Origin of the sequence: Nocardia spongicola (assembly GCF_047200775.1) — a bacterium.
Taxonomy (GTDB): domain Bacteria; phylum Actinomycetota; class Actinomycetes; order Mycobacteriales; family Mycobacteriaceae; genus Nocardia.
In genome coordinates this window covers 1-57,413 of sequence record NZ_JBJZOO010000007.1, presented here as the reverse complement: position 1 = coordinate 57,413, position 57,413 = coordinate 1, and the positions used below count along the sequence as shown (strand labels likewise).

Genomic DNA, 57,413 nt, shown 5'->3' with positions numbered 1-57,413 from the left:
CAGCTTTGCTTCCTGGCAGGCTTGCGGTAGGTATCGAAGTCGGCCAGGCGTTGTTCGGTGGCAGTAGTGCTGCTTTCGCCTCTGAGGAAGGGAACATAGATTGTCCATCGAGCTGCGTGATGACACCGGTATGCGTATCGGCTACCTCGATATGGCACTGGGCTGGGACCCCGCGCGCCAATGGTTCCAGGAAGGCGAGATCGACTTGAATGCCGCCGCGCTGCTGTTTCGGGGCGATCAGCTGACCGATGTCGTCTATCACGAGCAGCTGATGTCGCAGGACGGTTCGGTACGCCATCACGGCGATAGCGTCACCGGAGAAGGCAAGGGTGACAACGAGGTCATCACCGTCGACCTGACCAGGGTCTCCCCGGAGGTATCGACTGTTTTGTTCCTGGTGACCTGTTATAGCGGTCATACCTTCGCCGATATCGGGAACGCCTTCTGCCGCTTGGTCGATGGTGCTTCGGGCACCGAGATCACCCGATACGATCTCAGCGGCGTACCCGCCAGCGGAGTGGTGATGGGCGCGGTGGTTCGTACGAGTGGCGGGTGGGATTTCCGCACCATCAACGAGGGCATCGAGGCACAGCATCCGGTCGAGGCGGCGCCTTATCTCGGTCGATATCTGGGCTGACGATGGTGCTGCCCGGCTTTGCCGGCCCCAGCGGCAAAGCGGATTCAGACGAGGTCGGCGAAGGATTCGACACAGGCGATACTTCCGGCGACGATGAGCTGGTCACCGTCGATGACCATGGTATCCGGTGTGGCGTAGGTGAATTCGCCGCCACGACGTTTGATGGCGACAACAGTGACGTTGAAGTGCTGGCGTAGCCCGCTTTCGGTGAGCGTCATGCCGATGGCGGCGCGCGGTGCTGTGGTGCGCACCATCGCGTAGTCCTCGTCGAACTCGATGTAGTCGAGCATGCGGCCGGTGACCAGGTGGGCTATGCGTTCGCCCATATCGTGTTCCGGCAGTACCACGTGGTGGGCGCCGATGCGTTCCAGAATGCGCGCGTGCTGGCGACTGGTGGCCTTCGCCCAGATATGGGGGATCCCGAAGTCGACAAGCAGCGAAGTGGTGAGGATACTGGCCTCGAGCTCACCACCGATCCCGACGACCACATGGGGGAAATCGGGGACCCCGAGCTGTTCGAGCGCATCCTGATCGGTGGTATCGGCGACGGCGACGTGGGTGAACTCGTGCGAATAGTGCTGTACCAGCCGCGGCACGGAGTCGATCGCGAGTACTTCGGAGCCGTGGGTGACGAGTTCACGGGCCAGCGAGCTGCCGAAGCGCCCGAGTCCGATGACCACCACGCGGGTTGTCGGGTGTTTCGGAAGTTTGCCGGGAGGTTTGCCGAATAATTCTCGGGGTTGTGTCCTAGCCGTCTCAGCCGTTTTAGCCAACGATGGGTCGCTCCTCCGGTAGTTCGTAGCATCGCTCGTACTCACGCAGCGCGAGTGCCGAGGCCAGGGTGGTCGGTCCGACGCGGCCGATGAACATCATCGCGGTCAGCAGCAGATGCCCGGTAACCGGAAGGTCCGCGGTGATACCGGTGGACAGACCCACAGTTCCGAAAGCGGAGACCACCTCGAAGAGCACTGCGTCGAGCGGAAGCCGGGTCAGCCAGAGCAGCAGCATGGTCGCGGCTACCACCGCCGCGACCGACAGCAGCGCCACCGTGACGGCCTGGCGTTGGGTCGCGGCAGCCAGCCGCCGCCCCATCACGTGGACTGTCGGTTGCCCGCGGATCTCGGTATGGATCACGAATGCCAGCAGCGCGAAGGTTGTCACCTTGATTCCACCCGCGGTGCTCGCGCTGCCGCCACCGATGAACATCAGTATGTCGGTGCCGAGCAGTGTCGTCGGATGTGCCGCGCCCATATCGATCGAGCTGAAGCCCGCGGTACGTGGGGTGACGCCGTGGAAGGCGCCGGTGAGCAGTTTGCCGGCCAGGGAGAGCGGGCCGAGCGTATGCGGATTACTCCATTCCACTGCGGTCACCAGGGCGACCCCGGTCACGGTCAGGCCGAGGTAGGCGAACACGGTGACCTTGGTGTGCAGTGACCAGCCCGGCCTCCGAGCACCGCGCCACCGGATACGGACCGCGCGTATCACCTCGTACACAACTGGGAAGCCGAGGCCACCCAGGATGAATGCCGCCGCGATCGGCACGATGATCCACGCATCGGTGGCATAGCGGATGAGACTGTCGTCGTGGAGCGCGAACCCTGCGTTGTTGTATGCCGAAATCGCGTAGAAGACGCCGAAGTATACGGCTGAACCGAATGATTCCCGCGTTGTGGCGAGGCGATTGGCGGTGAGTACCGCCGCGGTCGCCAGCTCGATGACCAGGCTCATCGTCACAACGCCGAGCACCACCCTGCGGGTCTCACCGAGCTGGAGTGTTTTCGTTTCGGCTTGGGCGATGAGCTGCATGCGCAGGCCCATCCTTCGTGCGACCAGCAGGCCGAGCAGGGAGGCCGCGGTCATGATGCCGAGTCCGCCGATCTGGATCAAGCCGAGCACTACCGCTTCTCCGAAGGGGGACCAATAGTCCGATGTGTCGACCAGGACGAGCCCGGTCACACAGAGGGCCGAGGTGGCGGTGAACAGCGCGGTGACCACGTCGGTCCAGGTGCCGGACTCCGAGGCGAAGGGCAGGGTGAGCAAGAGTGTGCCGAGTAGGTCCGCTGCGGCGAATCCGGCAACCGTGAGCCGTGCCGGACTACCGAGCGGGCCGAGACGGTGGATGACCGGTACCTTGGCGCGGCTCATAGCGCACCGACGCCGCCTGCCCCGGCCTGCCGTTGTGCCCAGGTACTCGGATAACTCGGCGCGCTGATCATCGTGGCTTGCTCAACGGTGCTCTCCCTCGTGCCGCGTGGACCGGGCCTGGCCGGTTCACGCTGTGGCGATAGAGCCGGCGGGCCACGGTAGAGCTCGGTGTACGCCGCAGCCAGTCTATATGGTATTCCGGTAGTAGCGAAGGCTCGACCTGCGGGTTTGTTCGGCCCAGCACAGGTAGCGAGTGCCTGCCCTCAGAATCGGGTTCGTTCCAGCCAGGTGGTGAGAATCGCGCGATCGCCGGAGACGATCACGCGGGGATCGTCGATCGGAATCCGCCGCAATACCAGCAAGTACAGAGCAGTAGCCGAGCCCTGGATCAGGACATCGGCCGCACCGGGATCCTCGTGGTCCCAGCAGATCTCGCCATCGGATCGTCGAATCGACCAGCTGCCAGGGTGCGCAGGCTCGGTATCGGTGGCGCGCAGCAGCAGGGAAGAGCCGGGATCCAACGGCAAGGTTGGGATTCGTGCCGACCGGACTGTCAGGATGTCCAGTAATTCCGACAGTCCGTCAGCGGCCAGCGCGGGAGCGAGACGGAGCCTGCGATGGAGTGCGAGATCGGCTTCGGCATGATGCGCTGTGGTCTCGTGCAATCGCCTGCGGATCCACCACTCGGCCGGTTGCGCCGAGGCGAACGGAGTCCAGATCGGCATGGTGGCACCAGTGGAATCGACTGCCTCCACAAGGATATGGGCGCCTCGGCGCAACCACCGCCGTGCTTGCTCCGGGTCTGCCGGGGGTGTGAAGTCCGGTACCGCCGTGAAGTCGATTCGTTCGGTGCAGCGCCGCGTCACCATGGTTGCCGCCCAACGATGTTCACCACCCACGTGCTCGAGCAGGTCGCTGAGTTGCCAGCCGGGGCACGTCGGGATAGGAGTCCGGAGTTCTGCGGTTCGGTACAGCTCGGCCAGTGCCGCTGTCTCGGAGATCAACCCCGCGCGTATCGCGACGCCAGGTAGGAAGCTCATCATCCGGACCTTATCAAGGAATTCTCCACGCAATGCGTCCGAGAGTGCCCTTCGAATGCTCACCGCGCGGAGTTGCTGCCTCGAGAGAAGCGGTCATGACACCATCCGGCGGGAAGTCGGTATCACCGCTGCCGAGGTCTGTTCGTTCGGCCACTTACCGATCCCTTCGCTCACTCTCGATACGGTCCCGTAGTGAGCAATTCGGCAAATCCATCGTTAATTTCTATTCATACTGTACGGGCCGGTGAACGTGATGTTCAGGGGGATCACATATAGCGATGGCGAACTTTCCGTTCATGCCCGGGTGGCTCATCGCTCATCCGGAGCGCTGGCTGATCGGCATCGGATCCAGTGGTCGCGCAACGGCTGTGCGCTCTACCGAAAGTGTCGGCGACCATTGCTTCCGAATCGGGCAATAGCACTGCGGAGTCACAGTCTATTTTGCGCTTGCGGTTGCGGACTGTTCCTGTGACTGCAATACTCGAGTCGCTTCGCGAGGGAGCGAAGAACTCCATAGGAGGACGTTGGAATTTGGAGGCGTTCTACGGGTTGTCCGCGCATTGAGCTCGGTTCTATTTATCTTGCCGTATACGGCTTTCGCCGGCATTGTCGGCGGTTGTTTTCGTTCGCGGTGAGTCCATTATGACTAACTGCTTGTGAACTACACACTTCGGCCTTTGCCTGCCGGCGAGTGTCACCGTCGTCCGCTGTCGGGCAGAGTGTTTCATTGTGTCTTACCCGCACGTATTCTTTTCGGAAGGAATTGCTATTGGTCATTGGAAATGGAAATCCGTGGCCAACTCTCTCGATAGGCTCGGCCATCCTCACGCTCGTATTCCTGCCCGCATACCTTCTGCCGAGTCCAGTGCTGCCGATCGTCCTCTGTGTGGTGTCGGGGGCTGTCGTGACTCGCGTACCCGGTGTCCTTGCGTCGGTGACGTTCCTCCGGATCCACAGTGTGTATCGGCTACGAGGGCCGACCTCGACGGCTGTGGGGTCGGGCACATTCGTCTTCATCGGACCGGTAGCGGTCGAGGGTCCTAGGAAAGGGTATCGAGAAGTATGCGTGTGAAATTGGTGGAGCTGGTACGTCTGGCTTTCGAGGACATGAATTCGACACGGGCCGAGAAAATTCCGACGGACAACATACTGGATATATCGCTATACGGCGAAACCGGACTGTTCGACTCGATGCATCTGGTCAGCTTCCTCACCCTGTTGGAGGAACACCTGGAAGATGAATTCGACCTGGAGATATCGCTGACGTCGGAGAAGGCGGTATCGCGGAGTGTGAGCCCGTTCTCCAGTGTGACGAACCTGCTGTCGTTCATCGAGGAGGAAATCGCCGAGCTGGGTGCGCAGGCTCCCACTGAAATAAGCAGGTGAATTAGATGCCGACCATCGTCAGAAAAGCTACCTCGGCTGATGCGGCCGGAGTCTATGAATTGCTGCGCGGCTCCACATTGAATAATGCGGCGCTACCGTTCTCTGCTCGCCGTCGATTGTTTCAGCCTATCTGGGGCGGTAACGAGGGGTATTACGGCTATCTCTTGGAGTCGGAAGAAGAGGTGGTCGGTTTCCTTGGCATGCTGTTCACCGAGCGTGATACCGAAGCCGGGCGGCACAAGTTCTGTGAGCTGCACAGCTGGTATGTCAAGGATGCTTATCGGAACGAGAGCATGAAGCTCTTCCTTCCTGTTATAGGGCTCAAACGCGTCACATTGCTGAACTACACGCCTACCCAGCCGGTCTACGAGATAAGTAAGAAGTTCGGTTTCGAAGACCTGGAGACCACATTACTGCAGATCTGCCCGGTCCCGACTGTGCGCGCGGTGCGCCGTCGCTATCGGATATCGACGGACAAGCCGGTTGTGGAGCGGGAACTCGATTCCGGTGATCAGGCGATCCTGCGGGATCACTACGACGTGGACTGCACACACATGCTGGTTCGGCACCCCGCTCGGTCGGGGTACCTCTATCTCATCGTCAAGACGATGCGTTCGGGCAGGTTCCTCCGGTTCGGCCGGATCATCTACTTCAGTGATCCGGCCTATCTCGCCGAGGCGCTGGAGTACCTGGCCTTGTACCTATGCGGCCGCTACGGTTGGCTTTCGTTGATCATCGATCGCGATCAACTCCCTGATCACACCCCGGGGATCTGCACCAGGTCGTTCGCCCGCGAAGTGCCCTCGCTGTACAAGTCGAAGGTGCTCACCGCAGACCAGTTACGGACCCAGCTCTACAGCGAGCCGTTGCTGGTCGGATATCGATTGCATTGAGCCATGGTCATTGTGGTAACAGGAACCCGATCCGGTATCGGTCGAGGTATTGCCGAGCACCTGCTCCGTCGTGGTCATCAGGTGCTGGGCTGCAGCAGAAAGCCCGCACCGATCGACGACCCCAATTATCGCCATTATCAGTTGGATCTGACCGAGTCGGCATCGGTGCGGACCCTGTTCCGCTCGATCCGCCGGGATTTCGGTCATCTCGATGGTCTGGTCAACAATGCCGGGACCGCGACGATGAATCACTTCATGATGACACCGGAGGATGTTGCACGCCGGGTGTTCGATCTGAATTTCTTTTCAGTACTGAACTGCAGCCGGGAAGCTACAAAATTATTGCAGAAGAGCACTGATTCCCCAGCGATCTTGAATGTCTCGACAATCGCCGTGCCGTGGGCCCTCGAAGGACAGCTGGTTTATTCGGCGAGTAAGAGCGCGGTTGAACAGATGACCCGTGTGATGAGCAAAGAACTGGGCCCATTCGGCATCAGGGTGAATACGATCGGTCTGCCCCCGGTGCGGACGGTGCTGACCCGGACGGTACCCAAGGACAAGATCGACCGGCTCGTCGAGCGCCAAGCGTTCAAGCGTCTCTGTGAGATCGAGGACATCACCGGACCGGTGGAATTTCTGTTGTCTCCGCAGTCCGGTTTCGTCACCGGGGAAACTCTATTTCTAGGCGGTGTGCACTGAATGAGAAGTGAACTGATATCCCGGCTGACCGATCTGGGATCCAAAACGTCCGTCATCGACGCGGACCGGCACTACAGTGCTCAGGAACTGTTGACGGCGATTCTGGAGTACGAGTCCCGGCTCCGTGCGCAGCAAGTGCGGCCGAGGGATGTCGTGGTCCTCAACGGTGATTTCTCATTCGATGCGATTACGATGTTGCTGGCACTCACACTCAACGGCAACATCGTCCTTCCTACAGTAAATTTCTCCGATACCGTGCGTGATACGGTGACCGCTCATTGCCATCCCCAGTATCTGATACGTGCAGAGGATGGAATCGATATAGCGACGCTGCCCCCGGTGGACAGAGCCGCGGCTGATCTGACCTACGCGCAACTCGGCGGTGACGGTGCTGCCGGCCTGGTGCTGTTGAGCAGTGGCAGTACCGGGGCGCCGAAGGCGATCCTGCACAATCTCGACGCACTGGTACAGGAGAAGCTGAGCAAGCGTCCCAGGCTGGGCCACAAGGCGCCGAGCATCCTGCTGTTCCTGTTGTTCGACCATATCGGCGGAATCAATACCCTGTTCAACGCCGTCCTCGGTGGCAGTCCGGCGGTGATTCCCGGCGGGCGTTCTCCCGAAGAGATATGCGAACTCGTCGAAAAGCACGAGATACGTGTACTGCCGACTACGCCGACCTTCCTGAATCTATTGCTCATCGGGCAGTTCCACCGACGCTATGATTTGCGTAGCCTTCGATTGATCACATATGGAACCGAACCGATGCCTGCCGAATTATTGCAGCGTATCAACGAGGCCGTTCCACGAGCCAAGCTGCTGCAGACCTTCGGTACCAGCGAAACCGGGATCTCCACCACGGTCAGCGAATCGTCGCGCAGTACCTTTTTCAAAATCGAAGATTCGGATATGCAGTACCGTATTGTGGACGGAGAGCTGCAGTTGAAGAGCCGAACTCAATTCCTGGGATATCTGAATTACGCGAATGAATCGCTCACCGAAGATTCGTGGTTCAAGACCGGTGATCTGGTGGAGCTCAATCAGGACGGTTTCCTGAGAGTGACCGGCCGTGCCAAGGAAGTGGTCAATGTCGGTGGAGAAAAAGTTCTGCCATTGGAAGTAGAAGCCATTCTGATGTCTAGTCCGATGATCGAGGACTGCGTGGCCTACGGTCGACCCAACGCCATCACCGGACAGTCGGTGTGGGTCGATGTCAAACCGGCCGATGGGTTCTCTCGCGGCGAAATAAGAAAGCATGTGGTCGAATTCATGTCCAGCCGAGTCGAGCGATTCAAGATTCCGTCGAAGGTCAATGTCGTCGACAGTATCGAGGTATCGGAGCGATTCAAGAAGAAAAGGAACCTATAGATGGCTGATCTCGTGGTCATCGGCGCCGGGAAATTCGCCGTCGAAGTCAGCGCCTACCTCGACGACGCGCGTGCCGCGGGCGCGGGTGGTCCTCGGATCGCGACCTATCTGACCATCGCCGACGAAGAGGTCCACGTGCCCTCGCAGCGCTGTGTACCGCTGGACGGGTTCACCTTCTCCGAGGACACCGAGGTGATCGTCGCGGTATCCGATATCGCCTTGCGGCGCAAGCTGTTCAGAGATGTGGTCGAGAAGTACGGATTGCGCGCGGCGAACGTGATCCATCCCGGTAGCACCTACGCGTCCGCGCGTATCGAGGGGACCGGAAACATCATCGGCCCTTCCTGCTATCTCGGTGCGGATGTTGTCATCGGAGACTGCAACGTCCTCAATTATCACTGCACGATCGGTCATCATTCCCGAATCGGGTCGAACAACTTTTTCGCCCCGAACTTCCACTGCGGCAACAGCGTAGAAATCGGCCACGATAACTTCTTCGGCCTGTCTTGCACGATCGTGCCCGAGATCCGGGTCGGCGATCACGGCAGTTTTCAAGCCGGTCTGACGCTGTTCGACAACCCCGAGAGTCACCACTCCTACTTCGTGCCCACCCGCATGAAGTCACTGAAACTGCCATGAGGAGCACGTTGTGAGTAGATCCAAGGTCATCGTCATCGGAGCCGGTCCAGCAGGCTGTGTGGCCGCGCTGACCCTGCACAAGCTGGGGCACGAGGTAGAAGTCTTCGAGAAGGCGAGCTTTCCGCGCTATCGCATCGGTGAGTCGTTTCTGCCAGGGACGTTGTCGATTCTGAACCGGTTGGGGCTGCAAGAGGCCATCGATGCCGCCGGATTCGTGAAGAAACCCTCGGCAACCTTCCTGTGGGGGCGTGACCAGGCGCCATGGACATTCTCCTTCTCGACCCCGAAGACGGCGCCGTGGGTCTTCGACCACGCGATCCAGGTCCGGCGCGAAGAATTCGATCAGCTGCTCGTCGAGCAGGCCAGAGCCAGGGGGATTGTGATCCATCAGGCGACACTCGTCGAAGACGTGGACATAAGCTCTACGGACGGGGTACGTGTATCGGTACGTCACGACGACGAATCCCGTGATGTGCACGGAGATTTCCTGATCGAGGCAGGCGGTTCGGCGGGCCCGTTGGCGCGGCAGTTGAACATTCGGCGGTTCGACGAGTTCTACAAGAACTTCGCGGTCTGGTCGTACTTCAAGCGGGCAGACCCGTTCGCCGGGGATCTCGCGGGTACCACGTACTCGATCACCTTCGAAGACGGCTGGGTATGGATGATTCCGCTCAAGGGTGACATCTACAGTGTGGGTCTTGTGGTCGACCGGTCGAAGGCCGCGGAGATACGGCAGGTCGGTGTCGAGGAGTTCTACCGGACCACCCTCGCCCGGTGTACCAGGGCTATGGAGATCCTCGGCGGGGCAGAACCCAGCGAAGAGGTCCGTGTCGTACACGACTGGTCCTACGATTCGGAGCATTTCTCCAGCGGTCGTTACTTCCTGTGCGGCGATTCCGCCTGCTTCACCGATCCGCTGTTCTCGCAAGGAGTTCACCTGGCCACGCAGTCCGCGGTGTCGGCCGCGGCGGCGATCGACCGGATCACCGCCCATGGTGATGAACAGGATGCCGTACATCAGTGGTACAACCGGAGCTATCGCGAAACCTATGAGCAGTATCACGAGTTCCTCGCGTCGTTCTATACCTTCGCCTCCTTCACCGAGCCGGAGTCGGAATTCTGGCTGCGGCGGCGGATTTCCGAATCGGAAGACTCGCGCCTGGAACGTAAGCAGTGGTTCGAGAGACTGGTCGAAAAAGACCGGGTGAGCTCGGACTGGTCCATTTCGGATTTCCGGGACCGAGCATCAACGATGATCGCCATCGGACGCCATCAGCGTACGGAACTCAGCGACGAATTCTCCGAAGGCGAGCTGACCGCGGCACGGGTCCGCTGGATCGGTGAGCTGACCAAACAGCTCAACCGGATCACTCGTTTCGAGTGGACCGGCAGGCAGGTTCTGCTCACCGACTACTACAAGGTGGACCCCTCGGGTATGCACCTCGAACCGAAGCAGGTGATCGGGAACGAATCCGGTGCTTCCATGATCAAATATCCGCTCCAGGAGCGGCATCGGCAGATCTTTGCCGACCTGCAGGAGCAGCAGTTCGGCTACAAGACACTGGTCAAGCTGTTGAATGAGTCGGGCAGTACGGAAATCAGTTCACAGATAGTTATCCGCATGATGGAAGCCGGTCTGCTGGTCGGCTACGACAAGAACGACAAGCGGGTGGTCATCCAGGACCGGCTGCGCTTCGACGGTGTCGGCGTAGAGTACGAGGTGTAACGCGGTGACCCCGAGCGACACCGATACCGCGGTCGAATTCGCGGAGTGGATAGGTGATTTCTACCTGCCCGATGTGATCGTATTCTCGACGACGGGACGCCGATTCCTGGCACGGGTATGCGATATCGGCTCCGATGGTGTGATCGCGGTGCGCTTCGAGCAGCCGGAGACGCTCGATGCGATCAGCGCGGCGGACAAGCTGGGTATCGCGTTCCACGCAGACCTGATCCGGCTGGGGGATCGGCTTCGTCCTGTCTACGCCGACACTCACCGGATCGACGTCAGTGCCGCGACAGTGCATCTGCGGTTTCTTGCGGATCTCGGCGATGCCTGCGCGCTGCGTCCGGCGCTCAATGCGACGCTGCGCTGCGCGGGCCGCTACGGCCGTTCCAGTGTCGGGACCATCGCACGTCTCGGCCTCGCCGCCGGTGAGCTGAGCTGCGCGCGACCGGAACCGTCGTTATGTCCCGGTATGGTGGCCGAACTGTCGTTGTGGTCTCCATGGACCGGCGAGACCACCTTATCGATCCAGATCACCGGTCGCCGCGTCGCAGCGGGAGCGGACATACTGTCGTTTCGCATGACCGATACCGCGTCGGTAGAGCCGGTAGCGATCCTGCTGGCGAGCACGGTCGAATCGTTCGGATTCGGTGAGCTGCGGAAATTAGGTATCAACCCGCGGCGGCTGGACGCATTGCTCACCGTGGACGCGGTGTCGAATCGGCACGAGTTCGAGTCCGCGCTGGAATTGCGGCTGGTGGGTAACCGCCACTTCGGGAGGCTCACCGATGTCGAGGACAGCTGGGAGCTCGTCGATCGCTTCGACGCGGTGTCGATCAACTTCGTCTGCCGGCTCGGTGACAAACCTGTCGGCACCGCCCGGCTGGTGCTCAACAACGGGGATCGCGATCTCAGCGAACTCGAAGAAGTGACCAAGGGGCTGCCGACATGGCTGTGGGAAGCGGGTTTCGTAGAGATATCACGGCTGTCGATCCACCCGGATTACCGCTCCAGCGGCATATTTCCGATCCTCGTCGGTGCCATGGGTCGGGTCGCGCTGTCGACCGGCGCGCGCTACGCCGTGATGGACTGCACCGACAAATTGCTGCCACTCTATGAACGGCGCTTGCACGCGGTACCGCTCGGCATCACCAAGAAACATCAGTGGAGTGATGAGATAGAGCATGTCATCGCGATCGACTCCCAGATCTGGATCGCGCAGATGTTCAAGGCTTCTATCTACTGGCAGGATCTTGTGCGCCCGAGAATGGCCGTGGTCACCGAACAGCTCCGGTCTCGTGCGGCGAAATGGTCGGCGCCGCATATGGTCGATATCGCTACTACCCTGCATAAAACCACAATCGCAGAAAATTTCCGGTCGATCTTGTCGAGGGAGAAAAGTTGAACCCAGAAGACAAGAAAAAATACATAACTTGCCCCGATCAGCTGCTCGTCGACGATGTCTACATAGATCTCGCGCACTCGCTACAATTTCCTGTGTTCCTCAAATGTGAATCGTTCAACTTCGGCGGATCGATAAAACTGAAAGCCGCTGTGGAGATGGTCGACAGCGCGGAAAGAGATGGCCTCCTCGGCCCGGATTCGATCATCGTCGAGTCGTCGTCCGGTAATCTCGGAGTTGCGCTGAGTGTTGTTGCGGCCAGTCGCGGATATGATTTTCTGTGCGTTACGGACCCACGATCCAGTACGCACAGCCGGAGATTGATCAGCGCCACCGGTGGTCGGGTAATCGTTGTGACGGAACCGGATGCCAATCAGGGTTTCCTGGCGAGCAGGATACGTGTCGTCCAAGATCTGTGTGCTTCCGACGGGCGTATGGTATGGCTGAACCAATATGCCAACAAAAGCAATTGGCAGGCGCACTACCGCACTACCGGACCATCTATCGCGGAGAATTTCCCCGATCTCGATATGCTGTTCGTCGGAGCGGGTACCACCGGCACTCTGATGGGCTGTGCGCGCTATCTGCGCGATGTGGGCCACCCGGCTCGTATCGTCGCTGTGGACGCCGTTGGTTCTGTCGTGTTCGGGGGGAGTCCCACCTCGCGATACATCCCTGGTATCGGTGCGAGCAGGCGGCCGGAAATACTCGATCGCTCGGTAGTCGACGAGGTGGTGATGGTCGAGGAGGCCGCAGCCATCCGCATGTGCCGAAGACTGGCGACAACCGGATTCCTCTTCGGCGGATCGACAGGCACTGTGCTGGCCGGAGCGCAACTACGACTGGCGGAACTGCGCGATGAACAGGTGAAAGCTGTCGCCATATCGCCGGATATGGGGGAGCGGTATCTCGAGACGGTCTATGACGACGGCTGGGTCGCCGAACATTACGGGAACGAACTCCTGGACTCCATGGAGTCCCCGGCCACCCGGCGCCCAGCAGTGGAAACCGTTCCGATCACGGTGGCCAACTGATCGTATGCGCGCTGTCCTCGATACCGGGCGGAATTTCGCCCAGCTAGGAGTAATACATGGAGAAACCGGCATTTTCGGTAATCGGTGGCCGTACCGTATCCGATATCGTCGAGGGGAGGTATGCGGAAATAGTTTCGATCGTCGAAAGCGCTTATCTGCTCCATGCGGACGGGCGTAGTATCAACCCGCCCAGCTATTTTCTCCGGTTTCCGGATCGACCGGAGTCACGCATCATCGCGCTGCCCGCTTCGCTCGGCGGAGAGTTCTCGCTCGACGGGTTGAAATGGATTTCGAGTTTCCCCGGAAACATCGAAAACGGACTGCCTCGTGCCTCCGCGGTCCTGATTCTGAACGATCAATCGACCGGATTCCCGATAGCCTGCCTCGAAGGGTCGGTGATCAGCGCGACGCGGACCGCGGCGTCGGCGGCACTTGCCGCGGCCCGGCTCCACGACGGTGGCGACCGACCCCGGCGCATAACCTACTTCGGCACCGGTTTGATCGCCCGCTACATCCACTCGTTCCTGCACGGCACCGGATGGCGTTTCCAGTCGATCGGTACATTCGACCGATCACCGGAGTTCGCGGCGGAATTCGCCAGGACACTCGAGGAGCACGGTGAAGCGGACGAGGTGATTCTGCATCATTCCCCGGAAGCGGCGATTCGTGATTCGGATTTGATCGTATTCGCGACCACGGCATCGGTTCCGCATGTCACCGATATATCGTGGTTCCAGCATAATCCGACGGTGCTGCACATTTCGCTGCGCGATCTCGCTCCGGAGATAATACTCGGTTCGTGCAATATCCTCGATGATATCGAGCACTGTCTCAAAGCAGCGACCTCGCCGCATCTGGCCGAGCAAATGTCCGGCTCTCGCGGCTTCATCGATGCCACTCTGGCCGAGGTGCTGCGGGGTGATTTCCAACCGCCCCGCGATCGACCGGTCATTTTTTCGCCGTTCGGGCTCGGGGTATTGGACATAGCGGTAGGGAGCCACGTATACCAGGTCGCCGAACAGACCGGGCGGCTCGAGCGCATCAGGGACTTTTTCCCAGTGTGAGCAGGCCTTCACCGACCGATATCGCGGTCGCGGATCCGCCGCGCCCGTAGTACGTAGTGCCGGGGTCGAGTACTGCGGAACAGTTCCCCGTGGACGTACGGCATGCTTATCTCGGGGGTGCCGGGAAGACCGGTCTGCGGTACGGATTCGGCGGGTCGGGCTCGACTGCGAACGGTGGATGTGATGGTGCTTGTCCTTGTTTTCGGCGTGGTACTGCTCGTCAGCGTGTCGCTGTCCGGTGTGGCCGCGCGAACGGTGTTGTCTACCGCATTGCTGTTCCTTGTCGCTGGTGCGGTGATCGGCCAGGGCGGGCTCGGCGTGGTAACCATCACGCCGGAGGATGGGCTGGTGGCGGTACTGGCCGATGTCGCCTTGTTCACGGTGCTGTTCACCGACGGGCAGCGGGCGAACCTGCCCGCACTGCGGGAAGGCTGGCGGTTGTCGGGCCGGGCGCTGGGTCTGGCGATGCCGCTGACCATGGTGCTGATCGCGATTCCGGCGCATTGGCTGGCCGGATTGGATTGGCCGACGGCATTCCTGCTCGGCGCCATCCTCTCCCCGACCGATCCGGTGTTCGCTTCGGCGCTCGTCGGGCGCAGCGATGTGCCACTCCGGTTGCGACGGTTGCTCAATATCGAGTCCGGGCTCAACGACGGATTGGCGCTGCCGTTCGTCCTGATCTTTCTGGCGACAGCGACACATCACGAATCAGGGGCACCGCATATCGCGGTGGAATTGGTCTTGGGATTGGTGTTCGGGATCGCTATTCCGGCGGTGGTCGCGCTGGCCTGGCGGTTGCCGATTCTCACAGCCGAGCCCCGGTTACAGGCATTGGGGCCGTTGGCCATCGCGGTCACCCTGTACGGAGCGTGCCACCTCACCCACGCCAATCCCTACCTGGCGGCATTCGTGGCCGGGTCGACGTTGGCGACACTGGATCATATGGCTGCCGAGCAGTTCGAGCCGTTCGGCGATCTATTGTCCGAGGTGACCAAGTTCGCGGCACTGCTGGTATTCGGCGCGCTGCTCACGCCGGAGCGCTTATCGCACTTGAGTATCGGTGACTGGACCTTGGCGGTGCTTGCGATCGTGTTGGTGCGGCCGGCAGCCATGCTGATATCGCTGTTGCGGACGCCGTTGTCAGCCCCGGAACGCGCGGCGGCGGCGTGGTTCGGGCCGAAAGGATTCGCGTCGGTGGTCTACGGACTGCTCGCCCTGCAGTCCGGCATACCCAACAGCGAGGTGGTGTTCGACCTCGTCGCCGTGACGATCGCGCTATCGATCGTGCTGCATTCCTCGACCGATGTTCCCGTCGCGCGGGTATTGCGGGTGGAACCGATGGATTGTCTGCCCGCGGGCAAATATGTCGAGGATGAGGTGGTCGCGCACTACGACGATGGTGTGCGGTCCACAGCCGGAGACGGGGACACGAATCGAACCGGATGAGACGTGTGGCGCGGTGGCAGGCCCCGTCGTGGCGTACCGCCGAGTCGACATCGTGGCCGCTGAGCTCGTACCGGTCCGAACTCAGCGGCTGATGAGAAGGTCCTGCCCGCGGGAGATGAGCCGGTTTCAGCGGTGAACGTGTAACCGGACCATGGGCAACACATCCACTGGTGCGCCGGTGGCATGTTCGATGGCGTCACGCAGATTCTTCCAGGCGCGCGGATGCCGCTGGATGTAATCGTCGAGAGCGGCCTTGGCCTCTTCTGTCGTCATCACGGTCGCGGTGGCGGGCATACCGCGCCGGAATCCGTGCCAGACACGCACGCGCGAGTCGGCCTGGACATTGCGGTACCACTGGGCGCGGGTACCGAAGCCCGAGACGATGATGTACTGGTCGGGAGCAGGTCGATCGACCACTTCCAGCACGACGTATCGGCGGATACCACTGCGCCTGCCGAGGTGTTCGAGCATCAGCAGCCTGGTTCCGAAGAGGAATCCGAGCCCGGCGCGATAGAGCAGGATCGGTGCCCGGACCAGCCAGCGGGTCTTCAACATCCGTGCGCCGAATGTCGCGGCGGAGGCATTGGCTGTCATTTTTCTCCTTTGTTGCTACTGAGCGTGTTGTTACTGAGCGCGTTCGCGGACGACGCGTGCGATGTCGATGCGTCGCAGGAACTGCAGGGCCGTCAGCTGCGAGAGCGCGGCGGCCACGAGCACGGCGGCAACCGCCAGCGCGGGCGTCGGTACTCCCAGCGACAGGTGCAGGGTGAACATGTCGCTGTTGAACGACCGGAGAAACGCCCAAGCGGCCACGATCCCCGCGCCGAGCCCTATGGGCACGGCAAGCGCTGTGGCCAGCAGATTTTCGGCGGCGAGTGCGGCGGTGAGGCGTCGGTTGGGTACCCCGGCCGCTCGTAATGTGGCCAGCTCGGTGGTGCGTTCGGCCAAATTGACGGTCATGGTCACGTAGATGACCGCGAACGCCAGGATCGCGCCGAAGAAAAGCATGACGGCGACGAATATCCAGAACAGCGCGAGGAATCGGTCGAATTCCGTCCGCAGTGCTTGCGTATCGGTATAGGCGAGTGTGCCGGGTAGTTCGGTAACGGCGGCACGGAGGGCATCGCGGTCGGCACCGGGCTGGAAGCGCAGCAGATAGCCGGGGAGTGCGGCAGGCGCGATGGTTCTGGCGGTGTCGTTGGTGGCGTAGAGAAAGGTTCCGAGCGGTTCGTCCACCAGCGCGGCAAGCCGTACCCGGTGCGGGGTGCCGAACGCCGAGGTGATCGTGAGGGTATCGCCGACATGGACGCCGAGCCGGTCGGTCAGCGCGGATCCGGCGACCACGCCGTCGGCGGGCAGACCGGATACGCCACGCACGGTCCGGAATCCGTGCATGGTGGTGTTCGGCTGTAGCCCGGTGAGTTCGGTCGTATAACTGTTGTCTTCGGCCTGCACAGTGACCGGGGCGGTCGACCAGGTTTCCACCTCGGCGATGCCGGGTATCGCGCGCAGCTGTGCGCTCTGCGCACCGGCGTCCGGCGCTGCCACCACGGTCGCGTCCTGCTGGTCGACCTGCTCGAACTGCACCGCCAGCACGGCGCGCATGCTGGTGACCATGCCCGCCGACGCCAATATCAGCACCAGCGCCAGGACGGTGCCGGTCATTGTGGCCAGCGTGCGGCGGCGGTCCCTGGTCAGCGAGCGCAGGGCCATCCGCAGCACTGCGGGTAATCCGGTCCATCGGGCCGACATGCGGGTCAGTGGGCCTGGCCGGACCATGCGCGCGCCGTCACCGCGCATGGCCTGTGCGGGTGCGGTGCGGGCCGCGGCGAGCGCTGGGGCGAGGGCGGCGAGGCCACCGGCCGCCAGACCGAGGCCGAGCCCGAGCGCGAGCGTGGACACGCGATGTTCGATGACGGTGTCCGGGATCCCGATCGCCTTGGTATACGCGGAGGTGACCGCCGAGGTCGCGACAGCACCGAGGAGGACACCGGCCAGCCCGCCCGATGCGGCGACGATCATGCTGTAGGTGAGGTAGTGCCGGATCAGCGCGCTCCGGCGCGCTCCCATCGCCAGCAGGGTGCCGATGATCGGACGTTCGGCGTGCACCAGCCGGGTCAGCAGGACATATTCGGCAATCCCCGCGGCAAGCAGGAACAACAGCGGGAAGCCGACGGCGATCTGGGAGAATCCGTTCAGGTCTTCGGTCAAGGCGGCGTCCGAGGGGTTCTCTGCCCGCGTGGTGACATCAGCGGCGCCTGCCGACCGCAGGAGTGCGGCCACCCGATCGTGCTCGGATTCGGTTGCCGAGGGGGACATCTCGACGAGTGTCTGATCGGGTCCGGGTTGTCCGGACAGCCGTAACGCTGTTGCTTGTTCGGCGAAGACGATCGCGAACGAGTGTGGATCGCCGAGTACTTCCTGCCTGCTGCGGGCGGGCCACAGGTACTCCGGTGAGCGGGCGACCCCGGCTACCGTCACCTGCTGCCAGGTAGTGCCGTCGAAGACGTCGAACCGGTCACCGGGGCCGAGCCCGAAGGTGTCCGCGGTGTGCTGTTCGAGCACCACCTCGTTCTGCCGTACCGGATCGGGCATCCGACCAGCGGTGAGCGCGATGTCGTTCACCGAGGGCTCGGTGCCCGCGGGTATCCCGCTGATCCGGCCGACCAGCTTTGCCGCACCGATCGTCATGGGGACATCGGCCTGGGTACGTACGGACACTCTGGCGACACTGTCGTCCGCCCGCGCCGCTGCCGCGATCACTGCCGGGTCACCGCCGACCGCGGTGAAGTCGGCGAAGTGTAATCGTGTGTAGGTGCGCTCATAAGAGGTGGACAGATTGCGGAACGAGTCGTAACTGGCGATGAACAGCAACACCCCCAGCATCACCGTTACCGCGATCGCGGCCGCTTGCGCGGGCTTGCGCCGCAGATCCCGGCGGATCTTTCGCCCGAGCACCTTGTTTCTCATCAGCAGCATCGCGATCACCACCGCACTGCGGCCGCGTCGGTGGGCGCGGTATTGCGTTCGGTGGCGACGATACGACCGTCGCGCATCCGGACGACCCGGTCGGCGATCTCGGCGACCACCTCATTGTGGGTCACCATGATCACGCCGCGTCCGGCTCTGGTGGTTTGCTGCAGTAGTTTCAGCACGTCACGGCCCGTCGCGACGTCAAGAGCGCCGGTGGGCTCATCGGCGAGCACCAGATCGGGATCGGTGGCCAGCGCCCTGGCGATCGAGACCCGTTGTTGTTGTCCACCGGATAGTTGCGCGGGGAAATGGTTCGCGCGATCGGCCAGTCCTACCGCCGACAGGAGCTCCTGTGCCCGCGCCCGATCGCCGCGACCGGTGAGTTCGACCAGCACCTCGATGTTCTCCCTTGCGGTGAGGCTTGGGATGAGATTGAAGAACTGGAAGACGAAACCGATATGGGCCCGCCGGAATTCGCCGAGGGTGGCGGGCGGCCGATCCGAGATGTCCTGCCCGGCGACCACGATCGAGCCGCTGTCGGCCGATTCGATACCGCCGATGATATTGAGCAGGGTGGTCTTGCCCGAGCCGCTGGCACCCAGTACGGCCACCAATTCACCAGCGGGGATATCGATGTCGATATCCCGTAGTGCGTGGACCGCTGCCTCACCGCTGCCATAGGTCTTGTGCACCCCGAGCAGCCGAATGCCGCCTCGTGTGGTCGTCGCTCCCTCATCCATGTCGGTTGTCCTCCGCTCCCGCCGTCTCGGATATCCCGGTCAGCCGGCACAGCGGGCCGTCGACACCGAGTTCACCCACGCCTGGATCGATCAGCCGATGCAGGATGAGCCCATCGAAAGCGGCCAGCAGTACCGCAGCCGTGGCTTCCGCATCGGTGACCGCCCCGTCGGCGTGCAGCCATGCCGTGACTGCGGTGCGGAACTCGCGCAACAGTGCGGCCAGTCCCTCTTGTAACCGTTCGTGACGTGTTGCCGCCAAGAACATTTCGCTGAAAACCCGGGTATCCATATCGTCGCCGGTGTAGGTGGCTATCGTGGCCAGGAGTTGGTCCACCCCTGCCGTGGTCGGCTGTTGCAGGATTTTCTCCAGCATGACGGCCCCCACCTCGCGCGTCAGACGGAGTGACGCGTCGATCAGCAGATCGTGTACCGAGGCGAAGTGGTAGTGCACCAGCCCCGGTCGCAGTCCGGCGCGGTCGGCTACGAGGCGAGTGGTCACTGCGCCCCAGCCCCGATCGGCGATCAATTCGACCGCCGCGTCCATCAGCCGGGCGCGGGTTTCCCGGCCCTGTTCGGCGGCGGTCACCATACTCGCTCCTTCATTGCCGACACCCTCTGGCGGAATCTTCTTGGGCATTCACCTTGGGCGTATGTCCAAAGTGGATGATATGGAGCAGTGTACAACAGTTGCCTTATGCACTAGTAGGCTTTGTGTGCTATTTCGGGGAAATCGGCCGCGGCGATGGCCTGGCCCGCGCCGAACTCGGCATCACTGCCGTCGGCGCGGGTGCTGATCGAGCGCTGAACCCGGTGTCCGTAATCGCTGTACGGCAGGTTCGGTGGAATCCGTGGTGTGGGGGAGGGGCTCTCGGATCGGAGCCGATACTCCGGTCAGAGTTGATAGCTGTCGATCGCCGTCACCGCGTTCGGTTCGCCACCCGCGGCGCTGAACGCGTTCAGCGCGCGCACCAGTCCGGAGCGGTCGCCTGCTGGTACCCGGTCGACAACCGCGGCGATCTCTCGGCGCCGCCGGTCGGTAACCGCGGTGACGATCGTGTGGCCACGTGTGGTCAGTTCGATGATCAACTCGCGGCGGGACTCCGGATTGGGCTTGCGATCGACCAGTCCGGCGGTGACCAGTCGGTCGACCATCCTGGTCGCAGTGGAGGGCTGCACGTTCAGGATGCCGGCGAGGGTCGCGATCTTGGCAGGTCCGCGCGTGGACAGAATTACCAGCGTACGGAACTGAGGGATGGTGATTGTCTCATCGACGTGGGCGATCGACTGCGCGGACAATGCCACCAAGAGGCGGGAGGCGGTCAGTAAGGCGTCGGTGATCTCATCCACGGACTCCTCGGCTGTCGCGTATCGTCGCGCCGTCGTCATTGCCATCTCCGTTCGTTCATGCAGGGATGTCTCCATCCTGCCGCCCCGCGAATAACGGCACCGCACGGTGGTATGCCGATCGGGGTGTATCGAGTCGGCCTGAAGAGATCCCGCTCAGGCGCATCGATTATGTTGCAGATAGCAATTGTTACATACTGCTACTATGTTGCCGTTCGAGGGAGTTCCCCAAAACCGGCGCCGTCGTGCTTTCCTATCGCGCGGATTATGGCTCGGATGGCTGCGGGAGAGCTCGTCCGGAACATTGTTTCTCGCGGTGGCTGTCGGCGCGGTGACCGGGTTCGCCGCGATCGGCTTCCGGTACCTCATCACCGGGGTCACCTGGCTGTTCACCGGATACCACGACTACGCCGGCCTCGGCAGGGTCGCTTGGGGGCATTGGCCCGGGCTCGGGGTGTGGTTCCTGCTGCTCGCGCCGGTTGTCGCCGGTGCGATCTACGGGCCGGTGGTCTACCGGTTCGCTCCTGAGGCCCGTGGGCACGGCGTACCCGAGGTGATGTACGCGGTCACCGAACAGAAGGGCCGGATAGCCCCAAGGGTCGTGGTTCTGAAGGCCCTGGCCTCGGCATTGTGTATCGGTGGCGGCGGATCGGTCGGCCGGGAAGGCCCGATCGTGCAGATCGGTTCGGCCGCCGGTTCGACCATCGCGCAAGTGACCCGACTCGATACGCCGCGCGTCCGGCTGCTGGTGGCCTGCGGCGCGGCAGGCGGCATCTCCGCGACTTTCAACGCGCCACTGGCCGGGCTGTTCTTCGCCATGGAGCTCATCCTGCGCAATTTCGCCGTCGAATCGTTCGGTGCTGTCGTACTGTCCAGCGTCACTGCCAGTGTTGTCGGCCGGGCCGTGGTCGGCGACGAGGCATTCTTGACACTGCCGGATTTCGCTGTGCGGCATCCGGCCGAATACTTGTTGTACCTGCTGCTCGGACTGGTGGTCGGTACGGTAGGGGTCTGTTTCTCGAAGGTGTTGTACGCGGTCGAGGATTTCTGCGACTGGATCTGGCGCGGTCCGCAGTGGGCGCGTCCCGCGGTGGGTGGACTGTTGCTCGGTGCGGTACTGCTCATGTTGCCGCAGATGTACGGCGTCGGGTATCCGGTGTTGGAGAGCGCGGTCGAGGGCGAATATGTGCTCGGCATGCTGGTGCTGCTGCTGGTAGGGAAGATGGTCGCTACCAGCCTCACCATCGGTATCGGCGGATCCGGCGGTGTCTTCGCACCCACGCTGTTCATCGGAGCCATGGCAGGCACCGCCTTCGGCCAGATCGTGCATCATCTCCTGCCGACGGTCACCCAATCGCCGGGCGCTTACGGTTTGGTCGGGATGGCTGCCGCACTCGGCGGCGCCACCCGCGCCCCCATCACGGCGGTCATCATCTTGTTCGAGCTGACCGGTGAGTACACCGCCATCCTGCCGCTGATGACCGCGGTCGCCGTGGCAACGGGCGTGTCCCGGCTGCTGTCGCAAGACACCATCTACACCCGCAAGCTCCTGCGCCGCGGCATCGACCTCGAGCAGCCTCATGGTCCTTTCGCTACCGTCAGCGCAGGTGACCTCGCGCGCGCGGCGCCGAGGCCGTTGCTCGATACCGCGGATCTCACGACCGTGGCTACCGCGCTGGAGAAGTCCGCACTCGGGATACTGCCCGTACTCGACCGCGACGGCCGCTACCGCGGCTGTGTCTCGGCGCGTGATATCGCCGAAGCGCTCGATGACTCATACCAACCGGAGTCGGTGGCTCACCTGGTGAAGTACCTACCGGCGGTGACCGCCGACGCGACATTCCACGACACGCTCGCCGCACTGTCCGGGTACGGCGGAACCGGATTGCCGGTCGTCGACCCCGACCACACGAAGGTGATCGGCTGGATCACCTACGAGGATCTGTTGACCGTATTGCATCGGTAGCCGGTTCAACCGTTGGTCGGGGCCGAGCGAGTGCATAGCCTGTCGCGGCGGCTACGGGATGACGATATTGAACTCCGGGTTCGGTGTGTCCAGGACCTCTTTGAGGTCCCGCAGTTTCGTCGCGTCACCGGTGAAGGTGAGCTCGCCGGCGAGGACGGCCTGCGGAATTTCCTTGGTGCCGGTGAGCATGCCGATCAGCACCGGTCGGGTCAGGGTCAATGTCGCGTCCGGCGCGGGGCCGACGAAGCCTTCCTGGATCTGGTGGTGGACGAACACGCCGTTGCGCAGTTCGGTGCGATAGGTCTTGCCTTCGTCGGTGATCGTCCAGTCGTTGACCAGGTGCATGTTCCATGCTTCCGGCCCTTTGATCAGGAAGGAGATGTAATCGAAGATCTGATCGACGGTGAGGGTCCCGATCAGCGCCTTCGACTCGGCCTTGACCGGCGTCCCGAAATTGCCGTTGCGCAGCTCGTAGGCGCCGGACAGATAGAAATTACGCCAGGTCGCATTCTCGGAACCGTACCCGAGCTGCTCGAATACGCTGGCTTGCAGCATCTTGGCGCGTTGATTATCCGGCTCGGCGAAGATCAGATGATTGAGCAGGGTGGTGGCCCAGCGGTAGTCGTTGTCGGAGTATGCCGTGCGGGCCTGCTCCAGTACCTTGTCCGCACCACCCATCGCGGCGACATAGCGCTTGCCCGCTTCGACCGGTGGGTGCTCCCACAGGTGCGCGGGGTTGCCGTCGAACCAGCCCATGTATCGCTGGTAGATGGCCTTGACGCCGTGACTGACCGATCCGTAGTAGCCGCGGGAGGCCCAGTTGTCCGCCAGCGGCGGCGGCATCTCGACCATTTCGGCGATTTCGATCCCGGTATGCCCTTGGTTGAGCATCCGCAGCGTCTGATCGTGCAGGTAGGCGTAGGTGTCCCGCTGCAGGGACAACCATTCCACGATCTTGTCCGTACCCCAGGTCGGCCAGTGATGCGAGGCGAACGCGACATCCGCCTTGTTCGCGAACATATTCACCGACTCGGTCAGGTACTGCGCCCAGACGTGTGCGTCGCGGACCAGCGCCCCGCGCAGCGTGAGCAGGTTGTGCATGGTGTGCGTGGCATTCTCTGCCATGCACAAGGCCCGACGGTCGGGGAAATAGAAGTTCATCTCCGCGGGCGCCTCGGTGCCGGGAGTTATCTGGAACTCGATGCGGACACCGTCGATCGTCTCTTGCTGGCCGGTCGTGGTGATGTCCTTGGTAGGCGGGAGCAAGCTCACCGTGCCCGTCGATGTGGTCATACCGAGACCGTTGCCGACCTGCCCTTTGGCATCACGTGGTAAGCCCGTGCCGTACATGTAGGCCGCACGGCGGGTCATCGCCGTGCCCGCGTAGATGTTCTCGCTCACCGCGTGCTCCAGGAACCCCTTTGGTGCCAGCACCGGGACCCGGCCCGCGTCCTCCGCGGAGAGAACACCGAGGGCGCCACCGAAGTGATCGACATGCGAATGGGTGTAGATCAGCCCGGTCACCGGGCGGTCACCACGGTGGCGCCGGTACAGTTCGAGCCCGGCTTTCGCCGTCTCCACCGAGATCAGCGGGTCGATGACGATCACTCCGTTATCGCCCTCGACCAAGGTCATATTCGACAGATCCAGTCCGCGGACCTGATAGATGCCGGGTACCACCTCGTACAGGCCCTGTTTCACCGTCAGCTGGGACTGCCGCCACAAGCTGGGATGCACCGAGTTCGGGCAGCTTCCTTGGAGGAAGGAGTAGGAGCCGATGTCCCATACGGCCCCGCCCTCGGCATCTGCGATCACGTCGGACTCGTATCCGGCGAGGAACCCTCGATCGGCATCGGTGAAGTCCTGGGTGTCGTCGAAGGGCAATGAGGATTGCGCCTGCTTCTGCTGATCGACGATGTGCTGGCTCGGATCGATCCGATCCTTCGTGGTCTGCTCGGCAGGCAGTTCGTCCGATGTGGCACACCCGGTGGCGGTTACTCCGATACCTGTCGCCATGAGAGCCGCCGCTCCGACGCCGAAGACGCTACGGCGGGAGAACCCTGGTCCCCGACCGCGGTGGGTGTGGTTGTCATCGGACATGCACTGTGCTCCTGTCTTGCTGCCGATCGATGGAGTTGCCGTAAAGAGAGCGTCGATCTCTGGACGCTGCACGCGCGCACTACCGATCTCATCGGGATCCGGTCCATGCCTGTGCCCGCTCGCGTTACGGAACCCCATCTATACCGCTATTGCAGTAACACTGCAATAGTGGTGGTTGCCGAGACGGGCCGTAATGACCTACATGGTAGGTGTTGCCGTGCTGGTGGGTGGGGGCGCAGATGAACACTCGGACCCGTGCGAATCGCTCCGGGGCCGGTCACCCTGACTGCTGGTCCGATCCCGTGGCGCCTGTGCACAGCGGAGCCGGGCGGCGAACGAAGCTCATGGCGTGGTTGCCTGCTCATTGCCGGAGTCGAGATGTGCTGTGGTCAGCAGTGCGCGCAGCATCCGGCCCACGGCATGAGACGCCGCCTGGGTGGACAGTCCGCGCCGCTCGGTCAGGTGGTGGCGATAAGCCCAGGTGGCCGTGGCGTCGATCATATCGAGCAGTTCCACGTCGAGGGTGCCGTCACGGTGGAGTTCCGGCGCGAACAACCGGGCGAGACTGTCGTGGATATGCTGGTCGGTCCGGCGCATGCGCTGGTCGACGGCCTCGGCTGTGTGTGATTGGACCAAGCCCAGCTTGCGCGGGTTGCGCTGCAGCGCGAAGACAGCTTCACTGCAACCGACCGCGATGTCGATCCGCTGGTCGAGTGGTAGTTCCGCATCCATATCGGCGAACAGGGCTTCGACATAGCGGGACTGCTGCTCGGTGACAGCGGCCAGGAGATCTTCCAAGCTGTGGAAATGAACGAAGAGGCTCCGTTCGGAAACACCGGCGCGGGCCGCGATCGTCTTGCTGGTCGGCGTGAAAACGCCCTCTTGTAATGTCTCTAGCAGCGCGTCGATGATCGCCTTGCGGGTTTGCTCCGGATTGCGTCTACGTCGCGGGCTGCTGGTTCTGTCGCCCATGGGGCCATCCGATCACATCATCTGTGTGCCACGGGCGAGGCTCCTTTATGCCGAGCGGCATTCTCTGCCATCGGGCATGCTCAGGCAGCGGCGATCGGTCAGCAGCGATCGAGAGTCCCATGCTTGCCTTACCGGCCTCATGGCGAATAGTGTTCGCCACACGTCGGTTCTGTTGATGAGGTGGACCATAGCGACACGGTGGATGAGGTTTCGAGCAGTCATCGCCATGGCGGTGGCTGGAATCGCGGCAGCGACGGCTACCGCTGTGGGCCCGGTCGGTGCCGCGCGCGCCGAGGAACCGGCCGACGGACAGGTCACGTGGCTTTGCCGCCCCGATATGGTCACCGACCCGTGTCGCGGCGACGCGAGTACCACGATCCAGGGGGCGGACGGCGAAACAACCGTCGATCGACCTTCGGTACGTGCGCACGATGTGGACTGCTTCTACGTCTATCCCACCGTCTCGACAGACCCCGCGCTCAATGCCAGGCCGGAAGCCACCCCCGCGGTCACCGGGGTGGCCCGATTACAGGCCGCGCAATTCTCCCAGCTCTGCGATGTCTACGCGCCGGTATATCGCCAACGCACCCTGTTCGCCCTGCAACGTGGTCCGCTGTCCACCGATTCGGTGCAGGCCGGGGCGGAGGAGGCCTACAGCGATGTCGTTCGCGCGTGGCGGCAATACCTCGAACGCGATAACCACGGCCGCGGCATCGTGCTCATCGGACATTCACAAGGCACTCTCTTACTGCGCAGGCTTATCGCCGAGCAGATCGAAACCGATCCCGTCGCCGATGGGCGCATCGTATCGGCGCTGCTGGCGGGCGGCAATGTCGTCGTACCGGAAAACAGCACCGTAGGAGGCGATTTCACATCGCTCCCGCTGTGCGGGTCCGCTACTCAGATCCACTGTGCGCTGGCGTGGTCGGCCTTCGGTGAAATCCCGCCCGCGACGACCCGTTTCGGTGCGAAACCGACGACAGCGAGCGCCCACCCGGCCCCGTACGGCCCCGGATACGAGATCGCCTGTACCAATCCGGCATCGCTGGAGCACAACGATCGCGCGTTGGTGACCACTCTGCGACCAGGCGTACCGCCCGCGGGCATCATGGGCCTGGCCGATGTCGCCACCTACGGGCCACAATTACCGCCACCTGCTACACCGTGGGTGCAGCCGGCCTCCGGGTACCGCGCCCAGTGCGTGCACACCAACGGCGCCCATGTACTGATGATCACCGCCGACCCCGGTATGCCACCCCTGAACGCTTTTCCCGATGCCAACTGGGGATTGCACGTCACCGACATCAATATCGTGCTCGGCGACCTCATCGCCGTCGTAGACAAGCAGATCGCTGCCTACACGGCCGCGCACCGGTAACCGGCACCGTTCGCGATCCACGTAAACTGGGGTTTTTCCTGATCCACGCTGTGCGGAATTACCGCTGCGCGGAACTGCATACGCCGATATTCGGCGCACGGTATCCGTATCGTCATCGAACCTTAAAGTAGCTGAACGGTAGATCTCAAAGTTTCCTCGAAACCCTTAGTGGGCTATGCGAGGAGCTGACCGAATGATCCAACAGGAACAGGCAAGGAAGCCGAGGCGCGGACTGCGACGGGTGATGGCCGCCGCATTCGCCATGGCGACTCTGGCGGCATCGGGCTGCGGATTGGGGGGTGATGACGGCGCGGCGGTGACGTATGAAGACGCGAAAGCTTCCGGGAAGATCAAGGTCGGTTTCGCGAACGAAGCGCCGTGGGCTTACCTCGATGAAAAGGGGGAGTTGACCGGTTACGCCCCGACGGTGGCGCGGGCGGTGCTGAAGAAGCTCGGTATCGATGAAGTCGAGGGCGTGGTCACCGACTTCGACGGACTCATCGACGGTGTGCGGGCCAAGAACTACGCGTTCGTGGCCGCGGGTATGTTCATCAACCCGAAGCGATGCGAGAGTTCCGCTTTCGCCATTCCCGACTATCAGGTCGGATCGGCATTCATGGTGCCGGAGGGCAACCCGCGCAATATCAACCGGTTCGAGGACATCACCAGGGAGAACGTCCGGATCGCCACTCTCGGTGGCGCGGTGGAGAACGGCTACGCCGAATCCGTCGGAGTACCCGGTGAGCTGATCGAGCCGATGGCCAAGCAGGACGATATCCTGCGCGCGGTAAGCAACAACGACGTCTACGGCAGTGCGCTGCTCGACGTCACCGCCGCCTGGCTGGTGCGCAACAACCCGGACGCGAACCTGGAAGTGACGCCGTCGTTCCAGTTCGGTGATAAGCCCGATGTCGGTACCTTCAACTTCCGCATCGGTGATGACGAGTTCCGCGAGGACTTCAACCGGGAGCTGCGCGCGCTGCACGAGAGCGGGGAGTGGCTGAAACTGGTCGAGCCGTTCGGCCTGACCGCGGCCAATGAGCCCGATCCGACCGCTACCACCGAAGAATACTGCGCGGCCTGACCTTTGACCGAGAATATCGACGTCTATCTGGAGCGCATTCTCACGGGATTGCCGTTCACGGTCTGGGCGACCGTGGGCGGCATTGCCCTGACCGTGGTGCTGTCGTTCCTCTCCGGTCTGGCCCTGCTCTCGTCCTCGGCGTGGCTGCGGGTTCCGGCCAGACTGTATGTGGAGGGCTTCCGCGGTAGCTCGGAAGTAGTGCAGTTGTTCTTCTTCGCGGTGGCGGTACCGATCTTCTTGGGCATCACGCTCGGTGCCACCGCGCAGGGGCTGTTGCTGATCGGCATCGTGGTGCTCGGGCTGAATCACGGCGCCTATGGCGCCGAAATAGTCCGCGGCGCCGTGTCCGCCGTGCCGCGCGCACAAGTCGAGGGTGCGATCGCGGTGAATCTGTCCGCACCGCAGCGGATGTGGCGGGTCATTCTGCCGCAGGCGGTGGTCGAGATGTTGCCCTCGTTCAACAATCTGTTCATCCAGCTGCTGAAAGGTACGGCACTGTTGAGCTTCATCGCCGTGCCGGAGATCTTCAAGAAGGCCGATGAGCTACGCGCGGTTCCTGCGTTCTCCCGGGAGCTCGGCGTCATCTACACCATCGAGCTGCTGTGCTATCTACTGCTCGCGATCGTGATCACACTGATCATGCGGGTGCTGGAACGGCTTGCGGCCCGGCGGGTCGGTAGGCGCCTGCCCACCCGGTCGCGACGCTGGACGAAGGCGGTGAGCGGCTGATGGAGAAGTGGCGCTGGGATCGCTTCTTCGAAGCGTTCCCCTACATTTGGGACGGGTTGCTCGTCACCGTCCAGTTCACCGTGCTCGGTTCGCTGGTCGCCTATACGCTCGGCCTGATCTTCGCGATGATCCGGCGGATGCGGATACCGGTGGTCGACCAACTACTGTGGGCATTCATCGAATTCGTGCGCAGCACACCTCTGTTGGTACAGATCTTCGTGCTCTACTGGGTAGTCCGCCCCGCGGTGTTCGACGATCTGCCCATCGAGACCCAACGGTTACTGGTCGGCGTGCTGGCATTGGGTGTGCACTATGCCTGCTATACCGCCGAGGTCTACCGGGCCGGGATCGACGCGGTGCCTGCCGCGCAATGGGAGGCGGCGACCGCGCTCAGCCTGCCGAGGATGCGTACCTGGACCGATGTCATTCTGCCGCAGGCGGTTCCACGGGTGCTGCCCGCGCTCGGCAACTACACCATCGCGATGTTCAAGGAGGTGCCGCTGCTGTCTTCGATCGTGATCCTCGACATGGTGTATCAGGTCAAAACCGCCTATGCCTCCGACACCGGTGGTACCGGGCCCGAGGCATGGCTGGCGGTCGGGCTCACCTTCCTCGCCCTGAGCTATCCATGCTCGATTCTGGTACGAAAGGTGCAACTCCGTGTCGGAGCTATCGAAGCAAAGTGAGCCCGCTGACGCCCGCGTGCTCTCGGAACTGGTCGAGGAGCCGGCCGAACAGCAGACCGTTGCGCCGATGATCCGGTTCACCGACGTGGTCAAGACTTACGGCAAGGTCTCCTGCCTCGATCGGCTCGATTTCACTGTCGCGCCGGGCGAATTCGTCAGCCTGATCGGACCGTCGGGTTCCGGAAAGACCACGGTACTGCGGCTGCTGATGACGCTGGAACGGGTGAGCTCGGGCACCATCGAAGTGGATGGAAATCTGCTGAGCCATATGCGCAAAGGTGATCGCCTCGTGCCTGCCGACGAAGCCCACCTGCGCCGGGCGCGGCGCTCGATCGGCATGGTGTTCCAGCACTTCAACCTGTTTCCGAATATGAACGTGCTGCGCAATATCACCGAGGGCCCGGTCCGCGCGCTCGGCCGGTCCAAGGAGGCCGCGGAGGCCAGGGCGCTCGAGCTGCTGGAGATGGTCGGGCTGGCGGAGAAGGCTACGGCTCGGCCCACCCAGCTCTCCGGTGGCCAGCAACAGCGGGTCGCGATCGCGCGAGCGCTGGCCATGGACCCCGATGTGCTCCTGCTCGACGAGGTGACCTCCGCGCTCGATCCGGAGTTGGTGACCGGAGTACTGCATCTGCTCCGGGATATCGCCGCGACCACCGACATCACTTTCCTCTGTGTCACGCACGAAATGCGTTTCGCGCGTGAGGTGTCCGATCGAGTGATGATGCTCGACGCGGGCCGTATCGCTGAGGAGGGGCCCGCGGAGCAGATCTTCACCGATCCGCAGGAGCCGCGCACCCGTGAGTTCCTGCGGGCGGTGCTGGACCGCAACTGATCTCCGCCCGGCCGCGCGGGCTCCGGACTCCGCGCGGCCGGGTCGGTGATCGGTTGTCTCCGCGCTAGCATCCATAACCGTGGTTCTCAGTAGGGGCGAAGAGCGAGTATCTGTTCCGCAGTCGGCACACCGGGGGATATCGACAACCGATGTCTCCTCTTCCCTCGGCAGGCTGCGACTATGGGCTGTCCTCGCCGGTGTGCTGGCAGTAGCCACCGCGCTCTCGATTCCGTTCCTTCCGGTTCGTCAGGAGCAGTCGAGTATTTCGTGGCCACAGGCGGGGGCGGTTTCCTCGGTGACCGCACCGCTGGTGTCCTATGCTCCGACCGAACTGTCGGCCGAGATCCCGTGCGCCGCGTTCGATGCGCTGCCTGCGGGCGGCGGTGTCGTATTGTCCACGATTCCTCGGCAATCACCGGATATGGCGCGATACGGGCTCGTCGTCGAGGCCGTTCCGGCCACTGCCGATCGCCGAGGACGAGTCGATATCGTCGTGCGCAAAACAGTGTTGTGGTCGGCTCCCCTGAGTGCGGTCGCCGGGCAGTCCTGCACGCTCACCATCGCTATCGATGCACAACGCGCAATAGTGAGCGGTGGCCCCGCTGATTCGAGCAACACACTCGATACCGATGTGCGCCCCCAGGTGGTGGGGCTGTTCACGGAACTGACCGGCGCGCCACCGCAGGGTTTGCGCGTCGACGTCGAGGTCGATTCCCGCTTCACTTCCGCACCGTCGGTCCTGAAACTGATCGCGATCGCGATCTGTCTGCTCGCCACACTGGCAGCGCTCGTCCTGCTGCATCGGCTGGACACCACCGACGGACGATCGGCCAGACGGTTCCTGCCCGCAGGCTGGTGGCGATTACGACCGGTCGATGCCCTTGTCGCGACCACGCTTGTGGTCTGGCATTTCATCGGCGCGAACACCTCCGATGACGGATACCAGCTCGGTATGGTCCGCGCATCGGACAGTTCGGGCTATATGGCGAACTATTTCCGCTGGTTCGGCGTTGCCGAAGCCCCTATCGGCACTCCGTACTACGACCTGCTGGCCTGGATGGCGAAACTTTCCGCGGCCAGTCCGTGGATGCGATTGCCCGCATTACTGGCAGGCATCGTCACGTGGTGGGTGATCAGTCGTGAGGTCATCCCGAGATTGGGCGCGGCGGTACGCACCGATCGAATCGCGGTATGGACCAGCGCCCTGGTTTTCCTCGCATTCTGGCTGCCCTACAACAACGGCTTGCGCCCCGAACCCATTGTCGCGCTGGGCCTGCTGCTGACCTGGTGTTCCGTCGAGCGGGCCATCGCGACCCGGCGGCTGCTACCCGCGGCGGCGGCATTCATCATCGGCGCGCTCACGCTCACTGTCGGGCCCTCCGGCCTCATCTGCTTCGCCGCTCTCTTCGCAGGCGCGCGCGGACTCACCCAGATCATCGTGGACCGCGCCCGGCAGGTCGGCTACCTGCCACTGCTGCTCCCGCTGCTCGCCGCAGGCCTCGTCGTGCTCACCGCTGTTTTCGCCGACCAGACCCTTGCCGGGGTCCGGGAGATGGCGCATGTGCACGGTCTCATCGGCCCCCGCGAGCCATGGTTCTTCGAGTACCTCCGCTACCAATGGCTACTACAGATCAACGCCGACGGCTGGTTGACCCGGCGATTCGGGGTGTTCGTGCTGTTGCTCGGCGTGAGCGCCTGCCTGGTGACGATGCTGCGTCGCGGCGGGCGGATTCCCGGTACCTCGCTCGGGCCGTCGCAGCGGATCGTCGGCGTCACCTTCGGGGCGATGATCTTGATGATGTTCACGCCGACGAAGTGGACCCACCACTTCGGGGTGTTCGCCGCCCTGGCCGGAGTGATCGCCGCGCTCACCGCGGTTGCCGTGAGTCCGGCGGTGATGCGACCGCTGCGCAACCGCGCGCTGTTCGCGGCGGCGGTCTTCTTTCTCCTGGCGATGTCATTCGTCGGCACGAACGGCTATTGGTACGCATCTTCCTGGGGAGTCCCGTGGGCAACCATCCCACCGGAAATCCTCGGTAAGGGGCTGTCCACCTTCTTCGCGGCTCTTACTGTATTCGCGCTGGCGGCAGCGGCCTGGTTCCATATCCGTCCGTCGCATACCCCGCCGGGATCGGCCGCCACACGCATCGGCCGCATCCCGGTGCTCGCGGTCGCTGCCGCCGCCATGGTGGCTTTCGAGGTGCTGTCGTTCGTGAAAGCCACGGTGGCACAGTACCCCTCGTTCTCTCTCGCATCGTCGAATGTCGCCGCGCTCTCCGGTGGCTGCGGCCTCGCCGATCAGGTTCTGGTCGAGACCGACCCCAATGCCTCTATGCTCCGGCCGCTCAGCGGCGATATCGCCACAGCGCTGGCAGGCACCCGATCGACCGGGTTCACCAACAACGGGGTCGCCGCCGATCTCACCTCGGAGGAAACCGAGACGGACACCAGTCTGGTGAACTCGGTCAAGAATCCGGATGCTGAGCCGGAAACAGCTGGAACGGAATCCGGCACTTCTTCCGGCACCGGGATCAACGGCAGCAGCGTTCCGCTGCCCTTCGGACTGGAGCCCGCGACCACCCCAGTGCTCGGTAGCTACCGAGACAGTGCGCAGGAGCCCGCCGAGTTGATCAGCGACTGGTATCAGCTGTCCGGCGCGGCCACCACGGAGCGCGGTCAGATCATCGCCATCGCCGCCGCAGGGCGCATCCGGTCGGTCGACCGGTACGGTGTAGTCCGTCCCGGCCAGGATATGCGGCTCGAATACGGTCGCCGACAACCGGATGGCAGCGTCACCACCCTGGGAAAGGTTGTACCGATAGATATCGGGCCCGCGCCGTCGTGGCGCAATCTCCGTGTCCCACTGAACTGGTTGCCGAACGAAGCGGATGTGGTCCGGATCGTGGCCGAGGACAGCAATGCCGACAAGGACCAGTGGTTGGCGGTGACGCCACCGCGTATTCCGCAGACTCGAACATTGAATGCCGTGGTGGGGTCCGAGGTGCCGGTGTTGCTGGATTGGACGGTCGGTTTGAGCTATCCCTGCCAGCGGCTGATGCCGACCTACGCCGGTGTCGGAGTGCTCCCGGCCTACCGGATTCTGCCGGATCGCAATGGGGCGGCGATCACCGATCTATGGCAGGGCCACGATGGCGGTGGCCCTCTCGGCTGGATACAGCTGCTGCTGCGTCCGGAGACGCTGCCCACCTATCTGAACAACGCATGGGACCGTGATTGGGGCTCGCTGCAGCGTTACAGCCCACTGGATCCCAGTGCTGATCCGGCGCAGGTAACGATCGAATACGTTCGGCGTTCGGGTATCTGGACACCGGGGCATATCAATACGCAGTACTGACCGGCAGAGCGCGACAGGCAGCTCCGGGCTCCGCCGTTGACAACCGACACGGATATTCGACATACGCGACCTGGATCGTGTGACTTACAGCGATGAATGGCGCTGTCGGCGCAGTTGTGTTCGGCTCGATTCAGTACCGGCCGAAGGCGAGTGCGACGTTGTGTCCGCCGAAGCCGAACGAGTTGTTGATCGCGTAATCGATGCGGCCGTGTCGGGTTTGATCGTCGTCGGCGACAACGTCGCGGCCATCAATACGGATTCGGCGAGAAGCGGATCCTCGGCCGCATCGGGCGCGGTGCAGATCGGTTCGGGCAGCCAACTGCCTACGTAATCCTCCCGGCGGCGCCGTGCGCGCATATCGGGATCGAGGCCTGGCAACTCATCCGGATATGGCCGGCAACCGTTTGTGGCGGAACCACCGCATCACCAAATCCCACAATTTGCGGGTGATCGACACACCAATGATTCATCGGTGTTCAACATCGGCACTGGTCGCGGTACCAGCGCGCCAGGCCGACTACGACCGTGTCATGCACGTCAGCCAAGCCATCGATACTGCGGATGCCAACTCCGACTAGACCACGGGCAACGAATGAGAATTACCGCCGCACAGCGCATCTAGAACGAGAAACGTATTCGTGCTACATTAAGTGCTGCGCGCGATGAAGCAGACCAGGAGCATTCAGGCTCCCGCGGCGCGCAGATCTTGCGACTCGAGGCCGACAGCCGCGCGCCCAGCGAACGGCTCGCCCCGGCCAGCGGAGTAATCGACGAACTCGCTGACTTCCGACTTGGGCTCTTGCCGGAATCGCTGCCCAGTACGACGAAATCCAGCGACTCCGCACCGTCGCGTCCTCAACTCCGTCCGTCACCCACCCATCGCCTCCCGGCAGCAGGTTATCGGCCATGTTGAAGGGATGCGCCAGAAAACCTAAATATCAATCGCGACAAGAAGATCAAACTTGAACCAACAGAATCGAGCCGACAATGACATGGTCGATACCGCAAATCACCACCGGTGCTGAACGCCGATTGCTCGAGAGCACGCTCGACCGCAATCGCGCCGAACTGATCAACACAGTGCGAGGCCTGTCTGACCAAGACTCCCGACGCCACCTGGTTGTATCGATGACTACCCCGATAGGATTACTCAAACACGCCGCAGTCGCCGAACGGATTTGGTTCCAGCACATCCTGGGCGGCATTCCCCTGAGCGAATGCGACGGTGGCACGACACCGGGCGACGCCAGTTTCATCGTCGACGACGACGAGACCCTGGCCGATGTGATCACCGAATTCGAGCGTGCCAGCGCCCGTGCCCGCGTGGTCGCCGCGGAATTCGACCTTGACGACATCAGGGCACATCCCCACCTCGGTGATGTCAGCCTGCGGTTCATCTACCTGCTTCTGAGTGAGGATTTCGCGCGCCACGCCGGCCACGGCGACATCCTCCGTGAGCAGATCAAGCATCTCGATCGGCTGAGCACCGATGCCAAGAACAGCCCTTAGTCCGCCAAGCCGCGAAATCGGCGGGAGTGGCCCATTCGGTCGCGCGGCGGATTCTGATGGAAGCCGGCCTGGTCAGCGCGGTGAAGGCGGCCTATGGGAAGCCGGAGTCCAAGCGGCGGTTTCTCGAGCTGATCGCCTCGGGTTGGTCGGCGGCGCGAGCCGCGCGTGAGGTCGGGGCGAATGAGCGCACCGCTCGCGACTGGCGCCACGGTATTCGGCATACGCGCAACATGCGGATTTACCCGGATGGCAGGGTGGTGGACTACGGCACCGGCACCGGCACCGGCACCGGCTATGTAATTCCGGTGACCAAGATCAGCACAAGTGAGCCGCCCGTGATCAGCGGCCGGTACCTGTCGTTGGCCGACCGGATCGCGATCGCCGACGGACGGCACGCCGGGCAGACGATCACCGCGATCGCCGCGGGGATCGGCAAGCACAAGTCGACGGTCTCGCGGGAGGTGCCATCGCCAGCCCGATCGCAACCAGCATCGACGTCAGCTGGCTCGTGCGCCGCGACCATTTCACCGTCAGGCCGGCAACCTGTTCTGCGAAGGTCTTCGCCGAACAATCGCGGTTCGGGCAGAAGAACCGCCGAACTACCAGTTGAACGGTCACCACTCGGCCCGCGATCGCAGCATCGGCCAGCGTTCGCCGATAGCGGGAATGCACACGTGCCGAGACCGACTCGCATCCTTGACACCGAGCAGTCAGCGCGGCAACCACAGCCCGGAGAACCAGCCCATCGCCTTCGCTGTCGACCGCTTCTACCGCCAGATCAGCCAAGTGCGGCAACAACTTCTGAACAAGATCACCCGAGCACGCCCGACACCATTACCAAGCCGGGTACTCCGACGACAACATGCCGAGCATCGGGATCACGAAGACTGCGCCAGAGCCCGGATCTTCACATGGATCGCGTCCAGGAAGATCACCGGGTCCAGGGGCCGGTTCTGCCATTCGGCCATCCCGTCGATCACCTTGTCGGTGATCGTGGTGATCGTCTGTTTCGACACCTCGGCGCCGTAGACCTCACGCAGATGGGCGCTGATCTCACCGTGAGTCAGCCCTTTCGCCGACAACGACAGGATCATGTTCTCCACACCGTTGAGCCGACGCTGCCGTTTGCGCACGATCTGCGGTTCGAAACTCGACTCCCGATCCCGCGGGACATCGACCCAGACCAGCCCGATCTCGGTCAACACCGTCTTGGAGCGGGTCCCGTTACGGGAATTGCCCGTTCCGCGACCAACGGGGTCGCCGGCTTCGTAGCTGAGGTGGTCGGTGATCTCGCCTTCCAGGGCGGATTCGACCACCAGTTTCGTCAGCTGCTGCAGCAAGCTACCCTCGTCGGTCAGCTGCAGCCCGCTCTCACGAGCCTGTGCCACGAGCTGACCAACCAGGTCAGCATCCAGCGCTGCCTTCGCGCCTTTACGCTTCGCCACCACAGCAGTATCGGTCACGTCGGCGGTCATCACATCAGACATCAAGTGCCACTCCTTCATTCGGGAGTTACACCGTTGTATTTACAGTCCCGCGTAAAATACGGGTGCCGATCGGCGCCGCCTCGCATGCTTCGTGCCGCCGCCTTCCGAGAGGTGGCTCACTGGTGAACAAGAAACGGATGCATCGGCTATGGCAGGAAGAAGGCCTGCGGGTGGGTGAGCATCACCCGGGTAAACGCGCGGATGTTCCGTCGACACCACTGATTGATGCCGATGCTCTGAAGGTGCTGTGGGCGTTGGATTTCCAGCGGGTGAAAGCGGACGGCAACGAGGAACTACAAAGTTCGTGCACTGGTACAGTCCAAACCGCTATCGCCGAACAAGCATTTGATCGGCGGGGGACGGCGATGCACCTTGTTGGTCGCGAATACCGCTGGCGGCCAGCGCCCTCGCCTGAGAAGACCAGGAGGAGTACAAGTGAAAGCCATCATGGCGGCCAGCGCAGGCGTATTTGGACTGGCATGCACAATCGGCGTCGCAACGCCTGCACACGCAGTGTTCTATGTGGATGCGACGCCAGTAGGTCTCCGCTGCGAGCGCTCCGGCGGCCCTTACAATGAGATGATTGTCATGGTCAAGAACCTCGGACCGCGAACGATGTATTCCGCCAGGGCGTACATCCGGGTCCTGGGCGTCATGGAGAATAAGCAGCGACTCGGGGACCTCATATTGCCGCTGGGTGGACAGCAGACCGCCGGGATCGGCGGCATAGTCGAAGGTTTGCCGGGCGGAACGTATGACGTGTACGTAAACCTATATTCAAATCAGGACGAGGACCCCACCAACAACTCCGGAACCTTCACGGTCACCTGCCCTGCCCTGCCCGACCCCACACCTGCTCCTACCAACCCGGGCGGTACCGCCTCCTCGACCGGCTAGCCGGAACAGCCCATCGCCCGGCTCGGCGAGTAGCGAGTCCTACGTTGCGACACCGTGCAAATCCACGATCGCTTCAACCTGCCCAGCGTGTGCCGAGCAGGCCCGTCAGTTGCGGATCACCCAGCGCTACGACGGATGGCATGGTTGCCGGTTGCCGATAGTGCTCGTCGGAGCGTGCCAGCGTGGTCGCGGAGCCCACCAGCTGCGCGACCACCAGGCCACCGCCGACAACCGCACACCCCTATTACCGGAACCGCTCACGGGTGGGGTGGAGAATTCCGATGAGCCCGGTTGGGGAGATTCGGCGCAGTCAGGACATCTCGTCGCTGCCCTACAACCGGTGACGCCCTACCGGCCTGATCCGCAGAGCCGCTCTCTCCCCCCGCCCGAATCCCACAGATAGGCGGCAGAACATACGTGGGCCAACGCCCTACCGGCCGTTCCCTTCGGACCGGGACTTCTACTGCGCAGATGAGACCTCAGTCCCGCGTGGCGCCTTGCGGCCACACGACCTCGACCGGCACGCCACGTTCACGCGCGAGTTCGACCACAGTCCCGGTGCCGGCTTTCTGCCTGTCCTCGCCATCCCACACCGCGACCAGGCAATCCACCGACCCCACCACGACCTCGTTCGCGGCCTCGTAGGCTTCGCGGCCCGCGTCGTCGAAATTCATCACCCGCACCATGGTCGCGCGCTCCACGAGAGCGTCGAACAGCTGCGCGTGATCCGGTTTCACCTTCCGCTGGCGGTAGTCGCGTGAGGGCATCACAACCTCGAGCTGTCCGCCTGCGTCGAGCACCGCCTGTGTGAACACCGAATCAGCGCCACGCGCAATACAACTCACCCCAACGAGGGTGGCCGGATCGTGCTGTTCGAGCAGGGTGCGTACCGCGTCGTATACCAACGTCGCCGTGGCCTCGGTGATGTTCATGTGCCCGGTGACGCCGATACGCACCATGCCGATGTGCTCCTATGCTGTCGCGGCGAGCAGTGGTCGCATGCGCTCACGCAGATCGGCCACCGCCCGCACCGTCTCGAATCGGTTGGCATACATATAGGGCCGTATACGACCAGCGGACCGGCCTGATCGGATTCCGATTCGCCGGTTTCACGACCGTTGCGGTCGCGTGACCGTGTGACGGGTCGGCCCGGCCAGCGGGTTGGCTGCCGGGTTCCACTGCCCGGAGAGCGTGTCTTTCTGGTCGTTGGATGGTGTCGGTGCTGGTCAGGTGGCTTGCAGCCGGTCGGTGGCAGTCATGATGGGGGTGGTCCAGGGCCAGTGCCGGGAGAACCGGAGGTGGGTGCGGCGGGCGTGGCGGGCGACCCGGGCGGCGGAGAACAGTCGCAGCCGCAGCGTTTTCGGTGCCCACCGTCGTGCCGGAGTGGTGTCGAAGGCCAGCAGTTGCATCCATGTGATGAGTTCGCTCGCCAGACAGGCGATCTCGATCCAGATCCAGTTCTGGTCGAACCCGTGCAGCGGTAGGCCACGCAGGCCGGTGTCCTTCATCGATTTGATGCGGTCCTCGCAGCGGGCGCGGCGGCGGTGGCGTAGTTCCAGCATCGGGAGCTGCCCGATGTGGGTGTTGGTGGCGAACGCGGTCAACACCGACGCCGACTACGGCAACATGGCCCAGGCCGCCGTGAACACTATGGCGCAGAGCGAGGAACTCGGCCTTGCCAAGTCGTTCCTGGTATACGGTTCCGGCGCGGTGCATTCCTGGTCGGGTTCGAAATAGGTGGCGATATGACTGACAAGAACAGCAGGACGAATGATGTGCTGGCCCCAGCGACCTTCGGAGTCATCACCGGCGGAATACTGGCGGTGATCGCCTATTTCCCCCTGGTCGCGCTGCTGCAGAACGTCTTCGACGTCCCCGAGCTCACGGTGACTCCCAAGAAATACCGAGGCGACACGGAACCGATCTCGCTGTGGTATTGGATGACGTGGATGGTACCGGTAATCGTCGCGATTCCCACCGGATTGGCATTGTCCCGGTGGCGGCGCGTTCGGGTTTTCGCACTGGCGTCCACGGTGACGTTCGTCCTCGGCGCTGCCGCGGTCGCCGCTGTCGTGATTTCATTCGAGGTCAACGGATTCGCGCCCGACTGACCTGACCGGAGTAGCCGGGTCAGACGGAGACGGCGTGTTCGAACCACACGTTGTCGCCGTATCCGTACCGAATAGCGCCGAGGTCGACGATCACCTTCTCGGGGAGTTCGAATTCGCTCGCGTTGTAGACCGGGGCGGTCCGGCCGGACTCGTAGCCCAGGGCGCCGAAGATCCGCTGGATCGTGGTCGTTATCGCGTCCTGGCGAGTCGCGGCCGACTTCTTCAGCGCGTCGACGGCGGAGGTGATCTGAGATTTGGTCGGCTCGTCCATCGGCTGGTCGATCAGCTGCGCCCAACTGGCCAGGGGGAGCGTGAAATTGGCGAAGGTCATGCGCTTCGTGAGGGAGCCCGCCAGGTCCGCGGCCTGGTTGTAGACGAGCCGTTCGAGCAGTAACGCGCCGTTCTCGACGATCTTGGAGACCGCGTCGAGATCGATGCTGCGGGTGTCGAACGACTGTCCGAGGGTGGTCCCGGTAGCTCCGAACGCGGTCGCGGCTGCACCGGTCCAGTCGGCCTGTATCCACCCGGTGCCCGCGGATAGGTTCTGCGAGTGGGCGAAGTCGTTGATGCCGAGCAGGCCGATCCGCTTACCCACTCCCCGCAGCGCCTCCCAGTCCGCTTCCACCGGCGCCAGGTAATCGGCGACGGGCTTGATGCCGATGGTCCAGCCGAGCGGCTCGTCGTAGGAGGTGAGCAGCTCGACGCAGCCGGTGACGACCTGGCGGACCGTGTACTGGGCTTCCTCCGCGTTCTGCAGGCTGGGCTGCTGCAGGCCGGTGAATCGGCGGACGTCCCCGGCCGGGTTTGTCGCCGCGACACCCTGCCCGTCGGTCATGGTCGCCGCGGCCTGTTTGATCGAGACAGCGTGCTGCTCATCGGAATTTTTGTACGCGGTGGCCGCGATCCCCAGTCCGGAACCCAGCGTGCCGAGGACGCTCGTGTCTTTCTGATGGTCGCCGGACAGTGTGGTTTGCAGCTTGTGGATCGGCAGCGACAGCTGTGCCAGCTATCCGAATGTTCCGGCTGGTAGCGCTAAACCCGGTAGCAATCGGCCCGCGTTCTCGGTGAAATCGGCGCCGATGTCCTGGAGATCCAGTGTGAAGCCGGACAGCTTCCACACATCAACAGTGAAGTCGACCATTCCATCCCTCCGAGACAAACGCTGCGCACATGCTGACTCGGGACAACCGCAGCCGGGTCACCGAGGCTCGGGCCGGGTGAACCGGCAACCAATCCTGGCAACCAGCGAATCCAACTCGGCCACATTATGATCCAACACCACACACTACATCTACCAGCACGGCCTCAGGAGAGTGCCGTCACACTAGTCCGTGATCGCTTCCGGAATGCCCAATAGTGCCGCCTGCACCTCGTGCAGGCGGTGCACATCGCCACGGATGCCGGCGACATTGTCGTTGTACAGGAACCCTTCGCCGAGCCGGATCAGTGCGTAGGCCAGCAGTGCGGGCTCCAACGGTGGATGGTAGCCGTCCTCCTGCTCGACGCGGATGATCAACTCCCGCACCATACCGACGACCAATGGCTGCACGGGTCCGTCGCTCGCGGTCAGGATGCGTAGTCCCGACAGCGGCTCGTTCTCGAAGTAACGCCGGAATGGTTCGTTATCGCTCATCCAGCAGTTGACGCGGTAGAGCACGTCAAGGATGCGGTGGGCGCCGGTGGATCGGCGGCGGGTATCGGCGTGGGTGAGCAGGGTCTCGAACTCTCCGGCCAATACCGCGCCGAGTACGCCGTCCCTGGAGCCGAACCAGCGGTATATCGAAGCGCGGCTGAGCCCGAGTTGTCCGGCGATGGCCTGAATGTCCACGCGCTTACCGGAAAGGAAAGCCTGCCTGGCGTATTCGATGACCTGTTCCCTGGTCGCGGAGGCGGGCCTGCCGGGAGGGCGGGTGGTCCGCTGGCTGGAGAGGGTCATCGCCGAAATGATACACACCCCATTGTGTGTATCTAAATGGAGTGTGTTCAGAACCAGGTGTCTCGCATCTGCACTGTGGTGGTGTCCAGGTCGGCGAGTAGATCCAGTGCCGGTGCGGTCTTGGGTAGTTCGAAGTGGTAGAAGAACCGTGCGGCGTGCCGTTTGCCCTCGTAGAAGTCGCCGGGACGGTCCGAGGTGGCGAGGAACTGCTCCAGCCAGATCCAGGCGAGGACAATGTGGCCGAACGCTTCCAGGTACACCGAGCTGTTGGCCAGCGCGGCTTCGATGTCACCGGAGGCGAACATTCCAGCGGTCACTTCGACCAGCCGCTGCCAGGATGAATCCAAGGCGTCCGCGAGATCGGCTGCCTCGTCGCCTTTCGCACGTGCGGTGGCGATGGTCGTATCGATTCGTCCGCCGAGGGCGAGCAAGCTCGCACCACCCTGTTGGGTCACCTTGCGCCCCAACAGGTCCAATCCCTGGATGCCGTGGGTCCCCTCATGGATCGGGTTGAGCCGGTTGTCGCGGTAGTGCTGCTCCACGTTGTACTCGCGGGTGTAGCCGTAGCCGCCGAGCACCTGGATGGCGAGGCTGTTGGCCTCCAGGCACCATTGTGAGGGCCAGCTCTTGGCGATCGGAGTCAGGATGTCCAGTAGCAGGGTGACCGCATGGCGGTCTTCCTCGGAATCGGCGGTGCGCTGGTCGTCGACCAACCGCGCGCAGTAGAGCACCAGGGCCAGCGCGCCCTCCGCATAGGCTTTCTGCGCCAACAGCATTCGCTTCACATCGGCGTGTTCGATGATCGGCCGCTGCGGCGAGGCCGGGTCGGCGGGCAGTTTGGCCCGCCCCTGTGTGCGGGTGCGGGCGTAGTCGAGTGATTCCAGATAGCCGGTATACCCGAGTGCGGCGGCGATCAGGCCGACGCCGATCCGCGCCTCGTTCATCATGTGGAACATGTAGGTGAGTCCGCGATGCGGTTCGCCGACCAGATAGCCGATGGCGCCGGGTGCGCCACCAGGCTGCCTGCGGCCTTCGCCGAAGTTCAGCACGGTGTTCACCGTGCCACGGAAACCCATCTTGTGGTTGAGCCCGGCCAAGGCCACATCATTGCGTTCGCCGAGGGTGCCGCCGTCGTCCACCAGGAATCGGGGCACCACGAACAGCGAGATCCCCTTGGTGCCCGCCGGACCACCCGGGATCTTGGCCAGCACCAGGTGCACGATGTTCTCGCCGAGTTCGTGATCGCCGCCGGAGATCCACATCTTGGTGCCGAACAGCCGGTAGGTGCCATCCGCTTGCGGCTCGGCGCGGGTGACGATATCGGCCAGCGACGAACCGGCTTGCGGCTCCGACAGGCACATGGTGCCGAAGAAACGACCCTCCAGCATCGGCCGGACGAACTTCTCGATATGCTCCGGACCACCGTGGGCGAGCAGCAGATTCGCGTTGGCCATGGTGAGGAACGGATAGGCTGCGGTACCCGGGTTGGCCGCCTGGAACCAGGCGTAGCTCGCCTGTGAGACGGTCACGGGCAACTGCGTGCCGCCCAGTTCGTAATCCATCGCGGCCGTGGCCAGCCCGGCCTCGGCGAACGCGTCCAGCGCCCGGCCGATCTCGGGGATGAGCGTGACACGTTCCCCGTCGAAGGTCGGCTCGTTGCTGTCGTTGAGCTTGTTGTGCGGCGCGAAGTACTTGGTGGCCAGCTGCTCGCTGAGCTCGAGTGCGGCATCGAAGGTCTCCCGCGAGTGTTCGGCGTATCGCTCGCGTTTGATGAGCTCCTCGGTATTCAGCCACTCGTAGAGCAAGAAGTCGAGATCGCGCCGGGACAACAGGGTCGACCGCATCAGCCAGTCCTTTCGAGACATGTTCGGCACACCGTATCTTACGTGGAGCATGCGTAGATAGCCTCCGGCGCGTGGATTCCGCGGCAACCGGGTGTCGGACCGGCCCGGTAGGTTCGCGATCGTGAACGGGGACTGCGAATACAACGGTCGGGTGTTGTGTCGGGGTAGAGCGGGGCGCCCTGATCGAGCAGGCGTTGTACACATCTCGACCCCGGTGTATGGCCCGCCATGTCGGGCTACGAGCCGGCTCCGCTGCGAGCGCGCAGGGCCATCTCCCGGTCTGCGAGGATCTGGGAGCGACGCTGTGCCATTGCCTGAGCGGGAGAGGTTCCGGAGATGATCGCTTGGTAGACGGCACGGGCATCTTCGAGCGCGTCTCGGGCTCCTACGCCTGCGGCGGGGGTGATGGCGTGGTCGGCGTCGCCGACGAGCAGCACGGGCAGTGTGGGGGTGGCGGCGGTTTCGAGGGGGACGGTGCGGGCGTTGCTGACGTGCACCACATCGGTGTGCTCGAGCAGGGTGCCGACCAAGGCTTGGTTCGAGGGTGCCGCCCGGAGGACGGTGTCGGACCATTCGCTGATCGGACGGAAACCGAGGTCGTCGGTGTCGGTCAGGGGGTCGCGGGCAATGCGGATGAACCAGAGCGCGTTCGGGTCGCCAGGGCGCCAGATGTGTCCGAGTGTGCTCGACGACGCGCCATTGTCGTCGATTTCTGCGAAGAAGTGCAGTACGGCGGATTCGGTGGGCAGTTCGAGCGGTGTGCTGGTGATGCCGTAGAGCACGACATCACCAGCGAAGACTGGTATCCGGTTGGGTTCCAGGCGTTTCCGGACCACCGAGTCGATGCCGTCTGCGGCCACGACCAGACTGTCGTCGATAGTGGTGGTCTGGTCGCCTCGGTGGACGATGCAGCCGGTATCGGTGAGGGTGACGTCGGTGACGGCTTGGCCGTAGCACAATTCGGCCCCGGAGTCGGCGACGAACTCGGTCAGGATGTGCATGAGGGCGCTACGCATCCAGAATCGGTGTCCGCGGCTCATCTGGGCCCGCCGTCCGGTGCTTGTGACATATTTCAGCGCGGTGACCGGATAAGATGCGGCGTGCAGGGTGGATTCGTCGACGCCGAGGTCGTGTAGCGCCGCGTGTCCACGCTCGTCGATGAATAGGAACATGCCACCACTGAGCCCGCCCGGCTGCTGCTCGAAAAGGGTCGCCTTGTCTCCGTGGCGGGCCAGTGCGCCGGCGAGAACGGTCCCGGCAATTCCGCCGCCGATGATCGTCACCATTCGTTTTCTCCTACTCGGTTGTTCTGAGTCGTGCGTAGCTGCGGGCCAGTGGAATCAGTTGATCGCGTCCGTTGGTTCGGGGGTCGGTGAGGATCGGCACCGCAGGAACCGATTCGTGCGGTTGATGGAGGGAGCCTTCGCGGTACAGCCGGTACAGCACTGCGGCGACGGCGTCGGGGTTCTGGTGGTCGTCGGGATCGAGTTCGGCGGCGATCTTGGGTGACAGCCTGACCAGTCGGTCCCGACACTCGATGCGGGCGGTGGTACGTGCGGTATGCGGACGCAGCATGATCGGCTTCCAGCCGCTGCGGGGGAAGGAAAGCTCGGGTGCGACCCGACTCAGGTCGTCGCGTAGGTGGCGCATGGCGCGCAGATCGAACAAGGCGATCCAGGTGGCGCGGAGCTGGCGGGTTCGGTGTGCGATGGCGACGGCACCGAAGCTGATCACCAGCATGAGGCAGCCTCCGATGAACCCGACGAACAGGAACACTCCGAGTGGACCGTCGATGTTGGCGTGCGGCCCGTCGGGTGAACTGGTACCGGATCTGTAGCCGACCCAGTAGGAGTAAGGCGTGAACGCGCTGACTGCGGCGAGTAGCCATAGTGCCGCGGCGCCGAGACCGAGCGCGAAGCGCAGAGATCCCAACGCACGGCGTGCTAGTCGGGTGGCGAGAAGGCCGGCTCCGAGACAGGCGACCGGGAAGAAGATCGCGGTCGACACGTAGTAGGTGAGGGTGTCGGTGTGCTGGAAATCCCACAGCTGTCGTCCTGGGGTGACGGTGACGCCTGAGCCAAGGACCGCGGCAGCGGAGATTCCGCCGATGACGGTGACGGTGAAGGCGACGCGCCGTCCTCTGTCGGTGCCGTCTGCGGCGGCGTAGTAGCCGGTCAGTGCGCTGAACATGATGAATAGGAACACTGTCTTGATGGCAGCTGTGAGGTAGGTGTACGCAGATCCGCTGTCGGACTGTGCATTGGCGAGTGCTTCGAAGATCAGGCTTCCGCCGAGAGCGAGGATCGCGACCGTGATAGACACCGATTCGGGCGTGGGCCGACGGCGCCGTATCTGCCAGCACCGCCACAACCCGATGACCAGCACGAGTCCGATGCGGACGGGCAGGTTGTAAGTCGAGTCGTATGTCATGTGTCACCACCCGATCCGGTCTTGGAGGGTCTGTGCCAGGCGTTCGACACGGGGGTCGGGCTGGGTGGGCAGCCGTGCGTCGGAGTCCAGGTCCAGAAGCGTGCCGATCGCGCGGGCGACGAATTCGGCATCACGCTCGCCGGGGGTGGAATAGTCGGCAGTGCGGTGGGCATTGCCCAGGGCCGGGAGATCATCGAGGGGTTCGAAGGTTTCGAGCATGATGTGCGCGACTTCGTGCAGGACGATGTGTGCCTGGTGTTCGGGTGTGGTCGCGGATTGCACGAAGATGACGTATCCCAGGGTGTCGGTGTAATCGGTGAACCCGAGCATGGCGTCGGCCATGAGGTTGGTCGGATAGATGATGATCGATAGATCCAGCGCTGACGCCACAGCGTCGATGATGCCCCCGACGCCGTCCGACGGTTCCACGCTGAGCAGGCGCAGAAGGCGGATGACTCGACGTCGCAGCATCTGGTAGCGCACGACCTCGGGTATCTGGTGTGGTGGCGTGGCGACGAGCGGGGTAGCTAGTGCGTCATTCCCCCTTGTTGTTCGATTCACGCATCTTATCTGCAAGATCGAGCAGCTCCTCGACCTGCTTCAGTGCGGGATCGTTGAGTTGTGCCAGCCGAAATGCAATCTTGCGCACGGCGGGTGGCAGTTCGGGTACGGGCTCGGGCACGACATCGGTGTGCAGCGGCTTGGGATCGCCGCCGTAGAATGTGCGTGCTGCCGATTCCTCCTTCCAGCCGAACAGTTCTTCGTAGGCTGTGAATGTCTGGGCGCGGGGAGTTCCACCTTTGGCGTTCTCGACGTTGTACTGGGTCATCACACCCAGCCCGACCTTCTCCTGCACTTTCTCGCGGGTGAGGCCCCTCCGCTTGCGCTCGGTCTGGATGATTCGACCGAACCGGGCTGGATCTCCCTCCAAGTGCGATTTGTATATCACTTGTTTCCCCTCGGTTCCATCGATGTTGGTCAGGTGATAGACCGTTCCAGTGCCTACATTGTGCCCACATGTAGGCACTGACCTGTATCAATATCCCACCGATCGTAAGTCGGGTACATCTGCGGTTGCGGTGCGCGCAGTGTGGGGAACCTGTTCCTATCTGCATACTGTAGATGGAATGTATTTGAAGTATCGCTGTATTGTCGCTTAGATGTATGGTTCCAGGCAACCTACATCACCAAACAAACGGGGAACTGTGAGGCCACCGCCGAGGGGCCGAGGCCACAGTATGCCGAGCAGGGGCGTTCGATGAGTACATCAGGGACACAGGGAGATTCGGGGCTGCGGTACGGCCCGTCGGACCAGGTTCGTTCGGGCCGGCAGCTCGTCGACCTGCCGGCCGGGGGCTTGGACACGCAGCCCACGTCAGACGAGTGCGTCTGGGTCTCGCTTGTAGCCGGCTTGCACCTCGGCCGGCGAGATGCCCAGTGCCGGAATCAGTTGGGGGGCGCTGCTCGAAAACCCGGTTCGCCATCGCCGGATACAGCCGAGGTACGCACGTCGCGTCGCTGTTCGTCAGGGATGTCGGCCAAGGCCGGGGCCCGGTCCCGGTCCCGGCGGACCGGATGGCGGCAGTAGCGCTGTTCGGTGGCCCGACCCGCAACACCGGGGCCGCCCGGTTCCCCGGAGGAGGGGACCGGGGAACTCCAGCGGCGGCCCCTGGGGTAGCTCGGCGCAGACCAGGTCGCAGGCCGGGTGGCGAGTTTCTGCTCGGCCGGTGACCCGGTCTGCGACGCACCCGACAACGCACCGTTGTTGCCCACGGTCGCGAACATCGCCGCGTAAGTCGAATTCAGTGGTGAGCCGTTGCAGCCCAGTGGTTTTCGTAACAAAGCTACTTGGCCTGCTGTCGAATGTTCCGAGGTCGTTCAGCGTCACGGTTCCTACGCCGATCATCCGGTGACCACCGATGGCAAGTCCGCGACGAAGTTCGTCGCCGATTGGTTCGTCGCGGCCGCGAAGGATCTCGCCGGGATTGCCGTGAGCGCCCCCGCCGAGTCGAGACCGGCGTCGACATCCGCGGGCACGCCCGTATCAGTCCATTCGCGTCAGCCGCGCGATGACGGTCGCGGCCATCGCCGCCGGGTCGCCGTGGTCGGGTCGTAGCACGATCTCGGCATCGACCGGTGCCTCATAGGGATCGTCGATGCCGGTGAAGCCGCGGATCTCGCCTGCGCGCGCTTTGGCATACATGCCCTTGGGATCGCGGGCTTCGCAGACCGCTAGTGGGGTGTCGACGAATACCTCCACGAAGGGGATATCCGCCGCCTCGTGCGCGGCCCGAACCCGGTCGCGGTCGGCTCGGTATGGACTGATCAACGAGACAACCGCCACCACGCCTGCTTCGGCGAACAGTTTGGCCACCTCGCCGACGCGCCGGACGTTCTCCGCCCGATCCGCCGCACTGAATCCGAGGTCGGCGTTGAGCCCGTGCCGTAGATTGTCGCCGTCCAAGAGGAATGCCGGGCGGCCCGCGGCCACCAGGTGGCGCTCCAGTTCCACTGCGACAGTGGATTTTCCGGAACCGGACAGGCCGGTCAACCAGACGGTCAGCCCCTTGGTGGCGCGCTCGTCCCGCTCGACTGCGGTGGAATGCCAGACCACGCGGGTGGAGGGGAGGGTGGGGCCGGTGATCATGCCCGCGGCGACGGTGTTGTTGGTGGTGTCGTCGACCAGGATGAAGCTGCCGGTGGTTCGGTTGCGCCGATACGGGTCGAACAGCATCGGCTGCCGGGTGCGTAACTGAACTCGGCCGATTTCATTGAGCGACAACGATTCCGCGTGTTCATCGCGATGCAGGGTGTTGACGTCGAGCCGATAGTCGAGGGAGCGGACCTCGACGGTCGCCGCACGAGTGGTGTGCCGGATGGTGTAGGTCGCGCCAGGGGTGAGCTGGGTGTCCTCGGCGAACCAGCACACCATCGCATCGAGGTCGCGGCCGGTGTGCGGGCGGTTGTTCGGGCGGCAGATCAGATCGCCGCGCGCGATATCGAGCTCATCGGTGAGCTGGACGGTGATCGCTTGCGGGGGGAAGGCTTCCTGGATGGGTATGCCGCCAGGGCCCCAGAGCGCTGCGACGGTGGTGGTGAATCCGGAGGGCATCACGGTCACTTCGTCGCCCGGTTTGAACACCCCGCCCGCGACGGTGCCCGCGTAACCGCGGAAATCTCGAGCGTGCTTGCGCGTAACGTACTGCACCGGGAAACGCGCATCGATCAGGTTGCGGTCGGAGGCGATATGCACTTCTTCGAGATGGTGTAGCAGGGGAGTGCCCTCATACCACGGCATACCGGTGCCTCGGTGCACGATATTGTCGCCGTGCAGCGCCGATACCGGCACGAAGGTGAGGTCGGCGACGTCGAGTTTGGCGGCGAATCGCGCGAACTCCTCCCTGATCTCCTCGAACCGCTGTTGTGACCAGTCGACCAGGTCCATTTTGTTCACGCACAGCACCAGATGCGGGATGCCGAGAAGGCCGGCGAGGAAGGCGTGGCGGCGGGTTTGCTCTACCACGCCCTTGCGGGCGTCCACCAGGATCAGCGCCAGATCGGCGGTCGAGGCGCCGGTCACCATATTGCGGGTGTACTGCACATGGCCCGGGGTGTCGGCGATGATGAATTTTCTTCTCGGTGTGGCGAAATAGCGGTGTGCCACGTCGATGGTGATGCCCTGTTCGCGTTCGGCGCGCAGGCCGTCGGTCAGCAGGGCCAGGTTCGGGTAGTCGTCGCCGCGCTCACGGCTGGTGCGTTCCACCGCGGCGAGCTGGTCGGTGAAGAGGGTTTTGGAGTCGAACAGCAGTCGGCCGATGAGAGTCGATTTGCCGTCGTCGACGCTGCCCGCGGTGGCGAGGCGCAATAGTGTGGTTGTCATCAGAAATAACCTTCGCGTTTGCGGTCTTCCATACCCGCTTCGGAGATGCGATCGTCGGCGCGCGTGGCGCCGCGCTCGGTGACCCGTGCTGCGGCGACCTCGGCTACCACCTCCGCGGGAGTGGCCGCGGTGGATTCGACGCATCCGGTGCAGGTCGCATCGCCGACGGTCCGGAAGCGCACGGTGGCCGTATAGGGATGCTCACCGTCGAGCAGGGTGAGGAAACGGGTGTGTGCCAACAGCATTCCGTCGCGTTGCACCACGGGTCTGCGGTGCGCGTAATACAGCGGGGGTAGCTCGATGCCCTCGGCGGCGATATAGCTCCAGATATCGAGCTCGGTCCAGTTCGACAGTGGAAAAACCCGGATGTGCTCGCCGGTGCGATGCCTGCCGTTGTACAGGTGCCACAGCTCGGGGCGCTGTCTGCGTGGGTCCCATTGACCGTATTCGTCACGGAAGCTGAACACCCGCTCCTTGGCGCGGGCCTTCTCCTCATCGCGGCGCGCGCCACCGAAGACCGCGTCGAACGCTCCCTCGCGGATCGCGCGCAGCAGTGTCGCCGTTTGCAACCGATTACGGGAAGCGCGTGGTCCGCTCTCCTCTACTACGCGCCCCGCATCGATATCGTCCTGCACCCGTCCGACGACCAGACGTAATCCCAGGCGCGACACAGTCGCATCGCGGTAGGCGATCACCTCGTCGAAGTTATGTCCGGTATCGATATGCAGTACCGGGAACGGTAGCGGGGCGGGCCAGAAAGCCTTGGCCGCCAGGTGCAGCATCACCACCGAATCCTTGCCGCCGGAGAACAGCAGTACCGGGTGTTCGAATGTCGCGGCTACTTCACGGAATATATGTGCCGACTCGGCCTCGAGCGCGTCCAGATGAGGGAGCTCGTAGGTGCTCGCCGTCGACTTTGTGTACTGGCTCACACCAAAAAATTAGAACACGTTCATGGCGTTGGTCAATGGTTTGTCACCGCCGGAGCGCACGGTCACCGCATCGGCGGCCGCCACAAGTGCGGCGCCGCGCCTGGCGATTTCGGCCCCGGTGATCGAGGCGCCGACATACATCGTGAGCACCATGTTCTGCCTGCCGTCGCCGCCGTAGGTCGGTGCGGCCAGCAGGCTTACCGGGTGTTCTTTGCGGGGCCGCAGATTCGATCCCAGGTAGACCCGCTCACCGAGGGTCGTCACTAGTTCGCCGACGAGTTCGCGCAGTTCAGGAGGGAGATCGCGGTCGGAGACTCCGGCAAGTAGTGCGTAGAGCCGCTGCCCGGCGGTGGTCATGCTCTCCACCAGGAATCCGCGTTCACGGCATTCGGCGACGACTTGGCGCAGGCGCGTCTCATCCTGCTGTAACGGCACCACGGGCGGCGTGGCCAGCCAGGAATCGAAGGCCGTTTCGGTGTCCCAGAGCACGTACATCAGCCCGACCGGCGGTGCGAAACGGTAGGCCGCGCCCACCTTGACCCGGCCGGGCCCGGTGCTTTCCAGCACCATGATCTGTTCGCCGACCACCGCGGAGGCGGTGCAGGTCGTGCGATAGCGCACGGTGAGTTTCTCCAGCTCTTCGCGGGCCAAGGCGGAGATGGCGAAGCCGTCCTGCGCGACCCGGCCTGCCGCGATCAGCGCGGGTCCGAGGCCGTAGGTGCGGTGATCGGCATCGCGAACCAGGTATCCGCCCGCGGTCAGTTCGGTGAGGATGCCGAGGCAGGTCGGTTTGGCCAGATCCAGCTCGCGGGCCAGCTCGGAGAGGCCGAAGCGTTTGCCGCGCTGCGCGACGAAGAAATCCAGGACCCGAATCACTCGTGCGGTGGGCGCGGACCGGCGGCCGACTCCACTCCCCGGTGTCTCCTTGTGCGTGGGCATTGACCACTCCTAGAACACGTTCTAATCTTTCCTTTATCGAAATGTACCAGAGTGGTACATATTTGGAACAACGGAGAGTGCCTCTTGCTGACACAGCCGTTCGCGGACGCCATCGCCGCTGCCGAGCAGATCATCACCGCGGCCGCGCACATCCGCACCGAGCAGGACCTCGTCGAGGGCTATGACTATCTGGCAGGCAGTATCCGCGCGTCATTACAGATGGCATGGGCCTATGAGCGGGACTTCCCGTTCTTCGTGCAGTCCACTGGGCCGTACACCAAGATGGGACTGGACAATCCGGACACCTTGTATTTCCACTCCTACCTGCGGCCGGACGCGGAGTACGTGGTGACAGGTACCCGAGGCACCACACGTGATCTGAGCTTCCAGGTGCTCAACGGCGACTATTCGCCGGTGGACGTACCCGACAGTCTCACCGCGTTCGACGATCGAGCGTTCGAGATCGATGCGCAGGGGCGCTATGAACTCCGGTTCGGCCCCGGTGCGGCGCGTCCCGGGTATGTGCACCTCGGCTCCGATGCGGCGATGCTCGTGGTCCGCGAGGTCTACAGCGATTGGGCGACCGAGAAACCGGGCACGATTCGCATCCAGCGAGTCGACAAGATCGGCGCCGCACCACCCCCGCTGACCAAGGACCTACTGACCAAGCGGTACGGCGTAGCGGGCAAGATGCTGGTATCGCGGTTGCGGACCTTCCTCGCCTTTCCCGAATGGTTCTATCTGAACCTTCCGGTGAACACGATGACCGAGCCGAGGCAGACGCCGGGCGGGCTCAGCACCCAGTTCTCCTCCGTCGGTCACTACGACCTGGACGACGGCCAGGCGATGATCATTACGGTGCCGAAATCCGACGCGCCGTATCAAGGCTTTCAGCTCGGCAGCATGTGGTACCTGTCGCTGGACTACATCAACCATCAGACCAGCCTCACCGCCGACCAGGCGCAGGTGGATCCGGACGGGATGATCCGGCTTGTGGTCAGCGAGCGCGATCCCGGCCTGACCAATTGGATCGAACGCACCGGACACGCGCGGGGATACCTGCAGCTGCGCTGGCAGCGGCTGTCCAGGGAGATGAAGCCCGATGATGGACCGACAGTAGACATCGTGCCGGTCGCCGAGCTGCCCGAGCGTCTGCCGTTCTACGACCTGGCGTGTGTCACGCCGGAGCAGTGGTGCGCTCGTATCGCGGCGCGTCAGGTGGCCGTCGCGGAGAGGATGCTCGGCTGATGTTGTTGCGGGACAAAGTAGTTGTGGTCTCCGGGGTCGGTCCGGGGCTCGGGCGCGCTATCGCCGTGCAGAGCGCGAAAGCCGGCGCCGATCTGGTGCTCGCCGCGCGGACCGAAGCACGGTTGACCGAGGTGGCCAAGGAGATCACCGAGCTCGGCAGACGAGCCGTGGTCGCGGTAACCGATATCAACGACGAGGCCGCGGCCGCACAGCTGGTCGAGACCGCGCACAGCGCATTCGGCCGGGTGGACACGCTGGTGAACAATGCCTTCGCGATTCCGCCGATCGCGGATCTCGCCGATGTCGACCTGGATCAGGTGCGGGCGGGCTTCGAGACCAATGTTCTGGCTGCACTGCGGCTGACCAGGCTTTTCGTGCCCGCTCTCACCGAGACCAAGGGCTCGGTGGTGATGATCAACTCGGCGGTGCTGCGGCATTCGCGGCGCACCTTCGGACCGTACAAGATGGCCAAGGCCGGCCTGCTCGCCTTGGCGCAGAGCCTGGCCACCGAACTCGGGCCGAAGGGTATCCGGGTGAACTCGGTCGCGCCGGGATACATCTGGGCCGACAACCTGAAGTGGTACTTCAACTACCTCGCCCAACAGCGGGGGATTACCGCCGAGGAGGTCTACGCCGAGACCGCGAAAACCATCGACCTGCGCAAACTGCCCGAACCCGATGAGATCGCCGATGCGGTCGTGTTCTTCGCTTCCACTATGGCGCGGGCCATCACCGGCGCGTGCCTGGACGTCAACGCCGGCGAATACCACCACTAGGCGCGCAGCGCGCACCACTATCGCGCAGCGCGCTCCCATCCAGAACTGCTGCGGGTGTTCCGCACATATATTGAGGAGATGACCGTGATCGGCAGGGACGACGTCGGGACCATCGATGGTCTGCACGCCTCGGCGACCAAGGTGGTCGGGCTGGACGACTTCGGCGCCGACGACTATCGGGAGGGGCTCGAGGTGCTGCTCGAGTCCTATGCCGCCGACGCCGAACTCACGCCGTTCGGCAACAAGGTGCACCGTGCGTTCCTGCGCGGTGCGCTGATTGCCCGGCTGCTCAGCGAGGCGGCGTGGCGACAGTTTCCGGAATACGCCGATGTGGCGATCGAACGGCCGATCTTCGTGACCGGTCTGCCGCGCTCCGGCACGACTGCGGTGCACCGCCTGTTGCACGCGGATCCGGCGCACCAAGGGCTGGAGATGTGGCTGGCCGAGCTGCCGCAACCCCGCCCGCCACGGGAGACCTGGGCGAGCAACCCGATGTATCAGCGCATCGCGGCCGCCTACGACAAGCACCACATAGAGCATCCGGAGTTCATGGGTGTGCACCACATCTCGGCAGATCAGGTCGAGGAGTGCTGGTATCTGCTGCGCCAGTCGATCATGTCGGTGTCTTATGAATGCCTGGCCTACCTGCCCCGTTATTCCGAATGGCTGCGCGACCAGGATTGGACTCCGGTCTATCGCAGATATCGGCGCAATCTCCAGTTGATCGGGCTGCAGGACGCCGGGAAACGATGGGTGCTCAAGAATCCCGGCCACCTGTTCGCGCTGGACGCCCTCTTAGCGGCCTATCCGGATGCGCTGGTCATCCAGATGCACCGCGATCCGCGGACCATCATCGCCTCGGTGTGCAGCCTCAACGAACAAGCCTCGGCGGGCTGGTCGGAGAAGTTCCGCGGGCCGGTGATCGGCGCGACACAGCTGGATCTGTGGGCCCGCGGCGCCGACCGTTTCCTCGCCGATCGCAAGCGACACAACCCGGCGCAGTTCTGCGATATCGATTACGACGAGTTCGTCGCCGACCCGATGGGCACGGTGGAGTCGATCTATCGGCACTTCGAACTTCCGCTCACCGAGGAGGCGACTACGGCGATGGCCGCTTTGCACACGGAGAGCACCGCGGGAGCCGCGCGCCCGGCGCATCGATACACCCTCGACGATTTCGGCCTGACCGCTCAGCAGGTGGATGCCCGGTTCGCCGTATACAGGGAAGCGCATTTTCCGGGACGGTGATCGGCTGCCGCCCGCCGTTCCCGGTACGTGACCGGCGGGCAGCATCCGGCCTGTCTGGGAGGTCGCTCCGGTTCACCGACCGGGTTCAGCCTGCGGGCAGGGCTCAGGGCTGGCCCGGTTTGAGGACGATGAACAGGCCGTGCGCTTCGGCGCAGAGCCGGTCGCCGTCGTGCAGGGTGGCGCGGACATAGACTTTGCGTCCTTCGCTGTGCTCGGCCCACGCCCGTACCGACAGTTCGGTGTTCAAGGGAGTGACCGAGCGATAGTCGACGGTCAGTGAAGCGGTCCTGGTCACCGAGCCCGTATGTACGGCAGCGGCCATGCCGAGCAGATCGTCGAAGACCGTCGCGATCTGGCCACCGTGGGCGGCGCTGTTACCACCGAGATGAAAGGTACGAAAGGTGATGCGCGCGTCGATGCCCTGCTGGTCGATATGGTCGATCAGGAACGGTGGCAGCGTGATGTTGCCGCGAGCGGGCAGGTCGAAGCGAGTCCAGCTGGGGGTCGACCATTCGTCCACCACGGCGTCGTCGAGTTTGTCGTTCAGTTCCTTCAGCATGCCGATCGCTTCCAGCGCCAGCTCGTCGGAGGGACTGGCCAGGCGTACCCGGTCCATCAGGCCACGTATTTCTTCGATGAACTGGCCATAGTGGGGTCCGCCTCGGGCGATATCGACGTTCTTCGCTGCTTCGTGGGCAGCGGTCAGCTCACTCAACGGCCGGAACCCGCCCTCGTGATGCTCTTTGTCTGGCAGCGGGTCGGCGTGCAGTTCTTTCATGGGGCACAAATTATCGGTTGCCCGGTGGATGCTCGTCGGGTGGGTGCGGGTCCTCGCGTGTGCCACGGCACCGCATAGGCTGGGATACGACCGGAATCGCGCCGCCCTGAATGGCACCGGCATATTCGGGCGGCCCGCCGTGCGATCCGGCTCGTGATCGGTATCTGACCACGTCGGCTGGCGAAAGGCGCTGTGTACATGGGTATCACTGCGGTCGTTTTCGATATGGATGGCGTCTTGATCGATTCCGAGCCGATCTGGGAACAGGTGCGGCGTGGATATGTTGCGGAGCGAGGCGGGCAGTGGCTGCCGGAGACCCAGGAGCGGTTGATGGGGATGAGTACCGATGAATGGGCGGTGTACCTCAGTGCCGAGCTCGGTGTCGACGCGCCGCCGGAGATCGTCGCGCGTGAGGTGATCGAGCGGATGGCGGCGCGCTATGCCGAGGCCGTTCCGCTGCTGCCCGGTGCGGTCGAGGCCGTACAGCGGATCAGTGAGCAATGGCCGCTCGGCCTGGCCAGTTCGTCACCACGCGCGCTGATCGATACCGTGCTGCGGCGGACAGGGCTGATCGAGTACTTCACCGTCACTTTCTCCACCGAGGAAGTGGATCGGGGTAAACCCGCACCCGATGTCTATCTGACGGTCGCGGCTTTCCTCCGGCAACAGCCCACCCATTGCGCCGCAGTGGAGGACTCGGGCAATGGGCTACGCGCGGCCCATGCCGCGGGTATGCGTGTCATCGCCGCGCCGCGGCCGGAGTACCCGCCCGCGCCGAATGCGCTGGCACTGGCCACCCGGGTGATCTCAGGACTCGACGATCTCACTCCCGCGCTGATCACCGGTTGAATCGCTGCCACGGCGCCGAGTGGTGAGGCACGCCGACTCCAGCGCCTTTCCGGTGTTCGAACGTCGCACTCGGGCAGACTGACACGATGAGCATCGACCCCACCGATGTGCGCGTCCACGCGGGAGATGGGACACCGCTGCCGGGATCGACCGAGCACGCGCTCAGCGATTTCCTCGATGTACCGCCCGGCCCGGACTGCCCGATCCTCGAGCTCAGCCGGGCAGGCGCCCATGAGATCCGGGCCAAGTTGCTGTCCGACGGTATGTACGAACTGGAACATCGGGCGGGGTCGCCGACCGAGTCCTTCCAGATGTACACCTCCGACGCGGTGCTGGTCCGGGATGTGTTGTGGTCTTGGCTCTCCGGTGATCCCTGGTGGCGGGAGGCGGTGGCGTGGTACCCGGTGGACCCGGAGGTCGCCGAGTTACGGGCTGTGCACGACGAACTGGCCGAACTACTGGACTGCCTCACCGGGATGAGTGATCTGACCGAGGGGATGAACGCGGCACTGGCCCGCGCCGAGGAGTTGATGGCGCCGGAGCGCGCCGAACGTGGCAGGTCGGATTCATCCGATCCGGTCTGAGCACATGTGGATCAGGGACCGCGATTCATCGGGTTTCCCGCAGCGGTACTCGAATGTCCGCATAAGGATCTGTTCGCATAAGTAGTAGGCAGAGTGCCATCGAAACAGCTCAGCTCTCGTATATCAGCAGTACAACGCGGTTTATGGACCTCGGGCTCTGGCTTGCGAAACACTGCCGCGACAGCTGCGGGGAAGTATTGTTCGGTGGCTTGAGTCACATTTGTGTGATTCGAGCGGTTTTTCGTGCCGATGTCATTCGTCCGACCTGCGGAAACGCGCCGTTGTCCAGGCGATTTGACGTAGTGTTTTCCGCCGCGTAACTTATTCCAT

The 57,413-nt window shown here is 63.3% G+C and carries 53 protein-coding genes and 4 pseudogenes; 29 read left to right on the top strand and 28 right to left on the bottom strand.

All coding sequences use genetic code 11. The annotated features are described in order from the left end of the window. The first annotated feature begins 100 nt into the window (after positions 1-100). Complete coding sequence (locus ACL02S_RS15285) at positions 101-637, top strand: TerD family protein (protein WP_412803079.1); 537 nt, start codon at positions 101-103, stop codon at positions 635-637. Between the two features lie 44 nt (positions 638-681). Here the strand turns inward: ACL02S_RS15285 and ACL02S_RS15280 are convergent, their stop codons facing one another. The 3 genes from ACL02S_RS15280 to ACL02S_RS15270 all read right to left on the bottom strand — a co-directional run bounded on the left by ACL02S_RS15280 (position 682) and on the right by ACL02S_RS15270 (position 3,822). After that, positions 682-1,320 (bottom strand): potassium channel family protein, encoded by a 639-nt coding sequence (locus ACL02S_RS15280; protein ID WP_412803230.1) that lies wholly within the window; start codon positions 1,318-1,320, stop codon positions 682-684. Positions 1,321-1,402: 82 nt separating this feature from the next. Further along, positions 1,403-2,782 (bottom strand): TrkH family potassium uptake protein, encoded by a 1,380-nt coding sequence (locus tag ACL02S_RS15275; protein ID WP_412803078.1) that lies wholly within the window; start codon positions 2,780-2,782, stop codon positions 1,403-1,405. Positions 2,783-3,045: 263 nt separating this feature from the next. Continuing rightward, positions 3,046-3,822, bottom strand: a complete 777-nt coding sequence (locus ACL02S_RS15270; RefSeq protein ID WP_412803077.1) for a maleylpyruvate isomerase family mycothiol-dependent enzyme — start codon at positions 3,820-3,822, stop codon at positions 3,046-3,048. Positions 3,823-4,884: 1,062 nt separating this feature from the next. On the opposite strand from ACL02S_RS15270, the gene ACL02S_RS15265 reads away from it, so the two are divergent. The 10 genes and pseudogenes from ACL02S_RS15265 (at position 4,885) to ACL02S_RS15220 (ending at position 15,476) form a co-directional block, all read left to right on the top strand. Next, positions 4,885-5,208: a hypothetical protein gene (locus ACL02S_RS15265; RefSeq protein ID WP_412803076.1), complete on the top strand. Its 324-nt coding sequence runs from the start codon at positions 4,885-4,887 to the stop codon at positions 5,206-5,208. 5 nt (positions 5,209-5,213) lie between these two features. Next, the gene (locus ACL02S_RS15260; protein WP_412803075.1) at positions 5,214-6,101 is read left to right on the top strand and encodes a GNAT family N-acetyltransferase; all 888 of its coding nucleotides are present in this window, start codon (positions 5,214-5,216) and stop codon (positions 6,099-6,101) included. A gap of 3 nt (positions 6,102-6,104) precedes the next feature. Then, positions 6,105-6,800, top strand: a complete 696-nt coding sequence (locus ACL02S_RS15255; protein ID WP_412803074.1) for an SDR family NAD(P)-dependent oxidoreductase — start codon at positions 6,105-6,107, stop codon at positions 6,798-6,800. After that, positions 6,801-8,165 (top strand): ANL family adenylate-forming protein, encoded by a 1,365-nt coding sequence (locus ACL02S_RS15250; RefSeq protein ID WP_412803073.1) that lies wholly within the window; start codon positions 6,801-6,803, stop codon positions 8,163-8,165. After that, positions 8,166-8,804 (top strand): LbetaH domain-containing protein, encoded by a 639-nt coding sequence (locus tag ACL02S_RS15245; protein ID WP_412803072.1) that lies wholly within the window; start codon positions 8,166-8,168, stop codon positions 8,802-8,804. 25 nt (positions 8,805-8,829) lie between these two features. After that, positions 8,830-10,530: pseudogene (cmlS, locus tag ACL02S_RS15240) on the top strand (chloramphenicol-biosynthetic FADH2-dependent halogenase CmlS); the annotation flags it as partial. Positions 10,531-10,534: 4 nt separating this feature from the next. After that, positions 10,535-11,935: a GNAT family N-acetyltransferase gene (locus tag ACL02S_RS15235; protein WP_412803071.1), complete on the top strand. Its 1,401-nt coding sequence runs from the start codon at positions 10,535-10,537 to the stop codon at positions 11,933-11,935. Beyond that, on the top strand, positions 11,932-12,966 hold the full coding sequence (gene sbnA, locus ACL02S_RS15230) for a 2,3-diaminopropionate biosynthesis protein SbnA (protein WP_412803070.1): 1,035 nt from the start codon (positions 11,932-11,934) through the stop codon (positions 12,964-12,966). Before ACL02S_RS15235 ends, sbnA begins: the two co-directional genes overlap by 4 nt. A 56-nt stretch (positions 12,967-13,022) precedes the next feature. Further along, positions 13,023-14,030, top strand: a complete 1,008-nt coding sequence (sbnB, locus tag ACL02S_RS15225) for a 2,3-diaminopropionate biosynthesis protein SbnB (RefSeq protein ID WP_412803069.1) — start codon at positions 13,023-13,025, stop codon at positions 14,028-14,030. 183 nt (positions 14,031-14,213) lie between these two features. Then, a complete protein-coding gene (locus tag ACL02S_RS15220; RefSeq protein WP_412803229.1) occupies positions 14,214-15,476 on the top strand; it encodes a cation:proton antiporter in 1,263 nt (420 codons plus the stop codon). Between the two features lie 126 nt (positions 15,477-15,602). On the opposite strand, the gene ACL02S_RS15215 is transcribed toward ACL02S_RS15220, so the two are convergent. From ACL02S_RS15215 to ACL02S_RS15195, 5 genes are all read right to left on the bottom strand, one after another. Then, positions 15,603-16,070 carry a nitroreductase family deazaflavin-dependent oxidoreductase gene (locus ACL02S_RS15215; protein WP_412803068.1) on the bottom strand — a complete coding sequence of 156 codons (468 nt, stop codon included), beginning with the start codon at positions 16,068-16,070 and terminating at the stop codon, positions 15,603-15,605. A gap of 30 nt (positions 16,071-16,100) precedes the next feature. Further along, positions 16,101-18,455 carry an ABC transporter permease gene (locus ACL02S_RS15210; RefSeq protein WP_412803067.1) on the bottom strand — a complete coding sequence of 785 codons (2,355 nt, stop codon included), beginning with the start codon at positions 18,453-18,455 and terminating at the stop codon, positions 16,101-16,103. Positions 18,456-18,460: 5 nt separating this feature from the next. After that, the gene (locus ACL02S_RS15205) at positions 18,461-19,189 is read right to left on the bottom strand and encodes an ABC transporter ATP-binding protein (protein ID WP_412803066.1); all 729 of its coding nucleotides are present in this window, start codon (positions 19,187-19,189) and stop codon (positions 18,461-18,463) included. Further along, the gene (locus tag ACL02S_RS15200) at positions 19,182-19,826 is read right to left on the bottom strand and encodes a TetR/AcrR family transcriptional regulator (protein ID WP_412803065.1); all 645 of its coding nucleotides are present in this window, start codon (positions 19,824-19,826) and stop codon (positions 19,182-19,184) included. The genes ACL02S_RS15205 and ACL02S_RS15200 overlap by 8 nt, the downstream gene beginning before the upstream one ends. Before the next feature lie 254 nt (positions 19,827-20,080). Continuing rightward, entirely contained in the window at positions 20,081-20,575 is a 495-nt protein-coding gene (locus ACL02S_RS15195; protein WP_412803064.1) for a MarR family winged helix-turn-helix transcriptional regulator, read from the bottom strand. Between the two features lie 163 nt (positions 20,576-20,738). Between ACL02S_RS15195 and ACL02S_RS15190 the strand changes: the two genes are divergently transcribed. Beyond that, positions 20,739-22,499 carry a chloride channel protein gene (locus tag ACL02S_RS15190; RefSeq protein WP_412803063.1) on the top strand — a complete coding sequence of 587 codons (1,761 nt, stop codon included), beginning with the start codon at positions 20,739-20,741 and terminating at the stop codon, positions 22,497-22,499. A gap of 51 nt (positions 22,500-22,550) precedes the next feature. Here the strand turns inward: ACL02S_RS15190 and ACL02S_RS15185 are convergent, their stop codons facing one another. Continuing rightward, a complete protein-coding gene (locus tag ACL02S_RS15185; RefSeq protein WP_412803062.1) occupies positions 22,551-24,599 on the bottom strand; it encodes an alkyl/aryl-sulfatase in 2,049 nt (682 codons plus the stop codon). Positions 24,600-24,941: 342 nt separating this feature from the next. Beyond that, entirely contained in the window at positions 24,942-25,571 is a 630-nt protein-coding gene (locus tag ACL02S_RS15180) for a TetR/AcrR family transcriptional regulator (RefSeq protein ID WP_412803061.1), read from the bottom strand. Positions 25,572-25,773: 202 nt separating this feature from the next. Between ACL02S_RS15180 and ACL02S_RS15175 the strand changes: the two genes are divergently transcribed. The 9 genes and pseudogenes from ACL02S_RS15175 to ACL02S_RS15135 form a co-directional block, all read left to right on the top strand. Continuing rightward, positions 25,774-26,949, top strand: a complete 1,176-nt coding sequence (locus ACL02S_RS15175; RefSeq protein ID WP_412803060.1) for a DUF3089 domain-containing protein — start codon at positions 25,774-25,776, stop codon at positions 26,947-26,949. 193 nt (positions 26,950-27,142) lie between these two features. Next, positions 27,143-28,033, top strand: coding sequence for an ectoine/hydroxyectoine ABC transporter substrate-binding protein EhuB (gene ehuB, locus ACL02S_RS15170; protein ID WP_412803059.1), 891 nt, complete (start codon positions 27,143-27,145; stop codon positions 28,031-28,033). A gap of 3 nt (positions 28,034-28,036) precedes the next feature. Next, entirely contained in the window at positions 28,037-28,762 is a 726-nt protein-coding gene (locus ACL02S_RS15165; RefSeq protein ID WP_412803058.1) for an amino acid ABC transporter permease, read from the top strand. Beyond that, complete coding sequence (gene ehuD, locus ACL02S_RS15160; protein WP_412803057.1) at positions 28,762-29,448, top strand: ectoine/hydroxyectoine ABC transporter permease subunit EhuD; 687 nt, start codon at positions 28,762-28,764, stop codon at positions 29,446-29,448. The genes ACL02S_RS15165 and ehuD overlap by 1 nt, the downstream gene beginning before the upstream one ends. Positions 29,449-29,515: 67 nt before the next feature. Then, positions 29,516-30,280: an ectoine/hydroxyectoine ABC transporter ATP-binding protein EhuA gene (ehuA, locus tag ACL02S_RS15155; protein WP_412803228.1), complete on the top strand. Its 765-nt coding sequence runs from the start codon at positions 29,516-29,518 to the stop codon at positions 30,278-30,280. 79 nt (positions 30,281-30,359) lie between these two features. After that, complete coding sequence (locus tag ACL02S_RS15150) at positions 30,360-33,635, top strand: arabinosyltransferase domain-containing protein (protein WP_412803056.1); 3,276 nt, start codon at positions 30,360-30,362, stop codon at positions 33,633-33,635. 160 nt (positions 33,636-33,795) lie between these two features. Then, positions 33,796-33,966, top strand: a complete 171-nt coding sequence (locus ACL02S_RS15145; RefSeq protein ID WP_412803246.1) for a hypothetical protein — start codon at positions 33,796-33,798, stop codon at positions 33,964-33,966. Positions 33,967-34,622: 656 nt separating this feature from the next. After that, entirely contained in the window at positions 34,623-35,144 is a 522-nt protein-coding gene (locus ACL02S_RS15140; RefSeq protein WP_412803055.1) for a DinB family protein, read from the top strand. 56 nt (positions 35,145-35,200) lie between these two features. After that, a pseudogene (locus tag ACL02S_RS15135) lies at positions 35,201-35,596 on the top strand (helix-turn-helix domain-containing protein); the annotation flags it as partial. Here the strand turns inward: ACL02S_RS15135 and ACL02S_RS15130 are convergent. Both ACL02S_RS15130 and ACL02S_RS15125 read right to left on the bottom strand, forming a co-directional pair. After that, positions 35,553-35,870 carry a transposase family protein gene (locus tag ACL02S_RS15130; RefSeq protein ID WP_412803054.1) on the bottom strand — a complete coding sequence of 106 codons (318 nt, stop codon included), beginning with the start codon at positions 35,868-35,870 and terminating at the stop codon, positions 35,553-35,555. The pseudogene ACL02S_RS15135 and the gene ACL02S_RS15130 sit on opposite strands and share 44 nt — an antisense overlap. A gap of 173 nt (positions 35,871-36,043) precedes the next feature. Then, positions 36,044-36,631 (bottom strand): annotated as a pseudogene (locus ACL02S_RS15125) (transposase); the annotation flags it as partial. A 435-nt stretch (positions 36,632-37,066) separates the two neighbouring features. Here ACL02S_RS15125 and ACL02S_RS15120 point away from each other — a divergent pair. Further along, positions 37,067-37,528: a hypothetical protein gene (locus tag ACL02S_RS15120; protein WP_412803053.1), complete on the top strand. Its 462-nt coding sequence runs from the start codon at positions 37,067-37,069 to the stop codon at positions 37,526-37,528. 73 nt (positions 37,529-37,601) lie between these two features. Here the strand turns inward: ACL02S_RS15120 and ACL02S_RS15115 are convergent, their stop codons facing one another. From ACL02S_RS15115 to ACL02S_RS15105, 3 genes and pseudogenes are all read right to left on the bottom strand, one after another. Further along, on the bottom strand, positions 37,602-37,742 hold the full coding sequence (locus ACL02S_RS15115; RefSeq protein WP_412803052.1) for a hypothetical protein: 141 nt from the start codon (positions 37,740-37,742) through the stop codon (positions 37,602-37,604). Between the two features lie 265 nt (positions 37,743-38,007). Next, positions 38,008-38,487, bottom strand: coding sequence for a hypothetical protein (locus ACL02S_RS15110; RefSeq protein WP_412803051.1), 480 nt, complete (start codon positions 38,485-38,487; stop codon positions 38,008-38,010). Between the two features lie 267 nt (positions 38,488-38,754). Beyond that, a pseudogene (locus ACL02S_RS15105) lies at positions 38,755-39,132 on the bottom strand (transposase); the annotation flags it as partial. Between ACL02S_RS15105 and ACL02S_RS15100 the strand changes: the two are divergent. Both ACL02S_RS15100 and ACL02S_RS15095 read left to right on the top strand, forming a co-directional pair. Continuing rightward, complete coding sequence (locus ACL02S_RS15100; protein WP_412803245.1) at positions 39,104-39,265, top strand: hypothetical protein; 162 nt, start codon at positions 39,104-39,106, stop codon at positions 39,263-39,265. The pseudogene ACL02S_RS15105 and the gene ACL02S_RS15100 overlap by 29 nt on opposite strands. 8 nt (positions 39,266-39,273) lie before the next feature. Further along, positions 39,274-39,639: a hypothetical protein gene (locus tag ACL02S_RS15095; RefSeq protein ID WP_412803050.1), complete on the top strand. Its 366-nt coding sequence runs from the start codon at positions 39,274-39,276 to the stop codon at positions 39,637-39,639. Positions 39,640-39,658: 19 nt separating this feature from the next. Here ACL02S_RS15095 and ACL02S_RS15090 read toward each other — a convergent pair whose 3' ends face one another. From ACL02S_RS15090 to ACL02S_RS15035, 12 genes are all read right to left on the bottom strand, one after another. After that, positions 39,659-40,474 carry a hypothetical protein gene (locus ACL02S_RS15090; protein ID WP_412803049.1) on the bottom strand — a complete coding sequence of 272 codons (816 nt, stop codon included), beginning with the start codon at positions 40,472-40,474 and terminating at the stop codon, positions 39,659-39,661. Between the two features lie 171 nt (positions 40,475-40,645). Beyond that, positions 40,646-40,780, bottom strand: a complete 135-nt coding sequence (locus ACL02S_RS15085; RefSeq protein ID WP_412803048.1) for a hypothetical protein — start codon at positions 40,778-40,780, stop codon at positions 40,646-40,648. Positions 40,781-40,963: 183 nt separating this feature from the next. Beyond that, complete coding sequence (locus ACL02S_RS15080; protein ID WP_412803047.1) at positions 40,964-41,575, bottom strand: QsdR family transcriptional regulator; 612 nt, start codon at positions 41,573-41,575, stop codon at positions 40,964-40,966. Positions 41,576-41,622: 47 nt separating this feature from the next. Further along, positions 41,623-43,419 carry an acyl-CoA dehydrogenase gene (locus ACL02S_RS15075; RefSeq protein WP_412803046.1) on the bottom strand — a complete coding sequence of 599 codons (1,797 nt, stop codon included), beginning with the start codon at positions 43,417-43,419 and terminating at the stop codon, positions 41,623-41,625. A gap of 236 nt (positions 43,420-43,655) precedes the next feature. Next, the gene (locus ACL02S_RS15070) at positions 43,656-44,705 is read right to left on the bottom strand and encodes an FAD-dependent oxidoreductase (RefSeq protein ID WP_412803045.1); all 1,050 of its coding nucleotides are present in this window, start codon (positions 44,703-44,705) and stop codon (positions 43,656-43,658) included. A 10-nt stretch (positions 44,706-44,715) separates the two neighbouring features. Further along, positions 44,716-45,741 carry a hypothetical protein gene (locus ACL02S_RS15065; protein ID WP_412803044.1) on the bottom strand — a complete coding sequence of 342 codons (1,026 nt, stop codon included), beginning with the start codon at positions 45,739-45,741 and terminating at the stop codon, positions 44,716-44,718. 111 nt (positions 45,742-45,852) lie between these two features. Then, a complete protein-coding gene (locus ACL02S_RS15060) occupies positions 45,853-46,410 on the bottom strand; it encodes a hypothetical protein (RefSeq protein ID WP_412803043.1) in 558 nt (185 codons plus the stop codon). Next, positions 46,385-46,798, bottom strand: a complete 414-nt coding sequence (locus ACL02S_RS15055; protein ID WP_412803042.1) for a hypothetical protein — start codon at positions 46,796-46,798, stop codon at positions 46,385-46,387. Before ACL02S_RS15055 ends, ACL02S_RS15060 begins: the two co-directional genes overlap by 26 nt. 497 nt (positions 46,799-47,295) lie before the next feature. Continuing rightward, entirely contained in the window at positions 47,296-47,634 is a 339-nt protein-coding gene (locus ACL02S_RS15050; RefSeq protein ID WP_412803041.1) for a hypothetical protein, read from the bottom strand. A 259-nt stretch (positions 47,635-47,893) separates the two neighbouring features. Continuing rightward, positions 47,894-49,729: an adenylyl-sulfate kinase gene (gene cysC, locus ACL02S_RS15045; protein WP_412803040.1), complete on the bottom strand. Its 1,836-nt coding sequence runs from the start codon at positions 49,727-49,729 to the stop codon at positions 47,894-47,896. Then, entirely contained in the window at positions 49,729-50,661 is a 933-nt protein-coding gene (gene cysD / locus ACL02S_RS15040) for a sulfate adenylyltransferase subunit CysD (RefSeq protein WP_412803039.1), read from the bottom strand. Before cysD ends, cysC begins: the two co-directional genes overlap by 1 nt. A 9-nt stretch (positions 50,662-50,670) precedes the next feature. Next, positions 50,671-51,600, bottom strand: a complete 930-nt coding sequence (locus ACL02S_RS15035; RefSeq protein WP_412803038.1) for a helix-turn-helix domain-containing protein — start codon at positions 51,598-51,600, stop codon at positions 50,671-50,673. Between the two features lie 84 nt (positions 51,601-51,684). Between ACL02S_RS15035 and ACL02S_RS15030 the strand changes: the two genes are divergently transcribed. From ACL02S_RS15030 to ACL02S_RS15020, 3 genes are all read left to right on the top strand, one after another. Beyond that, complete coding sequence (locus tag ACL02S_RS15030; RefSeq protein ID WP_412803037.1) at positions 51,685-52,848, top strand: hypothetical protein; 1,164 nt, start codon at positions 51,685-51,687, stop codon at positions 52,846-52,848. After that, positions 52,848-53,624 (top strand): SDR family oxidoreductase, encoded by a 777-nt coding sequence (locus ACL02S_RS15025; protein ID WP_412803036.1) that lies wholly within the window; start codon positions 52,848-52,850, stop codon positions 53,622-53,624. The genes ACL02S_RS15030 and ACL02S_RS15025 overlap by 1 nt, the downstream gene beginning before the upstream one ends. A 78-nt stretch (positions 53,625-53,702) precedes the next feature. After that, positions 53,703-54,872: a sulfotransferase family protein gene (locus ACL02S_RS15020; RefSeq protein ID WP_412803035.1), complete on the top strand. Its 1,170-nt coding sequence runs from the start codon at positions 53,703-53,705 to the stop codon at positions 54,870-54,872. A 103-nt stretch (positions 54,873-54,975) separates the two neighbouring features. Here the strand turns inward: ACL02S_RS15020 and ACL02S_RS15015 are convergent, their stop codons facing one another. Beyond that, entirely contained in the window at positions 54,976-55,650 is a 675-nt protein-coding gene (locus ACL02S_RS15015; RefSeq protein WP_412803034.1) for a PaaI family thioesterase, read from the bottom strand. 198 nt (positions 55,651-55,848) lie between these two features. Between ACL02S_RS15015 and ACL02S_RS15010 the strand changes: the two genes are divergently transcribed. Together ACL02S_RS15010 and ACL02S_RS15005 are read left to right on the top strand one after the other, a co-directional pair. Further along, positions 55,849-56,499, top strand: coding sequence for an HAD family hydrolase (locus ACL02S_RS15010; RefSeq protein WP_412803033.1), 651 nt, complete (start codon positions 55,849-55,851; stop codon positions 56,497-56,499). Positions 56,500-56,585: 86 nt separating this feature from the next. After that, a complete protein-coding gene (locus ACL02S_RS15005; protein ID WP_412803032.1) occupies positions 56,586-57,083 on the top strand; it encodes a hypothetical protein in 498 nt (165 codons plus the stop codon). Positions 57,084-57,413 lie beyond the last annotated feature (330 nt).

Coding starts and splice junctions, on each gene's coding strand:
- ehuB (WP_412803059.1), top strand. CDS start 27,143: ATGATCCAACAGGAACAGGCAAGGAAGCCGAGGCGCGGACTGCGACGG.
- ACL02S_RS15050 (WP_412803041.1), bottom strand. CDS start 47,634: ATGTTCGCGACCGTGGGCAACAACGGTGCGTTGTCGGGTGCGTCGCAG.
- ACL02S_RS15260 (WP_412803075.1), top strand. CDS start 5,214: ATGCCGACCATCGTCAGAAAAGCTACCTCGGCTGATGCGGCCGGAGTC.
- ACL02S_RS15220 (WP_412803229.1), top strand. CDS start 14,214: ATGGTGCTTGTCCTTGTTTTCGGCGTGGTACTGCTCGTCAGCGTGTCG.
- ACL02S_RS15265 (WP_412803076.1), top strand. CDS start 4,885: ATGCGTGTGAAATTGGTGGAGCTGGTACGTCTGGCTTTCGAGGACATG.
- ACL02S_RS15070 (WP_412803045.1), bottom strand. CDS start 44,705: ATGGTGACGATCATCGGCGGCGGAATTGCCGGGACCGTTCTCGCCGGC.
- ACL02S_RS15200 (WP_412803065.1), bottom strand. CDS start 19,826: ATGCCCAAGAAGATTCCGCCAGAGGGTGTCGGCAATGAAGGAGCGAGT.
- sbnB (WP_412803069.1), top strand. CDS start 13,023: ATGGAGAAACCGGCATTTTCGGTAATCGGTGGCCGTACCGTATCCGAT.
- cysC (WP_412803040.1), bottom strand. CDS start 49,729: ATGACAACCACACTATTGCGCCTCGCCACCGCGGGCAGCGTCGACGAC.
- ACL02S_RS15255 (WP_412803074.1), top strand. CDS start 6,105: ATGGTCATTGTGGTAACAGGAACCCGATCCGGTATCGGTCGAGGTATT.
- ACL02S_RS15020 (WP_412803035.1), top strand. CDS start 53,703: ATGACCGTGATCGGCAGGGACGACGTCGGGACCATCGATGGTCTGCAC.
- ACL02S_RS15035 (WP_412803038.1), bottom strand. CDS start 51,600: ATGCCCACGCACAAGGAGACACCGGGGAGTGGAGTCGGCCGCCGGTCC.
- ACL02S_RS15245 (WP_412803072.1), top strand. CDS start 8,166: ATGGCTGATCTCGTGGTCATCGGCGCCGGGAAATTCGCCGTCGAAGTC.
- ACL02S_RS15250 (WP_412803073.1), top strand. CDS start 6,801: ATGAGAAGTGAACTGATATCCCGGCTGACCGATCTGGGATCCAAAACG.
- ACL02S_RS15195 (WP_412803064.1), bottom strand. CDS start 20,575: ATGACGACGGCGCGACGATACGCGACAGCCGAGGAGTCCGTGGATGAG.
- ACL02S_RS15205 (WP_412803066.1), bottom strand. CDS start 19,189: ATGGATGAGGGAGCGACGACCACACGAGGCGGCATTCGGCTGCTCGGG.
- ehuA (WP_412803228.1), top strand. CDS start 29,516: ATGATCCGGTTCACCGACGTGGTCAAGACTTACGGCAAGGTCTCCTGC.
- ACL02S_RS15025 (WP_412803036.1), top strand. CDS start 52,848: ATGTTGTTGCGGGACAAAGTAGTTGTGGTCTCCGGGGTCGGTCCGGGG.
- ACL02S_RS15075 (WP_412803046.1), bottom strand. CDS start 43,419: ATGCGGTCGACCCTGTTGTCCCGGCGCGATCTCGACTTCTTGCTCTAC.
- ehuD (WP_412803057.1), top strand. CDS start 28,762: ATGGAGAAGTGGCGCTGGGATCGCTTCTTCGAAGCGTTCCCCTACATT.
- ACL02S_RS15095 (WP_412803050.1), top strand. CDS start 39,274: ATGACTGACAAGAACAGCAGGACGAATGATGTGCTGGCCCCAGCGACC.
- ACL02S_RS15180 (WP_412803061.1), bottom strand. CDS start 25,571: ATGGGCGACAGAACCAGCAGCCCGCGACGTAGACGCAATCCGGAGCAA.
- ACL02S_RS15110 (WP_412803051.1), bottom strand. CDS start 38,487: ATGGTGCGTATCGGCGTCACCGGGCACATGAACATCACCGAGGCCACG.
- ACL02S_RS15010 (WP_412803033.1), top strand. CDS start 55,849: ATGGGTATCACTGCGGTCGTTTTCGATATGGATGGCGTCTTGATCGAT.
- ACL02S_RS15190 (WP_412803063.1), top strand. CDS start 20,739: ATGTTGCCGTTCGAGGGAGTTCCCCAAAACCGGCGCCGTCGTGCTTTC.
- ACL02S_RS15100 (WP_412803245.1), top strand. CDS start 39,104: ATGTGGGTGTTGGTGGCGAACGCGGTCAACACCGACGCCGACTACGGC.
- ACL02S_RS15090 (WP_412803049.1), bottom strand. CDS start 40,474: ATGACCGACGGGCAGGGTGTCGCGGCGACAAACCCGGCCGGGGACGTC.
- ACL02S_RS15085 (WP_412803048.1), bottom strand. CDS start 40,780: ATGGTCGACTTCACTGTTGATGTGTGGAAGCTGTCCGGCTTCACACTG.
- ACL02S_RS15270 (WP_412803077.1), bottom strand. CDS start 3,822: ATGAGCTTCCTACCTGGCGTCGCGATACGCGCGGGGTTGATCTCCGAG.
- ACL02S_RS15185 (WP_412803062.1), bottom strand. CDS start 24,599: ATGTCCGATGACAACCACACCCACCGCGGTCGGGGACCAGGGTTCTCC.
- ACL02S_RS15215 (WP_412803068.1), bottom strand. CDS start 16,070: ATGACAGCCAATGCCTCCGCCGCGACATTCGGCGCACGGATGTTGAAG.
- ACL02S_RS15005 (WP_412803032.1), top strand. CDS start 56,586: ATGAGCATCGACCCCACCGATGTGCGCGTCCACGCGGGAGATGGGACA.
- ACL02S_RS15140 (WP_412803055.1), top strand. CDS start 34,623: ATGACATGGTCGATACCGCAAATCACCACCGGTGCTGAACGCCGATTG.
- ACL02S_RS15275 (WP_412803078.1), bottom strand. CDS start 2,782: ATGAGCCGCGCCAAGGTACCGGTCATCCACCGTCTCGGCCCGCTCGGT.
- ACL02S_RS15080 (WP_412803047.1), bottom strand. CDS start 41,575: ATGACCCTCTCCAGCCAGCGGACCACCCGCCCTCCCGGCAGGCCCGCC.
- ACL02S_RS15015 (WP_412803034.1), bottom strand. CDS start 55,650: ATGAAAGAACTGCACGCCGACCCGCTGCCAGACAAAGAGCATCACGAG.
- ACL02S_RS15210 (WP_412803067.1), bottom strand. CDS start 18,455: ATGCTGCTGATGAGAAACAAGGTGCTCGGGCGAAAGATCCGCCGGGAT.
- ACL02S_RS15175 (WP_412803060.1), top strand. CDS start 25,774: ATGAGGTTTCGAGCAGTCATCGCCATGGCGGTGGCTGGAATCGCGGCA.